Annotated in this window: 47 protein-coding genes, 1 tRNA gene and 3 pseudogenes (1 of these 51 running past the window's edge); 11 read left to right on the plus strand and 40 right to left on the minus strand. The window is 40.9% G+C overall.

Annotation, left to right across the window (positions count from 1 at the left end; genetic code table 11):
- Nucleotides 1–410: 410 nt before the first annotated feature.
- From yaaA to BUB35_RS03895, 11 genes are all read right to left on the minus strand, one after another.
- Nucleotides 411–1157 carry a peroxide stress protein YaaA gene (gene yaaA / locus BUB35_RS03845; RefSeq protein WP_072849348.1) on the minus strand — a complete coding sequence of 249 codons (747 nt, stop codon included), beginning with the start codon at nucleotides 1155–1157 and terminating at the stop codon, nucleotides 411–413.
- A gap of 30 nt (nucleotides 1158–1187) precedes the next feature.
- The gene (bcp, locus tag BUB35_RS03850; protein ID WP_072849350.1) at nucleotides 1188–1658 is read right to left on the minus strand and encodes a thioredoxin-dependent thiol peroxidase; all 471 of its coding nucleotides are present in this window, start codon (nucleotides 1656–1658) and stop codon (nucleotides 1188–1190) included.
- A gap of 145 nt (nucleotides 1659–1803) precedes the next feature.
- Nucleotides 1804–2793 (minus strand): lipoate--protein ligase, encoded by a 990-nt coding sequence (locus tag BUB35_RS03855; RefSeq protein WP_072849352.1) that lies wholly within the window; start codon nucleotides 2791–2793, stop codon nucleotides 1804–1806.
- 74 nt (nucleotides 2794–2867) lie between these two features.
- A complete protein-coding gene (lpdA, locus tag BUB35_RS03860) occupies nucleotides 2868–4592 on the minus strand; it encodes a dihydrolipoyl dehydrogenase (protein WP_072849354.1) in 1725 nt (574 codons plus the stop codon).
- A gap of 127 nt (nucleotides 4593–4719) precedes the next feature.
- Nucleotides 4720–5967, minus strand: a complete 1248-nt coding sequence (locus tag BUB35_RS03865; protein WP_084730551.1) for a dihydrolipoamide acetyltransferase family protein — start codon at nucleotides 5965–5967, stop codon at nucleotides 4720–4722.
- 12 nt (nucleotides 5968–5979) lie between these two features.
- Nucleotides 5980–6960, minus strand: a complete 981-nt coding sequence (locus BUB35_RS03870; protein WP_072849357.1) for an alpha-ketoacid dehydrogenase subunit beta — start codon at nucleotides 6958–6960, stop codon at nucleotides 5980–5982.
- Complete coding sequence (locus tag BUB35_RS03875) at nucleotides 6957–7955, minus strand: thiamine pyrophosphate-dependent dehydrogenase E1 component subunit alpha (protein WP_330391072.1); 999 nt, start codon at nucleotides 7953–7955, stop codon at nucleotides 6957–6959. Before BUB35_RS03875 ends, BUB35_RS03870 begins: the two co-directional genes overlap by 4 nt.
- A gap of 30 nt (nucleotides 7956–7985) precedes the next feature.
- Nucleotides 7986–8459 (minus strand): PPC domain-containing DNA-binding protein, encoded by a 474-nt coding sequence (locus BUB35_RS03880; protein WP_072849359.1) that lies wholly within the window; start codon nucleotides 8457–8459, stop codon nucleotides 7986–7988.
- A gap of 197 nt (nucleotides 8460–8656) precedes the next feature.
- Nucleotides 8657–9604 carry an AEC family transporter gene (locus BUB35_RS03885; protein WP_072849361.1) on the minus strand — a complete coding sequence of 316 codons (948 nt, stop codon included), beginning with the start codon at nucleotides 9602–9604 and terminating at the stop codon, nucleotides 8657–8659.
- A 4-nt stretch (nucleotides 9605–9608) separates the two neighbouring features.
- Complete coding sequence (locus BUB35_RS03890; protein WP_143158932.1) at nucleotides 9609–10382, minus strand: MBL fold metallo-hydrolase; 774 nt, start codon at nucleotides 10380–10382, stop codon at nucleotides 9609–9611.
- A 367-nt stretch (nucleotides 10383–10749) separates the two neighbouring features.
- Nucleotides 10750–11496 (minus strand): SDR family NAD(P)-dependent oxidoreductase, encoded by a 747-nt coding sequence (locus BUB35_RS03895; RefSeq protein ID WP_072849365.1) that lies wholly within the window; start codon nucleotides 11494–11496, stop codon nucleotides 10750–10752.
- 369 nt (nucleotides 11497–11865) lie between these two features.
- Between BUB35_RS03895 and BUB35_RS03900 the strand changes: the two genes are divergently transcribed.
- The gene (locus BUB35_RS03900) at nucleotides 11866–12549 is read left to right on the plus strand and encodes a GntR family transcriptional regulator (RefSeq protein ID WP_072849367.1); all 684 of its coding nucleotides are present in this window, start codon (nucleotides 11866–11868) and stop codon (nucleotides 12547–12549) included.
- A gap of 209 nt (nucleotides 12550–12758) precedes the next feature.
- Here the strand turns inward: BUB35_RS03900 and BUB35_RS03905 are convergent, their stop codons facing one another.
- From BUB35_RS03905 to fumC, 5 genes are all read right to left on the minus strand, one after another.
- Nucleotides 12759–14036 carry a TRAP transporter large permease gene (locus tag BUB35_RS03905; protein WP_084730552.1) on the minus strand — a complete coding sequence of 426 codons (1278 nt, stop codon included), beginning with the start codon at nucleotides 14034–14036 and terminating at the stop codon, nucleotides 12759–12761.
- Complete coding sequence (locus tag BUB35_RS03910; protein WP_072849369.1) at nucleotides 14037–14540, minus strand: TRAP transporter small permease; 504 nt, start codon at nucleotides 14538–14540, stop codon at nucleotides 14037–14039.
- Between the two features lie 33 nt (nucleotides 14541–14573).
- Entirely contained in the window at nucleotides 14574–15632 is a 1059-nt protein-coding gene (locus tag BUB35_RS03915; protein ID WP_072849371.1) for a TRAP transporter substrate-binding protein, read from the minus strand.
- 1089 nt (nucleotides 15633–16721) lie between these two features.
- Nucleotides 16722–17891, minus strand: coding sequence for an NAD(P)-dependent malic enzyme (locus BUB35_RS03920; protein WP_072849373.1), 1170 nt, complete (start codon nucleotides 17889–17891; stop codon nucleotides 16722–16724).
- A gap of 22 nt (nucleotides 17892–17913) precedes the next feature.
- Complete coding sequence (fumC, locus tag BUB35_RS03925) at nucleotides 17914–19281, minus strand: class II fumarate hydratase (protein ID WP_072849374.1); 1368 nt, start codon at nucleotides 19279–19281, stop codon at nucleotides 17914–17916.
- A gap of 624 nt (nucleotides 19282–19905) precedes the next feature.
- On the opposite strand from fumC, the gene BUB35_RS03930 reads away from it, so the two are divergent.
- The 3 genes from BUB35_RS03930 to BUB35_RS03940 all read left to right on the plus strand — a co-directional run bounded on the left by BUB35_RS03930 (nucleotide 19906) and on the right by BUB35_RS03940 (nucleotide 21682).
- Entirely contained in the window at nucleotides 19906–20601 is a 696-nt protein-coding gene (locus BUB35_RS03930; RefSeq protein WP_072849375.1) for a helix-turn-helix domain-containing protein, read from the plus strand.
- A gap of 226 nt (nucleotides 20602–20827) precedes the next feature.
- Nucleotides 20828–21229 (plus strand): pyrroline-5-carboxylate reductase family protein, encoded by a 402-nt coding sequence (locus BUB35_RS03935; protein WP_072849376.1) that lies wholly within the window; start codon nucleotides 20828–20830, stop codon nucleotides 21227–21229.
- A gap of 174 nt (nucleotides 21230–21403) precedes the next feature.
- Nucleotides 21404–21682 carry a PF20097 family protein gene (locus BUB35_RS03940; RefSeq protein WP_072849378.1) on the plus strand — a complete coding sequence of 93 codons (279 nt, stop codon included), beginning with the start codon at nucleotides 21404–21406 and terminating at the stop codon, nucleotides 21680–21682.
- A gap of 278 nt (nucleotides 21683–21960) precedes the next feature.
- On the opposite strand, the pseudogene BUB35_RS03945 reads toward BUB35_RS03940, so the two are convergent.
- The 18 genes and pseudogenes from BUB35_RS03945 to BUB35_RS04020 all read right to left on the minus strand — a co-directional run bounded on the left by BUB35_RS03945 (nucleotide 21961) and on the right by BUB35_RS04020 (nucleotide 41312).
- Nucleotides 21961–23119, minus strand: a pseudogene (locus BUB35_RS03945) (IS256 family transposase).
- A gap of 321 nt (nucleotides 23120–23440) precedes the next feature.
- On the minus strand, nucleotides 23441–23776 hold the full coding sequence (locus BUB35_RS03950; RefSeq protein ID WP_072849380.1) for a hypothetical protein: 336 nt from the start codon (nucleotides 23774–23776) through the stop codon (nucleotides 23441–23443).
- Entirely contained in the window at nucleotides 23773–24900 is a 1128-nt protein-coding gene (locus tag BUB35_RS03955; protein ID WP_072849382.1) for a hypothetical protein, read from the minus strand. The genes BUB35_RS03950 and BUB35_RS03955 overlap by 4 nt, the downstream gene beginning before the upstream one ends.
- Before the next feature lie 25 nt (nucleotides 24901–24925).
- Nucleotides 24926–25362: pseudogene (locus BUB35_RS03960) on the minus strand (DUF4368 domain-containing protein); the annotation flags it as partial.
- Nucleotides 25363–25756: 394 nt separating this feature from the next.
- Nucleotides 25757–27802 carry a hypothetical protein gene (locus BUB35_RS03970; protein WP_072849384.1) on the minus strand — a complete coding sequence of 682 codons (2046 nt, stop codon included), beginning with the start codon at nucleotides 27800–27802 and terminating at the stop codon, nucleotides 25757–25759.
- A gap of 47 nt (nucleotides 27803–27849) precedes the next feature.
- Nucleotides 27850–28149 carry an abortive infection family protein gene (locus BUB35_RS03975; RefSeq protein WP_072849386.1) on the minus strand — a complete coding sequence of 100 codons (300 nt, stop codon included), beginning with the start codon at nucleotides 28147–28149 and terminating at the stop codon, nucleotides 27850–27852.
- Nucleotides 28150–28257: 108 nt separating this feature from the next.
- A pseudogene (locus BUB35_RS03980) lies at nucleotides 28258–28542 on the minus strand (recombinase family protein); the annotation flags it as partial.
- Nucleotides 28535–30592: an N-6 DNA methylase gene (locus BUB35_RS03985; protein WP_200777564.1), complete on the minus strand. Its 2058-nt coding sequence runs from the start codon at nucleotides 30590–30592 to the stop codon at nucleotides 28535–28537. The gene BUB35_RS03985 and the pseudogene BUB35_RS03980, both read right to left, overlap by 8 nt.
- Nucleotides 30478–31011 carry a hypothetical protein gene (locus BUB35_RS19210; protein WP_200777565.1) on the minus strand — a complete coding sequence of 178 codons (534 nt, stop codon included), beginning with the start codon at nucleotides 31009–31011 and terminating at the stop codon, nucleotides 30478–30480. Before BUB35_RS19210 ends, BUB35_RS03985 begins: the two co-directional genes overlap by 115 nt.
- Complete coding sequence (locus BUB35_RS19005; RefSeq protein WP_159432858.1) at nucleotides 31004–31180, minus strand: hypothetical protein; 177 nt, start codon at nucleotides 31178–31180, stop codon at nucleotides 31004–31006. The genes BUB35_RS19210 and BUB35_RS19005 overlap by 8 nt, the downstream gene beginning before the upstream one ends.
- A gap of 312 nt (nucleotides 31181–31492) precedes the next feature.
- Nucleotides 31493–31624 (minus strand): hypothetical protein, encoded by a 132-nt coding sequence (locus BUB35_RS19775; protein WP_276326380.1) that lies wholly within the window; start codon nucleotides 31622–31624, stop codon nucleotides 31493–31495.
- A gap of 318 nt (nucleotides 31625–31942) precedes the next feature.
- Complete coding sequence (locus BUB35_RS03990; protein WP_072849390.1) at nucleotides 31943–33400, minus strand: coiled-coil domain-containing protein; 1458 nt, start codon at nucleotides 33398–33400, stop codon at nucleotides 31943–31945.
- Nucleotides 33397–34380 carry a hypothetical protein gene (locus BUB35_RS03995; protein WP_072849393.1) on the minus strand — a complete coding sequence of 328 codons (984 nt, stop codon included), beginning with the start codon at nucleotides 34378–34380 and terminating at the stop codon, nucleotides 33397–33399. Before BUB35_RS03995 ends, BUB35_RS03990 begins: the two co-directional genes overlap by 4 nt.
- 356 nt (nucleotides 34381–34736) lie before the next feature.
- The gene (locus BUB35_RS04000; protein WP_072849395.1) at nucleotides 34737–36548 is read right to left on the minus strand and encodes a GmrSD restriction endonuclease domain-containing protein; all 1812 of its coding nucleotides are present in this window, start codon (nucleotides 36546–36548) and stop codon (nucleotides 34737–34739) included.
- A 102-nt stretch (nucleotides 36549–36650) separates the two neighbouring features.
- Entirely contained in the window at nucleotides 36651–38300 is a 1650-nt protein-coding gene (locus BUB35_RS04005) for a restriction endonuclease (RefSeq protein WP_072849397.1), read from the minus strand.
- Between the two features lie 55 nt (nucleotides 38301–38355).
- Complete coding sequence (locus BUB35_RS04010; RefSeq protein ID WP_072849399.1) at nucleotides 38356–38682, minus strand: hypothetical protein; 327 nt, start codon at nucleotides 38680–38682, stop codon at nucleotides 38356–38358.
- 25 nt (nucleotides 38683–38707) lie between these two features.
- The gene (locus BUB35_RS04015; RefSeq protein WP_072849401.1) at nucleotides 38708–40969 is read right to left on the minus strand and encodes a DEAD/DEAH box helicase; all 2262 of its coding nucleotides are present in this window, start codon (nucleotides 40967–40969) and stop codon (nucleotides 38708–38710) included.
- 19 nt (nucleotides 40970–40988) lie between these two features.
- Nucleotides 40989–41312 carry a nucleoside triphosphate pyrophosphohydrolase gene (locus BUB35_RS04020; RefSeq protein WP_072849403.1) on the minus strand — a complete coding sequence of 108 codons (324 nt, stop codon included), beginning with the start codon at nucleotides 41310–41312 and terminating at the stop codon, nucleotides 40989–40991.
- A 267-nt stretch (nucleotides 41313–41579) separates the two neighbouring features.
- On the opposite strand from BUB35_RS04020, the gene BUB35_RS04025 reads away from it, so the two are divergent.
- On the plus strand, nucleotides 41580–42524 hold the full coding sequence (locus BUB35_RS04025; RefSeq protein WP_143158934.1) for a hypothetical protein: 945 nt from the start codon (nucleotides 41580–41582) through the stop codon (nucleotides 42522–42524).
- Between the two features lie 194 nt (nucleotides 42525–42718).
- Here the strand turns inward: BUB35_RS04025 and BUB35_RS04030 are convergent, their stop codons facing one another.
- Nucleotides 42719–43585 carry a hypothetical protein gene (locus BUB35_RS04030; protein ID WP_072849407.1) on the minus strand — a complete coding sequence of 289 codons (867 nt, stop codon included), beginning with the start codon at nucleotides 43583–43585 and terminating at the stop codon, nucleotides 42719–42721.
- 16 nt (nucleotides 43586–43601) lie between these two features.
- Nucleotides 43602–44072, minus strand: a complete 471-nt coding sequence (locus BUB35_RS04035; RefSeq protein ID WP_143158935.1) for an RNA polymerase sigma factor — start codon at nucleotides 44070–44072, stop codon at nucleotides 43602–43604.
- Nucleotides 44073–44219: 147 nt separating this feature from the next.
- On the opposite strand from BUB35_RS04035, the gene BUB35_RS04040 reads away from it, so the two are divergent.
- Both BUB35_RS04040 and BUB35_RS04045 read left to right on the plus strand, forming a co-directional pair.
- Nucleotides 44220–44438, plus strand: coding sequence for a helix-turn-helix domain-containing protein (locus BUB35_RS04040; protein WP_072849411.1), 219 nt, complete (start codon nucleotides 44220–44222; stop codon nucleotides 44436–44438).
- Between the two features lie 118 nt (nucleotides 44439–44556).
- Nucleotides 44557–45723, plus strand: coding sequence for a site-specific integrase (locus BUB35_RS04045; protein WP_072849413.1), 1167 nt, complete (start codon nucleotides 44557–44559; stop codon nucleotides 45721–45723).
- A gap of 62 nt (nucleotides 45724–45785) precedes the next feature.
- Here the strand turns inward: BUB35_RS04045 and BUB35_RS04050 are convergent.
- Nucleotides 45786–45871: transfer RNA gene (locus tag BUB35_RS04050), tRNA-Ser, on the minus strand.
- Between the two features lie 754 nt (nucleotides 45872–46625).
- Between BUB35_RS04050 and BUB35_RS04055 the strand changes: the two genes are divergently transcribed.
- The 3 genes from BUB35_RS04055 to BUB35_RS04065 all read left to right on the plus strand — a co-directional run bounded on the left by BUB35_RS04055 (nucleotide 46626) and on the right by BUB35_RS04065 (nucleotide 52426).
- Nucleotides 46626–48602 carry a DNA gyrase/topoisomerase IV subunit B gene (locus BUB35_RS04055; protein ID WP_072849415.1) on the plus strand — a complete coding sequence of 659 codons (1977 nt, stop codon included), beginning with the start codon at nucleotides 46626–46628 and terminating at the stop codon, nucleotides 48600–48602.
- A gap of 16 nt (nucleotides 48603–48618) precedes the next feature.
- A complete protein-coding gene (locus BUB35_RS04060; RefSeq protein ID WP_072849417.1) occupies nucleotides 48619–50838 on the plus strand; it encodes a DNA gyrase/topoisomerase IV subunit A in 2220 nt (739 codons plus the stop codon).
- Nucleotides 50839–51313: 475 nt separating this feature from the next.
- Complete coding sequence (locus BUB35_RS04065) at nucleotides 51314–52426, plus strand: aminotransferase class I/II-fold pyridoxal phosphate-dependent enzyme (RefSeq protein ID WP_072849419.1); 1113 nt, start codon at nucleotides 51314–51316, stop codon at nucleotides 52424–52426.
- 120 nt (nucleotides 52427–52546) lie between these two features.
- Here the strand turns inward: BUB35_RS04065 and BUB35_RS04070 are convergent, their stop codons facing one another.
- On the minus strand, nucleotides 52547–53674 hold the full coding sequence (locus BUB35_RS04070) for a YkvI family membrane protein (RefSeq protein WP_072849421.1): 1128 nt from the start codon (nucleotides 53672–53674) through the stop codon (nucleotides 52547–52549).
- A 321-nt stretch (nucleotides 53675–53995) separates the two neighbouring features.
- On the opposite strand from BUB35_RS04070, the gene BUB35_RS04075 reads away from it, so the two are divergent.
- The gene (locus BUB35_RS04075; RefSeq protein ID WP_072849423.1) at nucleotides 53996–55336 is read left to right on the plus strand and encodes an aspartate aminotransferase family protein; all 1341 of its coding nucleotides are present in this window, start codon (nucleotides 53996–53998) and stop codon (nucleotides 55334–55336) included.
- Between the two features lie 606 nt (nucleotides 55337–55942).
- Here BUB35_RS04075 and BUB35_RS04080 read toward each other — a convergent pair.
- Both BUB35_RS04080 and BUB35_RS04085 read right to left on the minus strand, forming a co-directional pair.
- A complete protein-coding gene (locus BUB35_RS04080; RefSeq protein WP_072849425.1) occupies nucleotides 55943–57223 on the minus strand; it encodes an L-cysteine desulfidase family protein in 1281 nt (426 codons plus the stop codon).
- Nucleotides 57224–57531: 308 nt separating this feature from the next.
- Nucleotides 57532–57671, minus strand: the 3' end of a protein-coding gene (locus BUB35_RS04085; protein ID WP_072849451.1) for a sigma-54 interaction domain-containing protein. It continues 1285 nt past the right edge of the window; 140 of the gene's 1425 nt are visible here — the last part of the coding sequence; its start codon lies beyond the right edge, outside the window — the gene reads right to left on this strand; the stop codon is at nucleotides 57532–57534.

The raw sequence follows: 57671 nt of genomic DNA on the forward strand, positions 1-57671 counted from the left end.
ACCGAATTGACTATGGGTTGTAAGTTTATTTCTGCTGTTTAGTTTTCAAGGATCAGTCTGTGCCGCTTTTTCAGCGGCGAGTGATATCTTATCACTCTTTCATTTTTCTGTCAAGTTCTTTTTTTTGAACATTTTCTTTTCAGAAAGAAGAACTTGTCTGTGAAGTTTTGACAGCGAAAGTTATTTTAACAGAAAGCTTTTCGCTTGTCAAGAACTTTTTTCATTTTTTCTTTGCTGCTTTATCTGTGTTTCAGCAGTGAATAGTATTTCACCACATCGTTCCAGATCTGTCAACAACTATTTTCAATTTTTTGGGAACTTTTTCACTGTGTTCCGACAGCGAAATATATATTACCATCAGTTCCCACTTCTGTCAACACTTTTTATGTTTCTTTTAGAAATACATTTAATCATGCTTTTTCATTGCGAATAAAAACAAAGGTATCTTCCTTTGCATATTCTTCCGAATACTGGAAATCCAGCCGGTCGAAGCCTTTTACTTCTTCTATATCCTCTATTTGTTTCTCTGCCAGATAACGCACCATCTCTCCTCGCGCCATTTTACAGAGCGTTCCTTTTTCTACGACCTTTCCATTCTTAATTTCACCGAAAACAAAGTTAATCCATCGAACGGATTCATCCAAGTGCTTGGAAACGGCTTGACTATATTCTTTAGAAGCCAGATTCAAAATACAATCTGTCTGCAATGATTCTGCCAAAGCCGTTCCCCAAAAGTCATATAAATCTTTTCTTCCATCAACAGAGATCTTTGCCTGCATTTCCAGACGATAAGGTGTTACGCCATCAAATGGGCGCAAAACGCCATAAAAACCGGACAGAATACGGAGATGCTCCTGAATATAGTCGAACTCCGCTTCTGTAAATACCCCCGGTGCCATATACTGAAACTGAATTCCCTCATATGCCAGAACCGCAGGCGTCAAACCATGATATAAATCCATATTCTGAATCCGATCCACATTTAACGCTGCAATTTTATCATTGCATTTCCATATCTTTTGCAATTCATCAGCTGGTGTAGACTGCAATACTTTGTAGATCTGCTCTGTTTTATCCAAAAACAGCGGCAAATCTCTCCATGACAAACTATCTGTTTCTACACGCATTTTCTTTGTTGGGGATATGATGATTTTCATAAATGATCTCCATTTCCTGTTTGTTTTACATTAATCCTCTGTTTCTCCAGCCAGATAAGCCAAAATCTCTGCCGCATTGGTATCTGGTTTTACCTTTGGCATTACTTTTTCGATGATACCCTGTTCATCAATGACGTATGTTGTACGCACAACACCCATGCTTACCTTACCATACAATTTCTTTTCTTTCCAAACATCATATGCCTGAATGGCTTCCAGTTCAGGGTCAGACAGCAAAATAAAAGGCAGCTGATGTTTTTCTGCAAACTTCACATGGGATGCCACAGAATCTTTGCTGATGCCAATGACAACAACGTCTCTTTCCCGAAAGGCATCATAGCTCTGAGCAAAAGCGCATGCCTGTTTGGTGCATCCCGGTGTATTATCTCTGGGGTAAAAATACAATACAACTTTCTTTCCTAAAAACTGAGAGAGAGAAACCTGTTCCCCATTTTTATCTAATAAAGTAAAATCTGGTGCTTTGATACCTTTTTCCAACATCAAAATCCACTCCTTTTCTACTATTTTACTTTTCCTATTATAACTTTTTTCTTTCTTACAGGCAAACAAGTTTTTCTTTCCAATAAAAAAGACTTCCATATTCTCATAAAATGAAAGTCTTTTCGAAAAATCCTATACTGCTCTTTTAGTACAAAAGTAAATCCAAGAACTGCTCCTTCTCCAAATGACAGAAATAATCAGAAATATTTAATGACTGCAACGCTTCCTTTAACGCTTCTTCTGTCAGCTTCACTCCCAGCAAATGCTGACGCAGCTGGTCTTTATCACCATTTCCAAAATAATCACCAAATACATCGAAAGCAGTAATCATACCTTTTTCTACATTCATATGAACTTCCAACTTGCCACAGCCGTCAAATCTGCGTTCTTTTACAATGGCATAGGCAGGTGAATTTCCATAATTCCATTCCCAGGTATCATACCGTTCTTTCTGAATCTGCCGTACTCGTTCCAGGTCTGCTTCCGTTAAGGTATAAAATTCCATGGGTGTTTCCGCAGACATATCCTGCAGAAGCATTTCCCAGAATTCCCCAATGGGCACGTCTTTTTCCATATAATTTCTTACATTGGTTACACGGCTGCGAACAGACTGTACGCCTTTGGATACGATTTTATCCGCAGAAACCTGCAGCGCATGGGAAACAGTTTCCAGATTGCTGTCATATAATATGGTTCCGTGGTGCATAACTCTTCCCTGCTTCGCATATTGAGAGTTACCGGAAAACTTCTTGCCATCAATGGTCATATCATTTCTGCCGTTGATTTCCGCTTTTACCCCAAAGTGACCCAATGCCTTTACAATCGGACGGCAAAAGGAACCAAAGTCAAACTGTTCCAGTCCATTTTCTGAAACAATAAACGTAAAATTCAGGTTGCCAAGATCATGGTACACAGCGCCACCGCCTGATAATCTTCTGACTACAGAAATATCATGCTCTTTCACATAAGAACTGTTGATTTCACGAACAGTATTCTGATGTTTTCCAATGATGATAGCGTTATCATTCTGCCACAGCATAAAATATTCCTGACTGCGGTCCATTTCATCAAATACATATTGTTCCAATGCTAAATTAAAATGTGGATCTGTAGATGGACTTTTGATATAGATCATCTCTTTGCCTCCTCTGTTGTCTGCCGAAACACTGCCGGCAGACAACGAGCCGGCACGGATTTCGTCAGCAGTACTTATTTGTTTGGAATATGGATTGCACGTTTTGTTGCTGCCAGTGCTGCTTCTCTCACTGCTTCTGTTACAGTGGGATGTGCATGGATGGTAGCGTAGATTTCGTCTACAGTAGCTTCCATACCAATGGCAAGGGCACATTCGCCAATCAGGTCAGTAGCTCTGGGACCAAGAATATGTACGCCCAGCACTTCGCCGTATTCTTTGCCAATGATGAACTTGATCATGCCTTCACCGCCGTTCATGATCAGGGCTTTGCCGTTTGCCATCAGAGGGAATTTACCTACCTGATAAGCAATGCCTTCTTCTTTGGCTTTTTCTTCTGTAAGACCGACACCTGCGAATTCAGGGTCTGTGTATACGCAGGAAGGATTTGTTTTGCCATCATATACAGCAGTTTCTCCCAGTGCGTTTTCTGCGGCAACTTCGCCCTGTGCAGATGCCACATGTGCCAGCATTACTTTGCCAAGGCAGTCACCGATAGCATAAATGTTCGGCACATTGGTTTCCATTTTATCATTAACAGTAATGCGACCTCTGTCATGAGCAATGCCCACTTTGTCCAGACCCAGTGCTTCTGTGTCTGTTCTGCGGCCAACTGCAACCAGCACTTTTTCTGCTTCAAAGGATTCTACTTTGCCGCCAACTTCTACCTGCACTTTGGCACCAGCAGGTGCTGCTTCTACAGACTGTACTTTCGCTTCTGTCAGAATGGTTACGCCGGAAGCTTCCATCTTTTTCCGAAGCATCGCTGTCAGTTCTCCATCCATCATAGGCAGCAGTTTGGGCATAGCTTCTACAACAGTTACTTTTGCACCAAAACGGCTATATGCTGTTGCCAGTTCCATACCGATAACGCCGCCGCCGATAACCAGCAGTGTTTCAGGCACATGGTCAAATGCCAGAGCACCGGTAGAGTCTACACAAGCTGCATTTTCCTTTACGCCGGGAATGGGGGGTACTGCAGGCACAGAACCTGTTGCCAGAATTACTTTATCAAAGGGAACATTTTCTTTTGTGCCATCTTTTTTCACAACTTCCAGTGCTGTTTTAGATGCAAAAGATGCTGTACCTTCAATAACGCGAATCTTGTTTGCTTTCATCAAACCTGTAACACCATTTACCAGCTGGTTTGTTACAGCTTCTTTTCTGGACTGTACTGCTTTCCAATCAATACCATTAACGGATACCTGAATACCCAGATTGTCCATGTGTTTTGCTTCTGTCAAAGCTTCTGCTGCATGGAGCAGTACTTTTGTAGGGATACATCCAACGTTCAGACATGTACCGCCCAGTTTGTTCTTTTCAATCAATGTGACTTTACCACCCAGCTGTGCCGCACGGATCGCCGCAACATAACCGCCGGGACCACCGCCTACGACTACAACGGAAGTATCTCCTGCTTTCTTTGCAGGCGCAGGCGCTGCCGCAGGTGCAGGTGTGGGTGTAGGCGCTGCTGCAGGCGCAGAAGCCTGTCCAACCTGTTCGCCGGGTTCACCAATATAACCCAGCAAACCTTTTACGGGAATATCTTCGCCTTCTTCTGCAACAATTTTCAGCAGAACACCGTCGGCTTCACTTTCAATTTCACTTGTCAGCTTATCTGTTGTGATTTCCAACAGCACATCGCCTTTTTTTACGGAATCCCCTTCCTGTTTCAGCCATTTGGCAACAGTGCCTTCTTCCATGGTCAGACCCAGCTGGGGCATTTTGATTTCAAAAGCCATAGTCCTTCCTCCTAAAATTCCTATCCAAGTTTTTCTTTCTCTGAGAGGGTAATCTTTTGTATATTTTCTCTGTCTGCTTTTTCTCTTTTGTATATTGATTTTTCTTTTGTATTGCTATGTCAAACCATTACAGTAAAATTCTCATAGGGTCTTCCAGCAGTTCTTTGATTGCCAGTTCAAATTTTGCAGCAACTGCGCCGTCAATGAGGCGATGGTCAAAGGTAAAGGAAATCCGCATTACCTGTTTTTTGAAGATCTTGCCTTCATCATCCATATCCAGTTCATCCTGTACAGCGCAAACACCCAGAATGCCTGCATCAGGCTGGTTAATGATAGGGTCAAAAGTTTCTACGCCAAACATACCCAAATTGGAGATGGTGAATGTGGAACCTTTGTATTCATCCATAGCCAGTTTGTTTTCTCTTGCACGAACTGCCAGATCTTTTGCTGTTGCGGAAATCTGACTCAGGCTCAGTTTATCTGCATCGCGGATAACAGGTACAATCAGACCATCATCCAGCGCAACAGCCATACCCAGATTTACATGAGCACGTTTGATAATCTGATTGCCATCGATGCTTACCAGAATATGGGGATTTGCGCGCAGTGCGTTGGCAACAGCTTTCAGGATAAAGTCGTTCATGGAGAATTTCTGACCGCTTGTTTCGTTGATCTGTTTGCGGAATGCCACCAGTTTTGTTACATCGATCTTCACGTTCTGGGTAACTGTAGGGATTTCTCTTGCAGATTTTGCCATACGTTCTGCAACAACTTTGCGCATACCTGCCAGTTTTACCACTTCGTCGCCATCCATCAGTTCCAGTTCTCCGCTCTTTGCTGCAGGTGCCGGAGCTGCTGCAGGTGCTTCTGCAACAGGTGCGGGCTGCTGTTTTGCTGCTTCTGCCGCTGCCAGAATATCTTTCTGTACAATACGACCGCTGGGACCGCTGCCTGTCAGATTCTGATAATCTACGCCCAGTTTTGCAGCTGTTTTTCTTGCCAGAGGAGAAATACGAATTCTGCTGCCATCCGCTTTTGCCGCAGGTGCAGGAGCCGGTGCAGCGGCAGGAACTTCTGCAGGTGCAGGTGCTGCAGCCGCAGGTGCAGCGGCCGGTGCAGCGTCGCCAACAGTTTCGCCTGCTTCGCCGATGTAACCCAGCAAACCTTTTACAGGTACGTCTTCCCCTTCTTTTGCTACGATTTTCAGCAGAACACCGTCTGCTTCACTTTCGATTTCACTTGTCAGTTTATCTGTTGTAATTTCCAGAAGCACATCGCCTTTTGCTACGGTGTCGCCTTCCTGTTTCAGCCACTGGGCAACCGTACCTTCTTCCATGGTCAGACCCAGCTGAGGCATTTTAATTTCAAAAGCCATGTCCCTTCCTCCTTATCTGTTCAGTACTTTTTTCACAGCAGCTACGATATTTTCCGGATGCGGGAAGTTTTCATCTTCCAGTGTCGGGCTGAAAGGAGAAACGATATTCAGACCGCAAACACGTTCAACGGGTGCATCCAGTTCATCAAAGAGTTCTTCTGCAATCTGTGCGGAAATTTCTGCCGCATAGCTGCCGCGTTTTACTTCTTCAGAAACAACGATTACGTTATGTGTTTTGCTTACGGAAGCAACGATTGCATCCCAGTCCAGAGGAACCAGTGTGCGCAGATCCAGAACTTCTGCCTGAATGCCTTCTGCTGCCAGTTTTTCAGCTGCTTCCAGTGCAAAATAAACTTCTCTGCTCCATGTGATGATAGTGATGTCGCTGCCTTCCCGTTTTACATCTGCCACGCCCAGAGGAATGGTATATTCTTCTTCGGGAATCTGTTCTTTTTTCGCATACAGCAGTTTATGTTCCATGCAGATAACAGGGTCATCATCGCGGATAGCGGATTTCAGCAGACCTTTTGCATCTTTTGCTGTAGAAGGTGCAATGACTTTCAGACCAGGTGTATGACAGAACATATTTTCCAGACACTGGGAATGCTGACCAGCGTTTCTTCTGCCGGCACCCATAGGCAGACGCAGTACCATAGGCACTGTTGCCTGACCGCCTGTCATATATCTCATTTTTGCTGCCTGGTTCAGAATAGGGTCAGCAGCAACTGTGATAAAGTCATCATACATCAGTTCTACGACAGGACGGATGCCGCGCATTGCTGCACCAACAGCCATACCGCAGAAACCGGATTCGGAAATAGGTGTATCAATGACACGATTTTCGCCGAATTCTTCCTGGAAACCAACGGTAATACCGAATACGTTCCCCATTTTACCCATATCTTCACCCATGATGATCACATTGGGATCTCTCAACATTTCTTCATGCATCGCTTCGCCGATGGCTTTGCTGATACTGATTTTTTTGCTCATCTTACGACACTCCTTTCGTTATCAGAAGAATATACGTCGGTGGTTGCTTCCGCAGGATTAGGGTAAGCAGATGTATCTGCGAATACATAAGCTGCTTCCAGTTCTTCCTGTACAGCTGCTTCTATTGCCTGCAGTTCTTCTTCTGTTGCTACACCGTTTTCCAGCAAACGTTTTCTCATGTTAGGAATCGCATCTTTTTCATGCGCTTCTTCCATATAAGATGCTGGACGATAGTTTGCAGGGTCACCGCAGTAATGTCCCTGATGACGGAATGTCATGCATTCTACGATGGAAGGACCATTGCCTTCTCTTGCGTAATCTACAGCTTTTTTCACTGCTTCGTATACTACAACAGGATCGTTTCCATCAACTGTTTTGCCGGGAATGTCATAAGCTTTTGCACGAACAGCGATGGTGTCTGTGTTGGTTACGCTATGGATATTAACGGATACACCGTAATTATTGTTTTCGCAAAGGAATACAACAGGAAGCTTCCAAGCCGCTGCCATATTCACTGCTTCATGGAAAGTACCCTGGTTGGAAGCACTGTCACCAAAGAAGCACAGAGTTACGTGTTTATCACCATAAATTTTAGAAGCCAGTGCGGAACCAGCTGCAATGGGAATGCCGGCACCAACGATACCATTTGCACCCAGGCTGTGCAGACCCGCTACATCTGCAATGTGCATGGAGCCGCCTTTGCCTTTGCAGTAACCTGTTTCTTTCCCGAACAGTTCTGCCAGCATTTTATCCAGAGAAGCGCCTTTGGCGATGCAATGTCCATGTCCTCTATGGGTGGATGTCATATAATCATCAGGTTCCAGTGCCATGCATGCACCTGTAGGAACTGCTTCCTGACCGATGCACAGGTGAATGTTCCCTGCCAGCATACCTTTTGTAAAGCATTCCGCTGCTTTTGTTTCAAAAGCACGAATACGCAGCATTGTCTGATACATATTCATCAGCATTTCCTTAGGATATTTTTTCGTACTCACGTTTTCTTCACACCTTTCCTATTTTCCTTTTTATAACTGTCTGGGAGCAAACAGCGGTACTTCCAGGGCTTCATCGTAACCTCTGCCCATATCAATGCCTTCTACTTCTCCCAAAATCATATCTACTGTCAACAAAACTTTATTGCCCTCAATCAAATGACCGCCGTGGGCATTGCCATATCTGTCGCTCAAAGAAATATGTACATGCAACAAAATGTTGCCCTCTGTGTCGTGACAGATCATACCAGATGCATTGGTCAATTCGATGGGACCTTTCAGTGTTACAGGCTCACTGTAACCATAGCCGGCTTTCTTGTGCGGAAGTTCCACAGGATTATAAAATGCCGCACCATCCAGACTGCCAATGGCACTGAGAATCAGCCCGTTTTTCAGATTTTTTTCTCTGCAAAGCTGTTCCAGACGCAGCAGCACATCTTCTCCCGGATGCAGCCGAACTGCAATGACACGTTTGAGCCCGCCTTCAGCGATTTCAAATTCTTTCACTTACTTCGCCTCCTATTTTGAATTCATTTTTTATATTTTTGAATTCTTTAATAGTAATTTAGCATTCATAATTATGTTTGTCAATAGACTTTCCAAACTTTTCCACCGATTATGGAAAACCGTAATTTTCGACAAAAGCGCATTTTGTGCATATGTATCAAAATAAAGACACTTTCTCGAAATCTGCATTCTTTTTTCTATATAATTCGCTGACAAATGCCTGTTGCCATAACGAAAAGGAAAATGGAAACCACAGAAACCACCATGGAATATAGTACAAATGCTCCAGCCAATACATCATCTGCCCGAAATTGTATCGCCAGCTGATAAGTCGTAATGGCACCGGGTGCTGTCAGGAAAATCAATACAGGAACCAGTTCCACCGATGAAAAATGGAAAATCATCATGGCACAAAACAGATAAACAGCAGGCATCACCCACTGTTTCACCAGTATCATGTAAAATAACGTCCGTGAATCTGCGCCTTTCATATCACCAGAAAGGCGGCTGCCCAACAACAGAAAGGAAAGCGGTGTAGCTATTTTGGCGATATCCGCAAGACAGCTTTCTACAGGTTCCCAAATGGGAATCTGAAGCCGGAAAAACAGCACACCCAGAAGTACACCCCAGATAATGGGATTTTTGAGTATCTGCATCACCGTATCTTTCCACTGGACTTTTTCACCTTCTGTATATCTGGCATATGTGGCAATGGCGGCTATATTCAATAAAGGCAACGTCACTGCCGTCATAGCTGTAGCAATCAACGCTGCCTCTTCTCCTCCTAATCGCAAGGAGAACGGAATGCCATAGATCATAAAATTTCCCCGATACAAAGACTGTATGATCACAGGTATCTTCCTGTGGTCTTTTTCTAATCGAGGTACCGCCAGCCAGAAAATCAACAAAGACGACACCATAACACCGATTGCAAACCAAATGGGTCGCCAGATGCTTGTCTGTGGCATTTCCGCCGTATATATATTCTGAAATACCAATACAGGAAATAAAAAGCGAAAACATAAGGCATCTCCTTGCTGACGGAAATTTTCTGTCAGGATACCTCGCCTTTTTAAGAAATATCCGCATGCAAGCATAAATACGAAGGGCAGCACTGCTTCCAGCGCAAATATCATTTCTTCCATGAAATCATCCCCTGTCTACTGTCCTGCACTCCCTTTGCATGGGCTCCCACAGAGGCGTTACAGGGCAGGCATCCCATTTGTCACAATCCCGTTTCACCATTTTTCGCATGGACAACACATCATCTGATGCGAAGGGAATATGGTACACAAAAACCTCTTTGGGGTTTATGGTTTCGCGGATTACCTGCTGCCCCTCTTTGCTGTGGAAAAACAAAGGATTCACAAAAACTCCATCCAAATCTGTTTTGGAAAAAGCAGAAAAATCCTCCTTGGTGAAATCCACATCTGCCGTCAGCAGAAAATGCTCTGTGCCGCAAGACAGCAGAAAACAAAAATGTGGGACATCCTGATAAATCTCGCCTTGGTGACACATAGGGATGGCACGCATCCGAAAAGATTTTCCCAAAACAATGGTTCTGTTCAGACTTGGATTTTTTGAGAAAAACATCGTTGGGATTTTTTCAGCTTTTAAAAACGCCATCAAATCTGTTTCCAGCAGCAAATCCTCTGGCAGGAAAATCCCCTTCACTGTGTTTTGCTGTAAATATGCTTTCAAATATTTTGCTGAAAAATGGTCTGCATGGTTATGGGAAAACACCAGATAGTCTATATGGGAAAAGTCCCCCTCTCCTGCCATAATCTCCCGTTCCAGAAACTGCGGAAGCGGGCTGAAACGATGACCTGATTTTCCATACAGGCTATCAAACAAAACTTTGGTATCGCCGTATTGCACCAGCAGTCCGGTATTGGAAGTAAAAGTCATTGAAAATTGTTCCATCAGAAAACTCCTTTCTTTTTTCATTAAAAAACGATGTTTCATACCAAAGGCTCCCTGCTGCGCCAATGGCATTTTGGAAGGCAATGGTATAAAACATCGTTCTTTCGGCAGAATATCCGCAATTCGTTGTTTTGCTGCCGTGAGAGGTCGGCATTGCAAAACAAATACGAAGGTTTTATCTTCTAGGAAGTATATATGTGTATGGTTCGTGTGCTTCTTATATTAATGTAGAAAGTCATGTCTAAAGTCAAAAAAATACAATTAAGAAATTTGGAAACAACCTTGCGGTACTGCCATCAAAAAAGTGAAGTCACATGTTTATGGGTACATGTTTTTTCACTGATTTGTCTGTAAATAAAAGGCTATATCAGCCATCCATGGTAACGCCGCCATCTACGTCACTGATTTCCCCTGTAGCAAAGCTGGATAAATCAGAAGCATAGAACAGAATCATATTAGCGATTTCCTGAGGCTGTGCACCTCTGCCCATGGGGATGGTGGAAATGATTTTCTGCATTTTTTCTTCACCCAGATGACAAGTCATAGGTGTAATGGTTAAGCTGGGGCAAACACCGTTACAAGCTACGCCGTAAGGTGCGCCTTCTCTGGCAACTGCTTTTGTCAAGCCAATGACACCAGCTTTGGATGCTGCGTAAGCACTTGTGCCCAGGAGCCCACCGCCGCGTTTTGCAGCAACAGATGCTACGTTTACGATACGGCCATATCCTGCTGCTTTCATTGCGGGATACATTACGCTGATGGCTGTATAAACACCTGTCAGGTTAATGGCAATCACCCGATCCCATTCTGCCTGTGTTACTTCATCAAAAGGTGCTGTACTAACAATACCTGCATTGTTGATCAAGCAGTGTACCTGTCCGAAATCTTCCAGAATCTTACCGAATACGGTACGAATATTTTCGCTGTCGCCCATATTCGCCTGATATGCTGTTGCGTTTTCTTCGCCCAGTTCCTTGCAGACATTCTGTGCTGCTTCCAGATTCAGATCTACGATAATCGCATGTCCGCCGCCGGCAACAACGCCTGTTGTAACCGCTTTGCCGATACCGCTGGCACCGCCGGTGATGATTACATTTTTATTTGTAAAGTCCATTTATTTCACTCCTTACATAAAAACATCGCTCATATTTTGTTTTATTTTGAATTCATTTTGCTTATTTTTGAATTTTATATTTAGACTTTAGCATTCAATTTCTTTTCTGTCAAGTCATTTTTATGAGTGAAAATAAAAATGGAAATTCTACCAAAAATCTCTTTGAATCTCATCCCATACACGCATTTTTTTGTATAAATTTACGAACATACACTTATTTTCTTTTTATGCAACCCCAAAACCCTGCATTCTCAGTTATTTTTCGGCTTGACTTTATCTTTGGATTTCTTTATATTAGAAAAAGATAAAAGTTTCACAATTAGGAAAATCTCACTTTTATCCTTGTTCTACGGAAATGGGGGTATTTCGATGACACAAGCAGCAGGACAAGATGAATCTTTATTAGACTACGCACTGCGGGAAATCAAAGCCCGTATTCAAAATGGTACCTATCCACCTGGTACGAAACTTTCCACACAGGAAATATCCGACTCTCTTGGCATCAGCCGTACGCCTGTCGTTGCTGCCATTAATCGTTTGGTTGCACAGGGTGTTGCTGAGGCAATCCCACGGCGCGGCACCATTGTAGCCCGCCTGAATGGACGGCAAATCAAAGATATGATCGATGTTCGCCGGATGATTGAGGAATTCTCTATTCCCCTTGCCATCAAAAACCTCGATTTTTATCCCAATATCCTGCAGGAAATGCAGGAAGTGACCGAATATTTTACAGACAATGAGCTTTCGGATTACACAGTTTTTGCAAACCTGGATACCAAATTCCATCAGCTTTTCGTATCCTTAACAGGCAACCAGCAGTTGATGAATCTGTACGAAATGAACTGGAGCGTTGGTGCCCTTTTCTACATGTACAGCGTTTCCAAAATGCCTTTGTCCCGTCATGTGAAAGCATTTAACCATCATAAAGAAATTTTTGCCGCTTTGCTTTCCAAAAACGAAGAAGACCTTCGCGAAAAAATCACGGAACATTTTGGTATGATTTATGATTCCATCGAATGGTATGAATCACAGGTTAACAGCATGGAAAAATAAAACTTCTTTTGACGACAATGCAGCAAATTGAAGTCTGGCATATGACCCACACCGGGAAATATGCCAGACTTTTTTTATTTCAAATATCTTCATAAGAAAACAAAAAAGCTGAAATTCTCATAATTCAGAGAATTCCAGCTTTCCTATTTTCATGAAATTGATAGTTGCTTTTGATGTATCCGCCTTTTATGGGCAATACAAGCCTGTTTTTATTCAGCTAAGAACCCTGGTAACCAAGTTGTCAAAGCGGGAATATATGTGATCAGCATCAGGATGATCAAAGACATCAGCAACATAGGCGCAACGGCCTTCAACGCAGCCGACAGTTTTGAACCTGCCAACTGGTTCCCCATCAGCATACAGATACCAACTGGAGGTGTAATCAGACCGATACACATGTTGAAGGACATTACAATACCAAACTGAATGATATCGATGCCAAATGCTTTTATCAGAGGCAGCAGCAGTGGTGTCATCATAACGATAGCTGCATTTGCTTCCATCAGCATACCGATAATCAGGAACAGTACGTTGATGAGCAGCAGGATAACGATAGGGCTGTCTGTAAAGGATGCAAAGCCACTCAAGATCATTTCAGGCAAACCGGAAACGGTTACAACATAACTGGAGGACTTAGAAAGACCTACCATCATCAGAATGGTTGCTGTAGAGATGGAAGAATCAATCAAAACAGAACCCAAATCTTTGAAAGACATATCTTTATATACAAAGAAACTGATCAGCAGTGCATAGATAACCGCCACAGCTGCGGATTCTGTGGGAGAGAAAATACCGCCAAAGATACCACCCAGAATGATAACAGGCATCAGCAATGCCCAGATACCATCTTTTACTGTGCAAGCGATTTCTTTAGGAGATTTCCGTTTATGAGCAGGCAGATCATACTTTTTGCCATAGAAAAGCGCATAACCTGCCAAAACCAGAGCCAGCAGCACGCCGGGGATAACAGAACCCAGGAACAGTTTTGATACAGATACCCCTGTGATACTGCCATATACAATCAGTGTAATGGATGGCGGGATAATAGGTCCCAGAATGGAAGCCATAGATGCAATTGCTGCCGCAAAATGTGCAGGATATTTTTCTTCCTTCATGGCAGGGATGGTTGTCCCACCTACGGCAGAAACGGTCGCAACACCAGAACCGGAAATTGCACCGAACAACGCAGAAGCTACAACAGTAACCAGCGCCAAACTACCTTTAATCCATCCGATAAACGCGTTGGATATACCAATCAGTTTCCCCGTGATACTTCTTGACATGATGTTACCAGCCAGAATGAAGAAGGGAATCGCAAGCAGAGAGCTGGAGTTCATGCCGGCAAACATTTTCTGCGCCAGAATTTCAAAAGGCAGATCTGCCATAGCCATAGCGATCAAAGCGGAAATCCCCAGGGAAAGATAAATAGGAATCCCAAAAAGTGCGAGGATAATCAATCCAATGATGATAACTGCCCCAATATTCATTTACACATCCGCTCCTTTCTTGCATTGTTTTAATTTTTCCACGTTCTTCCCGATGACTTCAAAAGATGTCAAAATCATCAGCACTGCGCCTAATGGCATACATGCATAGGGAATTGCCATGGAAACCTGAAGCCCGGGCGTAATATTCACGGCACTGATTTTGCACAGGGAAATGGAATATACAAACAATACCGCTAAGAACAAAATACCAAGGATTGTAACAACGATGGTATAAATATATTTTGTTCGTTCTTTCATCAGGTTCAAAAATACGTCTACCTGCAAATGGCTGTTTTTCCGCAGCGCAATGGCAGAACCAATGAATACATCATAGATAAACAGATAGCGCGCCAGCTCTTCACTCCAGGCATTGGACGCATTAAAAACATAACGAAGAACGACCTGATATGCAATGACAATGACCATGATTGCCGCTGTCACTACCAAAAATACCTTTTCGACAGATTCCAGACCGTCCAAAAATTTTGTATATTTTTTCAGCATAAAATCTTCCTTTCTGCTTATTTTCTTCTTTAATTATGCAGTACCTTCTGCTGCATCATCCTGAACAGTTTCCTCCTGTTCAGCTGCTCCTTCCAGATTTGGATCCATTGCTTTGATACGGTTTGCCCAATCAGAAAGTTCAGGATAATATGTATCTACAAAGTCTGCATAGTAATCAATGAATTCCTGTGTGTCTACTTCCAGAACAGTACATCCGCTGTCAATCAGTTTCTGTTCTGTTTCTGCTTCTCTGTCCAGCATCAGGCTATTCATCTGATCAGAAGCATATTCAGATGCTTCAATGGCTGCTGCCTGAATGTCTTCGGGCAAGCTGTTGAAATAATCCCGATCCATGATAAATACATTGGCACTGTATACATGGTTGGTTTTGATCCAATATTTACAAACTTCCTGGAACGCATAGTTATAACTGTCGCTCATAGGGTTTTCCTGGCCTTCTACCGTATGCTGCTGCAGTGCAGTATAAACTTCACTCATTGCCAGAGGCATAGGAGCGGCGCCGATATACTGCCATGTTTTCAAATAAACATCCAGATTGAGTGCACGCAGTTTAAAGCCTTTCATATCTTCCGGTGTTGTCATTTCTTTTGTTGCCGTTACGATTCTGGCACCGCGATACATGTTCCCCAACAATTTGAAGTTTGTTTCGTCGCCGATAACTTCTTTCATTTCGTCGCCCAGATCGCTTTCCCAAACTTTCATAAAATGGTCATAGCCACTATAAATGTATGGCAGCGCATCTACGTTTGCCAAATCTGTAAATGTTGACAATGTACCGACGGATTCACACATAATATCTGCTACACCAATGGGCATACATTCCAGCACTTCGGAAGTCGTTCCTAGGCTGGCACCGCCATAGAGTGTAACTTCTACTCTGCCATTTGTAATTTCTTCGATTTTTTCCTTGAAAAATACTGCACCGTCATATGCCGCATCCCCGGCTGAACTGTTCAGTGCCATTTTCCAATGATATTCCGCTGTATCATCTGTTGCAGATGAACATCCAGAGAAACATCCAACCGCCAAAGTCATGGTCGTAACTGCTATGATCAATCCTTTTACCTTCATGCAAGAACCTCCTTATTTTTTGAGAAAGGTAACTTCTCACGTAATAGAAAATGCAAAATAAGCAAAATTGAATTCATTTTTATCAAAATAGCATCTTTTTAAGTACATGTCAATTACAAAACCCGTTAATTTTATATTTTTATGCATAAAGTCTATAGAAAGCCGTAAATAGATTTTCCAAACAGAAAATGACTCAGGTATTCATTTCATAAAATTCCAAATTTTGCTGGCAATAAATAGACACATTATCCAATGACGCGGCTTTATCTCTAATTTCCTAATTTTTAATCCAAATTTTTTACAAAAAATTACAAAAAAATAAATTTGATTTTATAAAATTCATCTTTTTTCAAACTATACAAATATAACAAACACAAGTACAAAATCAAATGCAATTGATGAAAAAGCATGTGAAAACAATCCGAAAAAAACATTCCCCCCTATTTTTTCTGCACAAAACTGTATACATTCTTTTTAATGAATCGTATATTTCATCTTTCTAATGCTTTCATTTAAGAACTATACAGATACAGATTAGCTGCTTTTTTTGTAAGACAAAAGCTATTTCATACTATTTTTTCTTGCAAAAATAGCAGTAAAATGCGTCATCTAGCTGCATCGATCTTTAACATAACTTGTTTTCCTAAAAATGTCTGCATAATATGATTCATATATTTTTATCTCTGAGCATTAAACCTTTTATCCAAAATCAAGACCTTTACAAAAGCATTGCTTATTCTTATTTTTGCCAATTTCTTAATGGGAACAACACCATCTTCTGAAGAAAACATTTCATACAATTAAAAAGAATATAGCCGAAACCCTTTTCGTTCTGAATTTACCCAATTTTTCTATTTTTCATTTCTTTTCCGATGATATAAAAAACATTTTTGTTGTGAAAATTTTCAGCAAAAAAAGAACCAATTGATAAACAATTGGTTCTTTTTTGATATCCTAAAATTGGTTCAGCCCACCGTATCTATTACACTTCTTACATGTATTTTCATGGAACTTGAAACTCTCTCGAATAAACTTATCATGTTCTTTCAAATGTTTGCATTTCAATTTCTTGTTCTAAAACATTTTTCATTAAATTCCAGCAACGCCATCTTCCCTTGCTACATCCGCAACTGCTTTCGCAACCACATCCGCAACTGTTTTATCCAGTGCAGAAGGAATGATATTTTCTGCACTAAGCTGTGCATCAGGAATCAGTGAAGCAATGGCATAAGCTGCTCGTATCTTCATATTTTCTGTGATTTCTCGAGCGTGGACTGCCAAAGCTCCTTTGAAAATGCCCGGGAAAACCAGAACATTGTTGATCTGATTGGGATAATCAGATCGACCTGTTCCAACAACAGCTGCGCCGGCATCTTTTGCGTCTTCCGGCATGATTTCCGGCACAGGATTTGCCATGGCAAAAACAATGCCCTCATTCATAGAAGCCACCATTTCTTTTGTGACCATATTGGGACGTGAAACTCCAACAAAGGCATCTGCATCCCGAAGGGCATCTGCCAGGGTTCCTTTTTCATGATGCAGATTTGTAATGTGAGAAACCTTTTCCTGTTCCGCATTTAAACCTGCATCTCCTTCGCAAATCATCCCGTTGATGTCACAAAGGATAATATTTCCAAAGCCCATTTGTACCAACAATTTCCCAATGGCAATTCCGGCAGCCCCTGCTCCATTGATTACGATTTTCATCTGTCCCATCTTTTTGCCAGTTACTTTCATGGCATTGAGCATCGCTGCCGCTACTACAATAGCAGTACCGTGCTGGTCATCATGAAATACAGGAATATCACAGATTTCCTTTAATCTTCTTTCAATCTCAAAGCATCTGGGCGCAGAAATATCTTCCAAATTGATTCCGCCAAAGCTTTTGGAAATCAAATGAATGGTCTGCACAATGGTGTCTACATCTTTTGAATCCACGCAAATCGGAAAAGCATCCACACCGCCAAATTCTTTGAACAACACACATTTCCCTTCCATAACAGGCATGCCCGCTACGGGTCCAATGTCACCAAGTCCCAAAACTGCCGTTCCATCTGTAATGACAGCAACCAAATTGGAACGTCTTGTCAAGCGATAGGATTCTGATTCATCTTTTGCAATCACACGGCATGGTTCAGCCACCCCGGGAGTATATAGTAAGGACAAATCTTCTCTGGTACAAACAGGTTTTCTGGATACCACTTCAATTTTCCCCTGCATTTCATAATGAAGTTGTAATGCTTTTTCGTCTAAAGTCATATCAATTCCTCTTTTCCTCTGATCAAACCATTTTTTCTGGACGTAGTATCTCGTCAAACTGTTCTTCTGTTAAAAATCCAAGGGAAACACAAGCCTCTTTTAGAGAGATATTTTCCGCATAGGCTTTTTTTGCTGTCTTTGCAGCATTTTCATAACCGATATATGGATTCAATGCTGTAACCAGCATCAAAGACCGCTGTAAATTGTCTTTCATTTTATCTTCATTCACTTCAATTCCTGCTACACAATGAATGCGGAAGGAATCCAATACATCTGTCAAAAGTCGTACAGACTGCAAGAAGTTATAAATGCAGACAGGCATATATACATTTAATTCAAAATTTCCCTGAGAAGCACAAATCCCAATGGCTGTGTCATTTGCCATAACCTGAACCGCAACCATCGTAACAGCTTCGCACTGTGTAGGATTGACTTTGCCCGGCATAATAGAACTTCCTGGCTCATTTTCCGGAATACGGATTTCCCCCAAACCACAGCGTGGTCCACTCGCTAACCACCGAATATCATTAGCGATTTTCATTAAATTCGCTGCCAAAGCTTTTAATGCGCCATGGGCAAAGACCAATTCATCTTTAGCCGTAAGAGAATGAAATTTATTAGGAGCTGTCACAAAATGCTCACCCGTCAGGCTGCTGACTGCTTCTGCAGCTGCTTCCGCAAAGCCTGCCGGTGCATTTAGCCCCGTGCCTACGGCTGTACCACCCAATGCTAACTCTGATAAACCCGGCAAAGATATTTCTAACATATGATAACCTTTTTCCAGCATTGCACGCCATCCGCTGATTTCCTGACCAAAGGTAATCGGTGTAGCATCCTGCAAATGGGTTCTTCCTGTTTTAATAACCTGTTGATTTTTTTCTTCCAAAACAGATAACTGCTCAATCATTCGCTGAACAGCAGGCAATAATTTCTGCTTAATTTCCAGATATGCCGCAATATGCATGGCTGTTGGAAATGTGTCATTGGAGCTTTGAGACATATTAACATGGTCATTGGGATGAAGGAGTTTTTCTCCAGCCATTTCATTCCCTCGATTTGCAATCACTTCATTAAGATTCATGTTGGATTGGGTACCGCTTCCGGTTTGCCATACGACAAGAGGAAATTGTTCATTCTGTTTTCCTGCCAAAATCTCGTCACAGACCTGACCGATATAATCACAACGCTTCTGATCCAATTTGCCAATTTTAAAATTAGCTAAGGCAGCAGCCTTTTTTAAAATAGCAAAAGCACGAATGATTTCTGTCGGCATTTTTTCCGTACCAATTTTAAAATTTTCATAGCTGCGCTGTGTCTGTGCTCCCCAATATACGTCTGCGGGCACTTGAATTTGCCCCATAGAATCATGTTCCACCCGATAAGATGACATGACGTTCCCTCCTTTTTCTTTTGTAAATCTATAGAATTGCCTTTTGGGCTTTTTATAGAAACAGTATAGCAATTTTTTTATAAAAATAAAAGGGAAAGAATAAAGGCATGTAAAAATGCTATAAACAGAAAGTGACCACAACCAAAGAAGTTTTTATTTCATCTTTCTGCATATATTGAAACTGTAATCAGGCTCGTACAGTTAATTTGTGGGCATCTAGTTTTCTCAAAGACTTTCACAAACCATTCTCTAGATACTGAACAACTCTAGAAAATGGTTCGCATGAATATTGTACAATGTAATTATTCTATTCTCTTCTTACATTCTTTTCGCATGGCAACAAACGATTTCGAGTCTTTTGGGGTGAAGGTTTTTCAGTGTTTTCTGGTGCTTGTTTGTGTTAACAGGTGATGGCGCAAAGCCTTGAAAACACTGGGTTTCACGGCAGAGAACAGCAAAAATTCAGCCTTTTGTCCAGCCAGAGAAAAAAGCAGGTTTTGTGTTGGTTTGTTAGCATTTTGTTAGCAAATATCATTGTTTATATCATCTGTCTTAGGTCAAAAGACCACACAGAAAGAGGAAAAATCCTCTCTGTGTGGTCTTTTTCTATCTGGAGGAATGCTTATGAAATTAACACGACCTTTTGCTATGGTGGAAAAAGATGTCCTCTTTTCCCCGGAATTGACTGCCCTTGAAAAATTGGTTTACTGCGTTTTGTGCGCCTTTTCTGATAACAATACCCGCTCCTGCTACCCTTCTTATAACACCATAGCAGAGAAAGTTGGCTGTTCTAAAAAGACTGCGATACAATGCGTCGCATCGCTGTGTGAAAAAGGCTGGATGCAGAAAATGGAACAACGGACGAAGAAAGGCGGGCATCGCAGCAATTTGTATTTTCTTGTTTTGTCCCCGGAAAAACAATACCTCTACCCTGCCCACGCAAAACCGGAATCCCCTTCTCCGCCGGAAAAATCAGATTCTTCTTCTGATGGCGAATCGTATTTTGGTTATGCAGAACGGTTGGAAGATGTTAAAAATAGAATTGAATATGATTACTTTGCGGAACATATGCCAGATCAGCTTTATATGGTGGATTTCCTTTGCCAGTGTATCCCAGAGCTTTATGATACTTCTTTCCCTGAAGACAGAAAACTGCTGAATCAAGTCAGCAGTCTGGATATTATCGGGTTTTTACACCATACAGCTGGTCAGAATTATTCTGGAGTAAAAAATATGAAAGCTTATTTGAAAACCATGTTTCTGGAATATCTTCGGAACGAACAGCTGCTTGTGGCAACGGCTGTACCGCCCAAGATATGATAGATGGAGTATAGATACATGGGTATAGTTCTTTAAATATAGTTTGGGTGAATGGACGAAACAAGGGAGATGAATGTGGGAAACAAGGTGTTGAAAGTAATACACCATAGTGGGGACTTGAAGAAACCAGAAAGACATATTTTCAATTCGAATATATAGACGGTCATTCCCTACAATGATATACTTTTCATAGATACTTCCCTATGAAAATAACGAGGTGAATCCCATGGATGCAAAGGAAAAAATCAATACCATATTGTGTAACGCATTATCTGACTGTGCAAATCTTGTTGGTGGAAACAGTTTTTTGCTTCGAAAAATCCATTCTAAATTGCCTACCGAAGCAGTTCATATGAATATTGAAAATGGAGATTTTCTGCTAGTTAGCCAACTGCTGAATGCCATCGGAAATATACTGCAATTTGATGATGAAAATCAGGTATGTACTGCTGTTGTCGGTTCTGGATTTGCAAATATGAATCCTGCCCTTGTTGTGGCAATGATGGAAGATCAGACTCTCTACCTTGCTGCCTATGCCAAAGAAGGACTGATTAAACAGCACACAGCGGAAAAGGCGTTGAAAAATATCGTTGATTCTTTGCAAATGATGGAACAGGAGTCTGAGTGATACTGTTGGTGCAGAAAATTTGAGTATGATATGTCCTTCTGCTATCCTTTCTTACGTACTTGTTGACAGAAAAGAAAAGAGAACCCCTTTATTTTAGAAGTTCTCCCTGCTCTTAGACAAGTGTTATCACAAATGCATTTTACAATATGATGTATTTTTTGAGGAGGCAAAGCTATGTGTGCAGAAAAATGTCCCTATTGCGGTGGCGAATTGGAAAAAGGTAAATTGATCAGCAGAGGCGGTAATTTTTTCTTGCCTGATGGTGAAAAAATGCCTGCCCTGTTTACAGAAAAATCAATGAATAAGAGCAGAGCTATTTTATTGCCTCCAGATATTGTTTCTGATGGAGATGTACAGTTTCCAGTGGGTTATGTGTGCCGGGTATGTAAGAAGATTATAATTTCATATTCTGAGTGCACGGATGTAGATATATGGAAAAATTCTATAAATTAGGATTCTTATATGATAAGATTTGGTGGAGTACTTGGAAATAGAGTATTTCACAGAAGTATCCAAAAGTTTGTATAAACCTTCAAACTGATGTAAAATAAATTTACCAGTTTGGAGGTTTATTTTATAGCTAGGAAAAAAAGATATCCTACAAAAGCTACCTTTTGAGAAATAATGGTAGTGTCAAGAGTTTCACGCAAATTGGTTTGCAGCCCATGGAATAAATGGATAGTGTCAAGGTTCTTTCGCAAAAACAAATTTAGCCATTTGGTAGCCGGCAGTCAACCGGCTATGATATCAGACAGCAGATCATCCTCTGCTTTGAAAAGGTGATCCATGTTCATGTAACGTCTGGCTCCCTAGTTCGTTGCTGCTACATGGCGCAGTCTGGCACATACGGGCATCAGAGCACTTTGCCTATCAGGGAAAGCACTGATTGCTTTTGTTCGGCGCTTGATCTCACGGTTCAGGCGCTCAATGGTGTTGTTTGTTCGAATCCGAGTCCAATGCCGAGTAGGAAAATCCCTATAGTTTAAGGTTTCTTCAATACTATCTTCAACCTTTTGTGCAGCTTTTGCCAGTTTCATAGCTTTCAGCTTTTCGGCTACCTGTATCGCCTTTTCACGGGCTGCTTCCTTACTTTCCTGAGAATGGATGGCTTTCAGCATGAGGGCTACAGCCTTCATTTTCTTCCGGGGTGTTACGGAAAAGATGTTCCTGTAAAAATGTACTGTGCAGCGCTAGTATCTGGCATCCGGAAAAACTTCAGGAATGGTCTCAAGCATACCAAGGTTTTTATCACCGATAATCAGACGCACACCAGTAAGCCCTCGCTCTTTCAGCCATACAAAGAAAGAGCGCCAGCTTTTGCAATCTTCTTTCATTCCTTCAGCAGCACCGAGAATTTCACGGCAGCCATCCTGACTGACGCCGATAGTAACCAGAACGGAAACATTCTGAATCTCACCGCTCCAGCTGCGTTTCAGGTAGACACCATCTACATAAACATAGGGATATTCTCCGGAAAGCGGACGGATGCGCCATGTTTCGATATGTTCATACGCTTTTTATTTAGGTTACTGATTGTTCCGGGAGATACTTTCGTTCCCATAAAGCTTCGGTAATATCTTCCACTCGACGGACAGAGACACCTGCGAGATACATTTCAATTAACATTTCTTCAACAGAAGATTCTCTGCGGCGGTAGCGTTCAATAAGGGCTGTTTCAAAAGAAATCCACTTGAGTTTAGGAACTTTCAGCTCTACTTCTCCAGCTGTTGTATGAAAGTTTCGCTTATAATGTCCGGAACGATATCCTTGACGCTCAGAAGAACGCTCATACTTTTCAGCGTTGACTAATTCATCTGCTTCCCTATCAAGCAGAGTGTTTAGGGTTTCTTCGACATTGCTACGGACAAGATCTTTTAAATCATGCTTTATTCTTTATTAAGTCCTCATTTAGCTATATAATTTTATCAGACACGGTTTGGTTTTAAAGCCTTCTTTGATAGGTTTTGTTGTGGTGACTTAATTCTACCAAACGGCTGTAGACCATGTCTTTATTATTATGAAATTTTATTTCTGCGAAATTTATTATACGTCATTAATTTTTCGGTAAAAAATCAACGTTCATTTTTGCGAAAGAATCTTGACACTATCAGGTCATCAGCTCTTTGCCACAATGTCAAGTGATGAATTCAAAAATGGGCAAAAAAATACCCCTCCTCGAAGAGGAGGGAAATGCTAATTTAAATGTTGCAGTTATTTTACCATTATTTTTTCATTAGGTCTACAAATTGGATTTATGCATAATACAACCGTTAGCGGATCAATGTCATATTCACAGGCAAGTATATTGGCATCTACCATTATACCAATTTCCCAAGCATTGGTATTTTCTTCTTTAGGAATCTTTTGCCGACGAATATCATCATATTCTGAAAACTGTTTTTTTATAGCCGTTCTCTGTGATGCAGTTAAATTGTTGTATTGTTTCAAAACCTCATTTACTGGACATAAACTTTTAGCAAATACATTTCCAATCGTAACCCATTTTTGAAAATCCGCCTTTGATTTCAATACATATTTGATTTTCATCTAACAGTCCTCCAAAATTCTTGTACTGAAGAAAAGTGTAAAGCACCTCTTTGGTTCGTGATTGGTAATAAACTACGCACTTTTTCGCACTGTTCATCAGAAAAATAGTAAAATGTACACGCGTCAATTTCAGACTTATCTATTGTTTCGAATATATGAAAATCATTCCAAGGTGAAAGCCCTAAGATCACCAATTCACCGGTAATCTTAGACAATTTTTCAAAATGATAATCATCAGTAAAGGTCAGCTCCGGATGTTGTACCTTCATTTGTACTGCATATCCCATATTGGCAGTAATTGTATTTGTATCTTTGGTCCAACTATCAACATCTGCCTTTATATGCTCATCTTTTAGATATGCAGCTGCCAATTTTTCCATCGCAGAATTAGCCAAGGAATATTGCTTAACCTGAAATTCCTTGTATTCACCACAATGTGTCGATAAGGCATTTGAATACAAATAAAGGTATTGTGGATCAACCTCATATTCCTTAATAGGAGCATCCGGAAGTTGATTGCGAAAAGAAGTGGGATCATACACAGCTGCGAGTTTATCGAACTGACCATGTATATGGTATACTGGTTTTTCTACAACCGAATCGACATTGGAATCATAATTAGTTGTGAATATAGAATCAAACTGTCTTAGATAGTTAACAAACTTTTCTGGGTACAATCGATATAGCTCATTAACCTTTCCATCGTTATAGATAGCAAATAAATAGGAAATTCTCAATGCTTCTCTCACATAAAATTGAACTGGATTTACAGTTCCAGTTTTATGGCAACAAAGATCATGGAGCAAATAATAATCTTCAAAACCTATATCTGTCATTCGCAGAGTTCTAATTTTAGATGCATATTGCTCACGAAAAGACACAAGAGATGCTCTTTCGGCTGAACAATTGGCATACTGATCATACTGCCCTCTAATTACATCCCTTGCTTCTAAAAAAAGTTGCCCCAAATAATTCTTTAAAAGATATGGAAAATCTACAATTATATGAGAGGGAAAATCCTTTCTGTCACAGTTTTTCAATATTCTTAAAACAATTTGTTGTGTAGTATAATCAGTTGAATTAAACTGAATGTTGATACCATTCCCGACCAATAAATGTTTCATTTAACTCACTCTTTCATGCTATAAACTATTTCGCTATCTCTCCGACAAAATTATAGACAATCCTGACTTCCTGTGTCTTTTGCCCATTGATTTTCTTGACCTCGCCCACTAAAATCCAACTAATTAGGCGGTTTAGCACCGTTTCATCCAGTTCTTGGATGGTGGCATACTGCCGAATCCCCCGGATAAAGACGCAGACTTCACTTTCTTGAGCATCGGACTGCTGAATCATTCGCATCAGTTCCTGCAAACGGCGCTGATTTTTTTCCTGCTCCTGCTCCATAGCGGCGGTTAGCTTCATAAACCGCTGCTCAGAGATCACGCCTTTGGCCTTGTCAGTATAAAGGCTCAGGAACATATCGTCAATTTCCCGGTTTCGGCCTTCCAGGCGTTCACGCTCTTTCTGCATCTCGGGGAAGCATCCGCCATATATCGGCGCTCCATCCGGCTGCTCAACCGCCGATCCGCAGCCTACTTTCACGGAGGTTAAGGAAAAATTTGACCGTGCCACGCAGCTGGGCAGTAATGAGCAACGGGTAATCCACGAGTTTTGCGACCAGATGCAGATTCCATTTGACAAGATTGCGTCCCAGAATTTCTCAGCATTTATGCGGATACTGAGCCTGCCTAAATTGCTGAAAAATCCAATCAATCTGAGGGGAAAGGCGCGGCCACAGTCTTACCATGGAGCAAAAAAGAGAAAGAAAAAAAGAAATATTAACTTCTTGCCAACTCCTAAAATCGACCACTATCCCTGTGGTCGTTTTTTTATAAGGAAAATCACGCGTTTAACACGTGGTTTTCTCTATACCAAAATATTTTAAATCTCTTCATATCACACCTGCCAATTATGCTATTACCTTATCAGTTCTGGATGTACTAAATCCTTAGATTTTGGTTCAAACAGTTTATCAAACAAAGCTCTATTGCGCTGTTTAGCGTCCTTAAGCAACTTATCATAAGAAATAACTTCGATATATGTTCCAACAGTTTGATTGTATCCGAAGTAGCCTTCACCATCTTGAGTTGGAACTAATCCTGCTCTTGCTGCACTTTTCTTAAGAGTAGGGGTAACATCCGCTATGACATAGCAGTAGAACGCAACTTGCTGAACATTTGCGAATCCACGTCCATTTGATTTCTTAACCTTGCCTTCCTTAATGTCCGTTACATAGTCATAAACCTGCGCAATGGGATCTGTTTCTTCTTTTGCAAGATCATTTCTTTGGGGTCGCTTTAGTTCTACAATTGTGATTGAGTTAATGTTCTCCGGATCAGCAGTATAAGATAATGCCGCATCAAAAATTGCTAAATCCATTCGCTTATCTACGGCACTATCCAAAACCGGAATAGTATTAATTTTTTTATCCGACGCCAGAAAATGATGATACGCCATTCGGTCATCAATCAACCACAAATTCATATCATCCAATTTTATCTCATCTGATGTAGTCTGCATTGGACAAATTATACTATGAATCCGTGATTCTTTGCTATATTTTCCTTTTTCATCTACTTCCAAAGCTTGTTCAAGAAGATCTATGACTGCTTTTCTGCGTACCACATACTCTGCCAAGCTCGCACGACTCAATTCCGTAATATTCTCGCAATATTCATCAAATAATTTTTGGAAGCTTGGATCAGAAGTTGCATCCTGTTTGACTTTTTCCTCGATGTCATGCTTTTTCTTAGCAGTATCAAGTTCCCATTGTTGTTGCTGCTTATAAAGTTCCAAGTCCAGCTTGTCTTCTGGCAAACCTGCAGGAATTCTGTCATAAACTTCTGGGTGTCGATTTAGAAGCAGCCGATATTGTGGCCGTTTTGTTTTGACTAACATATCAATCTGAGTTTTCTTCTCATCGGCTACTTTTGTTAGCTCATCACTCAAATAGGCACGAATATACCCGACTGCTGTCTCAACAATTTCCGGTTCTCTTGTATCACTAAACATCGGACCGTCTGAAAAATCAAAATCCGATCTTTCTGTATTAACAGCTTCATCCAAATAATCACCAGCCAGATAGCCAACATAGTAATATGCATCATCACTACTAACCAGTTTTTTCTTCATATCCGGGATATAGTTTGAAAGTGCATATGATTTAACTTCACGATTGTTCGCACACAAGTGAAGTTCGTGCTTATCCGCACCTTCTGTCAGAAGCATATGATATAGCGTGTAGTGTTTTCCCCTCAGTTCCATAGGATCCTGATGAAGAGAATCTTTATATGTTTTCTCATAATAACTGTTAAGGTTAAAACTCTCCCCTCGATTATCTTTTAATATAATTTGAGGACATTTTCCAGTAATAAAATAAGGAAGGCAATGTTCGATTATCTTTTTTGCCAAACTTTCCAAAGAGTATGCCACAGAATCACGATATGGGTTTTTAAATCCATCCAAGCTAACAATCGTCTGCTGTTGCACATCGTCTAACTTAAGTATACTGTCATTTTGCTCTGGATTCACACCAGTGAGAGAAAAATCAAATGATCTAAGATGCCAGAGGTCATCTTCAAAATAGGTGCTTTTGATGGTAACCTTATCAAATGCTTTAAGCCACAAGAACCGTCCAATACCCTTACAGCCTTTCCGCACTTTCAGTTGAGAGTAAGCTTCCAAGAAAGATGTGTAATTTTCAGTGTTAAAGCCATTACCATTATCTGTCACAACAAAGGTCTCGAAATGATTGAGTTCTTCAGTCATCTTCCCTTGCCCATCCGTCTTGAGTTGAACGCGCTCTGGGCGCAAGGCATTAATAACAATCTTCTTTTCATCTACATTGCTGTCTTCAAGTGACTGAATCGAATTAATGACCGTTTCAAAAAGCGGCCACAACGCCTTTGTAGTTGATAACTTTATCTGCCCAACTTGTCCAGCAACATTTACTATTATAGGCATATAATTCCCGCCCTTTCCCTTTAAAAGCAATCCACATACATGATAGGTTATATTACTTTTGTCCCTGTTTTCCTTTGTTTCTCATATGTACTCCAGATAAAGTCAACAAATGTAATACTGCTTCCAACTGCTAATTTAGCTTGCCATTCTTCCAAGTCTTGAAATGATACTGTTTTCCCATATCCACCACCAAATGAATTTCTTATTTCTGCCAATTTTGTTGAAATCGCCCTTAAATTTCCTAAAACGGCTTTTATAGCATCTGCACCCTGATCTGTCTCATGTACATTAGCTGGTAATAAGCTCAATGCACTCTTTCCTTTATTTGGTAAACTGAGATACATCATCATTTTTACTCCATTCAATGCCTATCTTATCCAAAATCGTTTTACAACAATTCTCTATTAGTTCTTTTGCAAGCCCAATAGCATTTGTTGGATTCATCGACTGCATGGCACAGCTACTGCATTTCTACCAAACCGGGACAGCCTGAAAACCAGCACATAATCGACATGATCCTCATTGCCGTTCTGTATCCGGCGCAGCATTTCTTGAAACTGCGGTCTGCCGGTGGTATTCTTGCCGGATTTTCCCTCGTCCGAAAAGGTGGCAACCACCTGCATACTGCGGTGAGCAGCTTTCTTTTTCAGGCAGTCTTGCTGTGCATCCAGACTGTATCCGTCCACCTGCATCTGCATGGAAACACGGGTATAGAGATAGCAGCGGATTCGTTTATTCAGCCGGCTGACCACCTTGTCTGTCAATATAAGCAAAATACTGCTTGTATTTATTCAACATCATAGTTTTAGAGTAATGCTCCATATAGATATAATCAGGGTCACCGTCACCTGTGATTGGAAGCATAATCTGCATTTTTCCAATACGAGCATCATTGATTTCTCTATTAAAGTTAAAATTAACTCCTTGCTTTTTTATCACTGTGGCAAGAAATAAATATATCCATTCGTTAAATTTCTCTTGTTTCAAATGAGTAATATGATCGCTTGCGACAAAACTAAATGGCTCATAAAATGCAGAACCTACGCTTCCGCTGTTCGCAAGACTAATACAATCCCCAAAAACACGGGTTCCTGGAGTAGCTTCTATGAAACCGTCTACTCCATTATTCATTGCCGTAGAGGATACATATGGTGTATCTCCTTGAATGTGATCTGCTTTTTTTAGTCGTTTCCCACGCTCAATTTCGGAAAACACCTTAGAAACATAGAATGGGCTCCACTCACTCTCGTTGAGCGAACGGGAAATACAAATATCTCCTGAGTTAGTAATATCCCGTCGAATGTGCTCCCGTTCAAATAAGTATTCTCGATTTTGCATAATCATTGAAAATTCAAAGGTCAGATAATCTCCAATGGTCTTTTCAAATTCGATATCAGTTGGGATTTCATCATTAAAATAATAGAAAGAATGTATCCACTCATCGTCTGGTTTTACCGTAGATTCCACACAAAATCTCGAAGGTGCCTCGGCACGTCCAAACCATACATCGAGTAAATGCTGCTTCTTATCCTTTGCTGAATCACCTTCGACTAATCCGATATGAGCACGCACCTCGTAGCCGTCATCACGGAAATCAATGAACTTACAGACCTTGTTTTCATCATGTGGCTCATGTGCTGTGAATATAGCAATAACCGGATTTACGCCAACTCCATAAAAAGTATCTGTGTTACATGTAATAACGCCTTCCAGCGTATGTTTTTTCATGATGCTGGCTTTGAAATTCTGTTCATCCTTAGTTTTACCAGTCATTGATGATTGAGGAACAATCACTGCAGCACGTGCGCCAACGGTAAGAGAATCTAACAAGTGTTCAATAAAAGAGAGTTCGTATTGTTCTGGATCGGCTTTCGTGCCTTGAGAATAAGGGGGATTCATCAAGCCAACTGTGGCGCCCTTCAACTGCACCTGAGCGGGATTTTTCTTCAAGAAATCGCAGCATTCCAAATTGCTGTTTCCATCCCGGCGGAGAATCATGTTGGCGGCAGCTACGGCAAACATATTGCTCTGAAGCTCGAAGCCGTGAAGTTGCTTCTTCTTGATGTTCTTCTTCTGTGCGTCTGTGTCAGCCAGCATCAGCATCCGGTGCATTGCTGCAATCAGAAATCCGGCTGTTCCGCAAGTTGTGTCGATAACAATGTCATCCGGCTGTACGTCTACCAATTCACACATCAAATCGCAGATATGACGAGATGTTAGGATAATACCCAGCGTCTGTCCATCACCGCCAGAGTAACTCATAAATTCGCCATAGAATCGACCAATGAAATCCTCGCTGGTCTTCTGGTACTTGATGCTGCGGAACACATGCTCGTACAGGAACTCTGTATAATACTTCAAGGGAGTCTTTCCGAGTGTTTCATTCATCTCGTTCAGGCGGAAGCTGGTCTGCAAAATAGCGAACTCTGCCAGCAGCTTGTCTTTCTTCGCATCAGGCCCGACATTAGAGCGCGTCAGACGCCCCTTTATCGCATTCATCAGCTTGTCACCATCACGCATACCCGGCGTTTGGTCTCCGGTTAATGAATTGATCGAGAAGCCACCGAACTCAATCTCATCCAACGCCAGCAGAATACCAGCAACCACCAGAGGTTTATCTTGATCTTTCAATGTTCCATATGTACGCAGATATTCGTGCAAATCAGCCGCATCTTTCAGAATCTGCTCGGTTGTCTTCTCGATGTCGGTTGCCTCTTCCAGCACATAACGGGTATAATACTCGCCAATATTCTGCTCAGAGAATGAGATAAAAGATTCAATGTCCGGCAACTGCTTGTAGCCCTCACGATCATCCACCCACAGCGTGTAATGATATGATGCTTCGCATCACCGGAAACTCCAACCGCAAACACCTTCTTAAACGCCGTATTCTGCGCAATATGCTTGGCATAAAAATATGCGCCATTCACGGCGTAATCAGTCACAGCTTTCACACTCATATCAATGATGCCAGAATCGGTCAGCTTAATCTGTTTGTCCATGTTGGCCTTATCCTCAATGACGAGGACAAAATCACCAATAACAGCCGTATACTCAGGATATCCGACGTTACCAGTTCCACGCTTTGAAGCACTTTTCAGTGCCTCGTTAATTTCTTTCACATTGCTGCCCTGTGCATCAAATCGAATCTTGCACTCGTCAAGCTGCGCAGCAACCCAAAGATCCATTTTTATCTCTTTTTTAGCCACGTTTCGGCACCTCCTTCCGCAACTTCTTGATACAATCATGAATCACAGCTGCCACCGATGTATTATGTTGGGCAGCATAAACTTTCAAAAATACTTTATCTTCTGATGAAAGAGCAATATTCACAGATGTGCGTTTTTCTTCTAACGCTATTTCTTTTTCTCTGTTCATGGGTATCCTCCTACCTATTTGCGCATATATGCATTTACATTATTGTACATCTATATGAGGTTTTTCTCAAGCCATAATAATAGGTCGGCACCTCTCAAAAGGTACCGACTATCACTGCTTTTCTTGCTACTCCACACCTCGACGCAACCGATCATATTCATCCGTCAGATCGGACGCGCGACTAATGAATGCGGCATCATGTTCCCATTCCTGTCGGATGGATATCTGATAAATATCTTCCAGCGAACGACCATCTCTAAACGTATGAGCTTCCATAAAGCATTTTCTGCTGGCGTCCATGTCTGTGGACGATTACAATTTATCTCTTAACTGCTCCAATTCAGCCAAAACCGTTGTCTGGGTTTCCAGCAAATCTTTCTTTTGAAATATATCCTGTACTTTCGTTCGCACCTCTGTTGTAGTGCATTCCACAAATAAATCCATAGCAGCATACCTCTGATAATGATTTTCTCTAGGATCTCTATGTAACTCTGCAGCAATCTTCACAAAGCAATAGAAGAAAGTGAAATCAGTGTCGAAAGGACCAACTTCCCGGTTATGCCGATTCCTTCCAGATCCTACTAATCGATAATGTAATTCTTCGATGTTGTGCTGATAATCCGCTGATTCTGTTTACGTTCACCTTCAATAATTGAAATCTGTATTGGAAGTTCCTTCGCATCACAGCCAAAACTTGGTTCTGTCTGCTCCAGCTTGCCGTTACCCAGAAACTATCTCTCATGTCTTTCTAGGTCCACTTCATCAATTCACAGACATGATATCTGTGGAATCGAACAGTCTATCCTTAAACTCTATTGTTTTCTTATCTCTCAAGTCATAATCATAAATTGAAGCAACTATCAACTGATGATCCGAAAAATCCCTCTGAACAATCTTCAGCATTTTTTCAACTGTACTATGCTTTACTTCTCTTCCCGTAGGAGAATCCAGTACAATTGGAAGAACAATGCCCATTTTATCTTTAATTAGCTTAATATAAGCCAATTTAAAAGAAAACACGATCTTATGAAGAATAGTTCCGGATAATGATTTCAGATCATTTGTAAAAATGTAATCTTGATTTGGTGACACATAAGTCTCGCTGACACCAAGCTCTTTCGCATATGTGCTGATACAATTATGAAGCTCCAAAACCACTCCGTTATCCTGCTTTGTCATAGAACGAATCCGTTTCTGAAGTCTCTGGCGTTCTCTTTTCAACTTATAAATAATTTCCTGTGTCGCAATAGCATCTACTCTGATTTTTTTTATATCCGAATCAAATGCCTCTATTGCTGTCTGAACCTTAAAGAGCTGTTCTTCTTTTCTCTTCTGTTTTTCTAATGATGCAATCTGCCTATTAATATCTTCCAATTCTGCTGCCAGCATTTCTCTACGTGTAGTCAGAAGCTCGTTGTTATCTATAAATCCCACCAACGTATCTCTGGTAACAGGTATCTCTTCCCCTGAACTGGATTGAACTGTCAGCTTCATATCAGCAATGTATTCTACCAATACTTTATTCTTTCGGAGAATGCTCTTTATCTGCTTCAGTTCATCTGAGACAGGTTCCCTCTCTGCTCTTAAAACTTCAAGACGACGATTTATAACCTCATCCGACACATCATATTCTATATCTTCCCCTGCCTCATGAATTGCTTCCTGATATTCTGCGACAGAGTGCATATATTCATATTTTTTCTGTTGGCGCTTTACCGCCTCTAACTGTTGCAGCTCTTCAACACACTCTTTTCCTCCCAATCCGCGAACGAGTGCTTCTATGTTAAAGGATATATTTCCTATAACCTTTCCCCTGTTTAACAAAGTCCACCCTTTTTCCTGATCCATATATGATGCGCCTAAAAGATTATCCAGAATATCTTTATTGTCACACCCCGTCAGTTTAGTATGAATCTCATAGAAATCTGTCGGCAAAGAATAATCTATCTGATCCTGTCCATCATCAATCGACAAGTAGGAATTATGTCGATATAGCTTATACTGATTTCCTTTACTTTCAACAGTAATCCAGAACTCCATATCATCAAATTTAATTCCTTTTGTACTTGGAATCGGATATCCAAGTGCATAAAATATCGCCCTTAGGAATGTTGTTTTTCCTGCGGTATTCTTCTGGCTATAGATGATATTTGCAATCCTAGAAAACTCAACAGTCTTCTTGAAAAAGCCCTCTTTCAAAGTAAACTCTACAAATCTCATAGATTAGCCCCTTTCTTTATATCCCGGATATACTGTCTCTGAGTCAGTATCCGATAAAGGATGATTTTTACGAGAGATTCCTTTGTGTCATCATCAGCATCTACTGTATTTGCTATATCCAGATAATCGTTCCAGTGATCAGCCACAAACTGTTTCTGTGCCTTTTTTGATCTTCTTTGGTCAGACAAAATCCGAGAAATTATGTCATAACTCATCGTGTTCTGATTAATGATCATCTTGTATTTCCGCTCAATCTCTCCAATTTCATCATCATTAAAGTCCTTTTTATAATCATTTGCTGCAGTCTTATCAACAACCAAAACAATAAGTGGCCATATCATTTTCTCTTTTGAAATAGAGATGGCTGTGTCGCTCTGTGTGGCATTCTGAAAAAGATCCCTCTGCCATATTTCCATTATCTTCGTGTTTATCCCCGGTACATCCACGTTTACTTCACCAAGGAACTCATTAACACAAGCCTGGATTTCTTTATAACGGTTCTTTAAATCATTCCCATAGAACGGAATTACACGAATATCCAACTTATGTACATCAAGATTTGTGTACCCGTTGTTCCGAATAATCTCATTTATTCTCTTTTGAGCAACATCCGGCAGTTCATCAAAAAACAAATGTGTTCTTCCAGTGAAATAGCTTAATGTCCGCTGATTATTGAAGGGATTCGATGAGTTGGTTACATAAGTGAACAAGCTTCCATCACCTTTTTTCGCGGCATCACTCAAAGTCTCCAGCGCCTTGGTCAGTTTATCGATAACATGCGAAGTATCATCCGGCTTTTCAACTGCCTTCACCTGCGCATAAACCTTCGTATGATCCTGAAGGATAATTTCTATATCTTCATCGGCACCCTCTACGCGGACACGCTTAGCATCCTTTATATTTTCCAACATAAGGAGTATTGCAGAATTGGTCTGAAAATCCCAACCAAAAGCAGATGCGGATGCGTTTCTATTACTCATCTCCAAATCCTCCTTCCCACTCCAGTTTTTCCTAAAATTTATTTTCAAACATTTCTATGGCTTTTTGCTTACTGATTTTTCTTCTATTCTTGTCAATTCTGTTGAAACAGTAATGCCCAATTTATTTTCACGCATATCTCAGCCTCGCATCCGTCTGCACTCTGATTATAAAAAGTCAACGAGGAATATATGAATGTAAAACGCCTAGAATATATCATGAAGGACTCCTCCCTTACTAGGTAATTCATTCATACAGGTGTCCACAAACCATTTTGTGAAAAATTTTTAACCCTACCTATTAGCTTATACATCATATATTTATACAAAAAATTTATATAATCTTGCTTAAATCTTACTCACAACCCCATATAATATTGATGAATCATATCTGCCATCAACATCCGGCGTTTCTGCAGGAATTCATCATAATTCTCAAAAGTCATCTGGTCTACATTATTGGGAATACAATTTTCCGCAAGATTCGTTTTCAATAACGTATCACTCATAATATTACCAAAGACAACATTTTTTGTTTGGCATTGTTCTTTTACTTTTGCAAAATATACCGCCGGTGCCTCATCACTAATGGCTTTATTGACTTGTGTATCTAAATAAATATAGTTAGCCACCTGATTATACTTTGTTTTACTCTTGATACCGTTCTTTTGCAGATAATTTTTAGGAAAGATATGATGTACATCTCCAGAAATTGTAATCAAATCTGCAATTTTCGTACCATTCATCAGCATAGAATTACAATTTTGATTGATTTGTGCTGCCAAAAACGTATTAAACGCAGGGCTATTCACAGAAGATGTTTCCAAGTTCTGTGGAAGCGTTACTGTCCAAAATGTTTCTGACAACGCAGATGCTTCTATTTCTGAAAGGAACTTCAAGAATCCTTTTTCTCCAATGCTTCTCATATCCCGATCCATTTGTGATTCCGGAGATCCAATATAACGAGATGTCAATGTAGACAAAACAAACCATTTCTGAACATATCTTTTGATTTGTGCATTGGGAATTTCAGGATCATCCAACAGCATCAGATATAATGTATAGGCAAAATCCAAAGTCATTTGTGAATTTAATTGTTTACTGGAAACAAAACCAGCACCTTTGATTGCCATAACAAACTGAGAAAAATGGTATTGGTTGATAAAATTCATAATTCCTTGATCCAACTTTTGATAAGAATCATCTATGATATCATCTCGATATTCTTTTGTGATAAAATCTCTGCCAGACAGCAGGCTGACCAAGTCTGCCAACTTACCACGGCGGAACTGATGCATAAATGACACTCTAAGCATATCACCGAAATTAGGATCATAAATATCATCATAATCGTTGGCAAGCCATTTGATTTTTGCCGCATATTTGGAATCCTGAAATTCCTGATCTTTGATCATTTGAGAATAGAAATCGGGTTTTACAGCCAAATGACAGAAATAATCTACTGTTTTACGCATCAAACTTCCATTATGATCTGTATCTGCAGCCATTTTTGACATAACAAAGTCAGACTGACTTAACGCCGTTCCCTTGGAATTGATACGAATAAAAATCTCTGTAACTTCATCAATTTCCAGAGAAGCATCCAACTCAATCACACCAATCTGTCGATTTGCAATTCCCTTTAGCCTAGACAATGTTTCTGACAGTTCATCCAAATCTACTCCTGGATTATCATTTGCATATTCATTTTCAAAGGCTCTTTGTTTAAAACCTGCTGTAAATAATACAGAAATATCCGGTATCCATTTTTTATCTTTCAAATGAGAAGCATCTTGCACTGCAAACCGTTTTGTTTCATCTTCTGCTAAAGGATTGAAAGCAATCTTGATACGTTCTTTATTAAAATCATCATCCAGAACTTCTTTTCCTGAAATAGCTGCCATTAATGCAGTCACTCTTTGCTGACCATCAATCAACACTTTTTTGCCATTGGCTTTTCCGCCATCTTTTGTTTTTACATCGGGATTTTTCCATGTAATGATGTATCCAGTTGGATATCCATTATATAATGAGTCAATCAAATCTCTCACCTGACTACGTTTCCAGACAAAAGGACGCTGAATTTCTGGTATCACAAAATCTTCTGCTTCAATAAGCCCTAAAATCGCATGTACTGAATATTGCATTAAATTAAATTTTTCGCCTGTCATTTTATACTCCTTTTTATGTTTAAATGAGCATTATCTCTTATTTTAAATAAAAACTTACCTTATTCCAATTTATCCAAAGGGATTAAATAAAACCTCTATATCTTATTTCTTATTTTTCAAAATTCTTTTTGCTTCATTTATATCAATTTTTGCTGAATAGCCATGTTTTTCTAACAAATGTAAAAGATGTGCTCCTGTCAAAAGTGTAAGCGGCTTTCCTTTTGCAAAATCATATGCATCGTGTCCATAACCGGAAGTTGTAACTAAAATACCTTTTGTTGCCCCCTCATTTACCACTGTCCCATATAAATCTCGTACAGCAGATACACTAACAACATTCGTATATCGTTTTGCTTGAATAACAATCTTTCCTCCACGAATGGGATCAGGATCAAACGCTATTGCATCAACACCACCATCACGACTTGCTTGCGTTATTTTAACCTTACCACCGTTTATACTGAACTCTTTTTCAAATATCTCACGTATTAAATTCTCAAAATCCTGCCAATCCATAGCAGCTAAATTAATACTATCATCTAATCTATCAGCCACCGAATATCCTTCAACAAATCTCTTATCTTTTTGCGACATTTCTAAAATTGGGGCAACCGGTGTAATATGAGCCAATGATACAGCAGATATTCCTTTCACACTTCTAAACCATGTTTCCGGATCAAGAGCAAATAGGTTTAATTCTTCAAATGATTTTCGTCCTACGTTTACAGTTAAAATACATGGCTTAATTTTCTTTCCAGTTGATAAATCAACTGTATGTATTCTTCCATTCAAAACAATATAATTGATCAATGAAGATTGACTGCTAATCTGAAACACATGATTAAATATAATCAATACAATTTGATAAATAATATCATTATATTTGCTTTTCACATAAGAATCAGAATAATATGTTTCCTTAAATTCATCTCTTGACTTAATATAATTTACACTTTTTAATCTAGGTAAATCATTAATAGTAGGTAAGAAAACATCTAATATGATCCTCTTGCTATCCGGATCATATTCTGCTTCAATTGCACCTTTAAAATTAAATGGTAAATCTATGTTTTCTAAAAGTTTTGTAATATAAGCCTCAACTGCTTTGGGTTTGCATTGAGAAAAACCATTTATGATATCATCAATATCTTTATTTTTCCGCGCTTGTTGTGCTTTAAAATTATCACGTCTTATTTCCCACTGTTCTCTTTTTATCCGGTTCATTTTTTGTATTTCTTCATTTGCCTCTCGAAGATCTGCAATTGACTTCTCCCATAAAGCATGATCTTGTTCAAAATTTCTTTTATTTAGAGCTTCAATTTCCTCTCTTTTTTTCTTTGAAAAAATTGAAAATAGCGATGGTCGTATTTGATATTTATTATCACCAATCTGAGGTTCTAATGGAATTTCTAATAATGGTTCATCCTCGGGTTTTACTTCTTGGTAAGCCGAAAAATCTTTTAATTTATTTAAATCAAATGGTTTTATATTAATATGATTTACCAACAACTCATCAAAGTATTGTTGTTCCTCTTCTGCCTGTATTGACAATTCTAATGCGTAAGCAACAGAATCCATTTCATGTTGCTTTTTCATTTCTTTTTCAACTTTTCTTTGCCATTGTTCATCCCATTCTGCTTTTAAAGTATTAACTTTTTGTTGCAACTCTCGTCGGTTAGATGCTTTTACTACCCTATATTTATTTAGACCATCATGCCATACTTCTGTTTGATATGTATACTTCCTTGCCATATCAATAAGTCCTCTCCATTCTTTGTTCAACTTATCAAAACAACTGACATTTAATTTATATTTTACCCAGATGCTCCAATCTTGCTATAATCGCTCCACCGGTACGCTTAAAGTACTCCTTCATTTCTTTACGCTTGCATCCCCGCTCAAACATTTCGCATAAAATACGATCATCTTCCTCTGACCAAGGCTTCCCTGCATTCTCTGGGCGAGATCTAGTAACACTTGTTTTGACATTTCCAAGCTGCTGCACTGCAAGATGCAAAGCACGTATCATATCAGGTTCATTACAGACATGGTCTTCTGGCAATATTTCACCAGTAAAAGGATCAATTCCATCAGCTAAAATCGATAATAATTCTCTTGCTTTTGAAGTATCCATTTTCGCCCCTCTTTCTTTACTCCCATTATAATCGTTTATAATATGTATCCAGCTTCTCTAAACAAATCTTCTTAATCTCCTGTTTTTCCCCTTCTGTCAGTTTCCTCCACACACTCTCATCCACCTGAATCACGCCGAGTGTTTTTGTATGGTACATCATCTGCATATCCTCAAAGCGCTTGAAGGGATTGGACAAAATATTTCTTTCTATCTGACGATCAGTTGTTCCCTCTTTGGCATAAATGCTGTTTGCCTTTTCCACCACCAGCCCCTTCTCTTTCCGTTCTGCATAAAAGCTTTTGAAAAAAGCTACCAGGTCTTCTAACTTTACACGTCCTTTGGGATCTGCATGTTGTAAAACTCCCAAGAGCAGCACCGGTTTATAGGAATAGCTCATGTCCATCTGGCGCACCATGTCCATAAAAAGTTGTTTTCGGTTAGATTCGTCAATCAATGTCCACCCAAACTGTTCTGCGTACTGTTTCAAAGTCTCCTCTTTGAAATATTTGAACACACGATGCTCACTCATTGGTACCACAAGATCAGGAATCATCTTTCCTTCCCTCACATATCTCTCAATGGTTTCTGTCTGCACATTCACCCGACGGACAAATTCCATTTGTGAAATCATACCGGCTGCTTCTTCTTGCCAGTTGAAAATATCCACCACTTCATAATCCAGAGCATCCACTGGCCAGTCAATCATGGCGTACGGTCGTTCCCCTTTTTCATACAACCCCTGTTCTGCACGCTTCTGTTTCTCACTTCCCAGAACCAATGCACCTGGGCGATACTCCTTTAACCGAAACATCCGATGCATAGAATATGGCGTATTGAACTGTCCTGCATTATCCACAAAGTCAAAAACCATCAAGCTTTCTTTCCCTTCAGCCAAACGCATACCACGTCCCAACTGTTGGATATACAGCACCTTTGACATCGTAGGTCTTGCCATAAACAACACTTCTGTTTCCGGGCAGTCCCATCCTTCATTCAACAAATCACAAGCACAAAGTACTTTCACTTCACCCTTTTGAAATCGCTCCATTACCTCCTGCCTAAGACTTGCTTTCATGGCACCTGAAACAGCTTCTGCCGCAACCCCAGCTTGATACAATCTTTCTGCAATTTCTTCTGCGTGTTTTACAGAAGCACAGAAAATAACCGTCCGTTTATCTTTAACATATTGAAGCCATGTATCTACGATCAGTTGGTTTCGCTCAGGTACAAAAATTTTGCTCTCCAGATCCCGAATATGATACTGCACACTATGAAAACGAACCTTTGACAAATCAATATTCGTATGTATCCGAATGCACCGCACCGGAACCAATTCTCCAATTTCTACCGCAGTCTGGATATCCAGTCGATGTACCGTATATTTGAAAATATCTAAAATATCTGCTTCATCTGTCCGCTCCGGTGTTGCAGTCAATCCCAATGTAAAATCAGGTTTGAAATAAGAAAGTACTTTCTGATAAGTATCCGCTGCCGCATGATGCGCCTCGTCAATGATCAAATAACTGAATTCATCTTCTTTGAATTCATCTAAGTGCAAAGCAATACTCTGGATACTTCCGCAGATTACAAAAGTGTCTCTGTCTTTTTGATTATCGGCAAATACCCCTGTTGTTACATCAGACCAAAGTTCTCGAAATGTTTTTGCCGCCTGTTCCACCAGTTCAATGGTATGCGCCAAAAACAGGGTTTTCTTTCCCATACGTTTTGCATCTGAAACTGCTGTTACGGTTTTACCTGTCCCCGTTGCATGGTGCAAAAGTCCAATGCTTTCATGGGCTTTCCGCATTTCTTTCAGGGCATCTAAAGCTTTTTGCTGATGATCCTTTAACTCAAGATTCGAACCATCCAATGCCTTTCCTTTTTGTGTTGGCAGATAATCTTCGATTTCTCGAAAATGCGGATGCTGACCTAGAAAAATACGCAGTTCATCTTTTACCAGCTCTGGCTGCTGCTGTAATTGATGCACCGCCCAACGATACACATCCCAACCAAGATATACCATGCTGTTTTGTTTCAAGAGATCATCATAAAATTTATTTCTAGATACCAGACTTGGATTGTGAGATGCTTCGTCATCGATTTCGATAGCAATTTTCTTTCCGCCGTTTTCCAAAAGAAAATCTGCATATCGACTATTTTGATAAATATCATAAAAATGATATTGGGAATAAAGATACCCTGCCTTTTCCACGCCAAATGTATCACTGAACAGTTCTATAAACAAATTTTCTGCACTGCTGCCAGATACAGATTGATAGTTCGTCATCTTCATCCCCCATTCCAAATCAGTCTTTTGACTGCACTTCCTTCAGCAAAATCCTTTTTTCAAAACCGCCTCTCTGTTTGGCTTTTTCTTTTCTGACCTGCTCCAGTTCTTCTACACTCCAGCCCCTTGCTTTCACCACAGCATACATCACTTCCAGAAGATCAGCCAGTTCTTCCAGAGACTTGCTTTCTTCATACTCGTTCAGTTCTTCCTGAAGTTTTTCATCCAGCAGTGCAAGATATTCCTCTGAAGAAAGCACTTCGCATACGCACTGCTTACCGTCACTCTCTATAATCTCTGGGATACGATCCCTCACTAATTTGTGGTATTTTTTACTGTCCATAGCCATCCTCCATCCGCCGTTTCTTTGTTATCTTCATTATGCCACAGTCTGCAAAAAAACACAATTTCCGCCAGCAAAATATTCACATCCCATTACGTTTTTTATCGTTCAAAAACGCACCTGATGCCAGCACCGACGTCTGCGGAAAATCCCATGTTTTCTAAGCAAACTCCCGCTTTTTTCTTCCTGTGACGCACGAACCGACGTCTGCGGTGCAATACCAGCACCTGCAAAAAATCCCCACACTGTGGGGATTTGAGGGCTTTTTTGACCGGCTTGATGCCGGTCTTTAACCTGCTATCATTTTTCGCATTTCAAATACTCCGAAATATATCACATTTTGCGATATTTCAAGATTTCGTTTTTCCGCCAATTTTCACACTTATGGGGCAATTCCTCTACCCTGAAATGAAAACGCCACACAGGGGCGCACAAGGGCACACAGGGCATCCTTTACTGTTAATAGCGCCGCCCATATTCTTTCTTTACCCATCGCTCGAAAATCGAGAAAATGTCCAACCCCTCTTGACATCCCTCTCCACAAGAGTTTATATACCACAAGCGGCTCTGCCGACTTCAAAAAACGGAGGTTATGTTATGGACATACTGCAATCTTTTCTTTCACTTTCTGATCCACCCAAGCCTACATTTTCGGAAACCTTTCATTTCGCTCAAGAGCTGCGTAGCGCTCTTGGCACAAAATCTTACCTGCTGGATCACTATTTATCTTTGTTTTTTCAGATGGTATCCCAGCTCGATTTCATTGTTTTGCAGGACGAAGCCCAAGCTGTCATGGGAGAAATGCAGCATCTATTTTCCAATACCAACAGCGAAACATCACCAAAGATTACTGCCATCATGGAGCAGTTCCCTTGCCAGGAAGCATTTACAAGGCAAAATCTTTGCCTGTTATCCACAGCAGATTTCATTTTGGAGCAGTCCCTTTTGGATTTTCTTGCAGAAAAAAATCACCTTTTCTCTGCTATAGACATCATAGAACTTCAGCAGACAGAGAACAAAATCAGAGAATACATCGGCAAAGAAAAGCTGGACACCTTTCAAATTATCCTGCTTCGACGATTTCTTCCCTGTTCCCCGCTCCAACTTTTCTCCCAAATCATCACCACAGAACTAGTCAAACGATTTCTGACCAGAGATTTGGAAACGGATCAGCAGGTCTTTCGGTTATTCCTGAATCGTTTTCTCCCATGAAAAAAAGCAGCTTTCGGTGCTGCTTCATAAGAAAACAAGTATGCCAGAATCCTTTTGATAAAAGAATTCTGGCAATCATATTTTTATCGAAATTGTTTTCTTCGGAAGACAGCTATTGCGTTTCCCCTTAAGAAATCAAAGAACAAAAAAGTTTTATTAAGGGAAACCTGCTGTCCAGCCGTTTTTTTCATGTTTTAATCATTTTCTTCCATTCTTTTTCGTTTTCTGCTCTGATAAACATGGTACTGATTCCTGCACCGATGGGAGCAGTAAGCACTCCGAACATCTTCCCGATAGAAATATTTTCCACAGTGTTTGCAGATAGCAACCGGATTTTCTTCCTGTCCTAACGCCACAATACAGGCAGTTTCTGCAACCATTTTCAGGCTATCGAACACCCAGCAGGCACCCGGCACAGGATCATACCGCAGCACATAAGGGACGCCTGGATGATAAAAACTTTCTATCCTTTTTCGCAGAATCATTTTTTCCCAAGGCTCATACCTGTGGTCTTCCAACATTTCTTTGGTACGAAAATGCTCAAACATTTCCTGTAGAAAAGGGATGATCCAGTCTACTGGCTCACAATAATTTTTAGAAAACACCAAATCATAGATGGGAGAACGCCCCTGTTCTTGCCATACTCCCAAAAGTTTTTCTCCATTGGGTTCCACTTGGAACTGTTCCATATATTTTTCTGTATCTTTGGTGTCACTGGAAAATAAAAAGTATTCATTTTCCGGCAGTAGAACTTTAGACTCCAAATAAAAATATGGATTCACAGGCAGAGATGGCATCCAACCTAGCAAGCCATACTTGGAAACAAAATCCAAAGCCACCGCTGTTATTTTTTCTCGACTTTCTGCATTCGCAATCGCTTTTCCTGTATTCAGCACATCGGCAATCAATGTTTCTTCCTTTTCCACAGGATCGTACCACAGCAGCACTGCGTTTTCTTCTGGGGCAATATGCTCCTTCCCATATCGTTGGACGATGCGATAACCAGAATATTTTGCCCATGTGGAGATTCGATTCTCATAGATTTCTTTTATTTTTTTCATGGCTTCTGCCGCCTTTCTAGCATGATATTTTCATATGTTCCCTTGCTCGTTCCCTCAGTTTTCGGATATTCCGCTCGCTGCTGCCCAACAATGTGGCAATATCTTTTACGGAAAACCCATGGACATAAAACAAAAAAACAACTTTTCTCTGCATTGCCGTTAACGTCCGCAGTGATTTTGCCAGCCCAATATTTCCAGTCAGCTGGTACAGGTCTGCGGAATTTCTGGAAAAAATCCATTCCAGCCAATTTTCATCCGTCTCCGATAACTTCAATTTGATTTCGGAAGAAAGATATTCTTCCTTTTCATTCTGGCACTCACAAAGGGTTATGTCCAGCATATCCCTTTTTTCTTTGTGCCTTCTGTTGTTGCAGTTCTCCGCACGATCCAATTCATCCAGCACAGGTTTCCATTGTTCTATCACCACTTTTTCCTGTTCTGTCAGTCTTTCTTGCTCCATTAAATCACGATACGTATCAATAATCAACACCTCCCGCAAAAATATTTTCGATTTGCGATACCGTTTTTTGTGTTTTCATCGTCTTTATGATATAAGTAATAGTTTTATGCATTTCTCCTATTACATTTCTATAACTAAATGGTACTACACGACAATGAAAGTGAGGGATAGATTATGACGCAAGTTTCAGCAAGAAACGACTATTTTCGTATGTTTCGTTCCTATCCGGATGTGGTTCATGTGGACGAACTGCGGGAGATGTTGGGCGGCATTGGCAGGACAACTGCTTATGCCCTTTTGAAAAGCGGTCGCATCGAATCGGTGAAAATTGGACGAGTCTATTTGATTCCCAAGATTAATGTCATTCGTTTTTTATATGAATCAGAAAAATAAACGGTTACAACGGATTTTATGGAAAAGAAAAGCAGAAAAAGAGTGGTAAAAGTCATCCGACCATGGTAACATACCCAAACACCTGAGACAGATGATTTCTAAAGAAAGGAGCGATTTTATGGTAACAGGAAGTATTTACGAAAGAAAAGGCATTTATTACGCCATCGTCAGCTATTATGTGGACGGCAGAAGAAAACAAAAATCTGTCAGCACAGGCTTGCCAGTGAAAGGAAACAAACGTCGTGCTTTGGAATTTCTGGAGAACCTGAAACGGACATACGAAACGAAAGAATCCATGGAAAATATGGACGGCAGTCGGCTTTTGATGACGGATTACATGGATGAATGGCTGAAAATCGTAAAACCTTTGGTGGAGCGAGCCACCTATAAAAGTTATGACAATATGGTCTCCGCTCGTATCCGACCTCATTTTGAAAAACTGAATCTGCTTTTGACAGAAGTAGAACCGAAGCACATCAAAATGCTCTATGACGAGATTTTAGAACAAGGCTACACCACCAATACGGTCATCCATTATCACGCTGTTCTTCATCAGGCGCTTGCCTATGCTGTAAAAAACGATTACATCCTCAGCAATCCTGCGGATCGGGTAAAACGTCCCAAGAAGAACAAACATATCTCCAGTTTTTATACCAAGGAGGAAATTTTGACTTTGCTGGATATTGCCAAAGATGATCCAATTTACATCCCCATCGTTTTAAGCGCCTACTATGGGTTCCGCAGAAGCGAAACTTTAGGGATGCGTTGGAGTGCCATTGATTTTGAAAACAAAACCATCACCGTCAATCACAAGGTCACAGAGCTGACAGAAAACGGAAAAACCATTGTTTACGCAGAGGACAAGCTGAAAACAAAATCCAGCTATCGTACCCTGCCCCTGATTCCCGTTGTGGAAGAAAAGCTGCTGGAACACAAAGCGAAACTGGAACGAAATCAGAAATTGTTTGGAAACGGTTACTGCAAAGAATATATGGATTATGTTTGCGTAGACGAAATGGGCAAACTGTTTCGTCCTAATTTTGTCAGCGACCACTTTGGCTGGTTATTGAAAAAATACGGTTTGAAAAAACTCACATTCAAAGAACTGCGTCACAGCTGTGCCAGTATGCTGGTGGCAGAAGGCATCCCCATGAAATCCATTCAGGAATGGCTGGGACATTCCAACTTCTCCACTACGGCAGACATCTATTCTCATATCGACTATCACGCAAAACAGCAGTCCGCCGCTGCTATCGGTAATGCATTGCAGAGTAAAAAAGATTGAAAAGAACTTATGGAAGCGTATCGAAACAAAAAAGAAACCTTGAAAAATCAAGGTTTCCAGAGCGGAGACGGTGGGATTCGAACCCACGTGCCCTTTCGGACAACTCGATTTCGAGTCGAGCTCGTTATGACCGCTTCGATACGTCTCCATTTAGAGAATATTCAGTTTTTGGCACAGATAACATGATTTCGAGTGCAGCTCGTTGCGACCTCTTCGATACGCTTCCGTATTAACGTATTAAAGTATTTTCAAATTTTCAGTAAATTTTCTTTTGTTAGCAATTTGTTAGCATTTCAGCTTTTTTCGTTTGGCTGCTTGGGCTGAAAGCCTGATGTTTCCTGACTTTCTGGCATCGGGGACGAAATTCACCGCCTCGATTTCGAGTCAGCCTCGTTATGACCACTTCGGTACGTCTCCGTATTAATGTATTAAAGTATTTTCAAATTTTTAGAAAATTTTCTTTTGTTAGCAATTTGTTAGCATTTCAGCTTTTTTCGTTCGGCTGCTTCGGCTGAAAGCCTGATGTTCTCTAACTTTCTGGCATCGGGGACGAAATTCACCGCCTCGATTTCGAGTCAAGCTCGTTACGACCACTTCGATACGCTTCCATTTATAAATATTCAATTATTTAGCATTTTCAATATGAATTTCGAGTCAGCCTCGTTATGACCACTTCGGTACGTCTCCAAAATAACCATCTTTACAGAATTGCCTATATAGTATACCAGCCGGCAATTAAAATTGCAATCTTTTTTCCACAAATCTACATTCTTTTCCCTTCAAATCGAACATTCTTTCCCCTTCTCCCCTTGACACTCCCCTGGAATTTCTGTAAAGTAGAGAAGATGAGCATATAAAAAATAGGATTCTTTCCTATTATAAATATAGAAACAGGTGAAACGATGCAATCGAATCAAAATTCTAACTATAATAATGAGAGTATTACCTCTTTGAAAGGTGCTGACCGTGTCCGTCTGCGTCCCGGGGTTATTTTCGGGTCTGACGGGCTGGAAGGCTGTGAACATGCTGTCTTCGAAATCCTTTCCAACTCCATTGACGAAGCAAGAGAAGGCTTTGGCAGCAAAATCGAGGTAGTGCGTTACAAAGACCAGTCTATTCTTGTAAAAGACTATGGTCGCGGTATTCCCGTTGACTACAATCCCAAAGAAGAACGATATAACTGGGAGCTGGTTTTCTGTGAACTTTATGCTGGCGGCAAATACCAGAACAATTCTGGTGAAAACTATGAATTCAGTTTAGGTCTGAATGGTCTGGGTACTTGTGCCACACAGTATGCCTCTGCCTACATGGATGCTACCATCTACCGTGACGGCATGCGTTATGACTTACACTTCGAAAAAGGCGAAAACATCGGTGGTCTGGTAAAAGAACCCACACACAAACGTGTCACAGGCACACAAATTCGCTGGCTGCCCGATCGGGATGTATTCACAGATATTGCCATTCCCCTTTCCTATTTTCAGGATATTCTGCGCAGACAGGCAATTGTCAATGCTGGTCTGACTTTTGAACTTTTTGATGAAGAAAGCGGCGAAACTTTTACCTATTACTATGAAAACGGTATCCGGGACTATCTGGCAGAACTTGCTGGCAACACTTCTTTGACAGACGTTCACTACCTTCAGACAGAAACCAGAGGCCGTGACCGTGAGGACAAGCCAGAATACAAACTGAAATTTGAAGCGGCTTTCTGTTTCAACAATCAGATAAATCTGTTGGAATACTATCACAATTCCAGTTTTCTGGAATATGGCGGCGCGCCTGACAAAGCAGTGAAAAGTGCTTTTGTTTCCGCCATCGACAAATATCTGAAAACAAACAATCTTTATAAAAAAGATGAGAAAAAGATCACATTCTCTGACATTGAGGACAGTTTGATTTTGGTCATCAACTCTTTCTCTACTATCACAAGTTATGAAAATCAGACCAAAAAATCCATCACCAACAAATTCATCCAGGATGCTATGACAGATTTCTTCCGGGAACAGTTAGAAATCTATTTCATCGAAAACAAAATGGATGCGGATAAAATTGCCAATCAGGTACTGGCAAACAAACGCAGTCGTGAAACCGCAGAAAAAACCCGTGTTTCCATTCGCAAAAAGCTGACAGGCTCTCTGGATATGAACAACCGTGTAGAAAAATTTGTCAACTGTCGTACCAAAGACGTCAGCCGTCGGGAAATCTACATTGTAGAAGGTGACTCCGCTTTGGGTTCCTGTAAACAGGGACGTGATGCGGAATTTCAGGCAATCATTCCCATTCGCGGTAAGATTTTGAACTGTTTAAAAGCAGACTACAACAAAATTTTCAACAGCGACATTATTACAGACCTTTTGAAAGTGCTGGGCTGCGGCGTGGAAATCAAATCCAAGCATAACACTGGTCTGAATTCTTTTGACATCAATCAGCTTCGCTGGAGCAAGATCATTCTCTGCACCGATGCGGACGTGGACGGATTCCAGATTCGTACTCTGCTTTTGACCATGCTGTATCGTCTGGTACCAACACTCATTGAAGAAAAGAAAGTTTACATTGCCGAGTCCCCTCTTTATGAGATTGTCAACGGCAAAGACACTTACTTTGCGTACTCCGACGCAGAAAAAGCAAACATCGTCAGCAAGCTGAAAGGCAAAGTAAAAATCAACCGCTCCAAAGGGCTAGGTGAAAACCAGCCGGAAATGATGTGGGAAACCACCATGAATCCTGAAACCAGACGTTTGATTCTGGTAACACCTGACGATGTGCAACGTACGCAGGAAATGTTTGAGCTTCTGCTGGGGGAAAATCTGGCAGGACGAAAAGAATTTATTGCCGAAGAAGGCTACAAATATCTGGACTTAACAGATATCAGCTAAGAAAGGTAAGATTGTTATGGCAAGAAAGAAAAAAACAGTCATTGAACGAAAAGATAATTTCATACAGGAGCAGCCTATCACCCAGACACTGGAACAAAACTACATGCCCTATGCCATGAGTGTCATTGTTTCCCGTGCCATTCCTGAAATTGATGGGTTCAAACCCTCCCACCGGAAACTCCTTTACACCATGTACCACATGGGGCTTTTACGGGGCGAACGTACAAAATCCACCAATGTAGTTGGTCAGACCATGAAACTGAATCCCCATGGGGATGCTGCTATTTACGAAACATTGGTACGTCTCACAGAAGGCAACGGTGCACTTCTGACACCTTTTGTAGATTCCAAAGGGAATTTCGGGAAACAGTATTCCCGTGACATGGCTTACGCCGCCTCCCGTTACACAGAAGTGAAACTGGCGCCCATTTGTCAAGAAGTTTTCGCGGACATTGACAAAAACACTGTCGAATTCGTGGATAACTATGACGGTTCCATGCAAGAACCTGTTTTGTTGCCCACCACATTTCCCAATATTCTGGCAAATCCTAACATTGGGATTGCAGTTGGTATGGCAAGCTCCATTTGCAGCTTTAACTTAGCGGAACTTTGCGAAGCCACTGCTGCTTACATCAAAGATAATTCTATTGATCTTTGCGATGTGCTTCCCGCTCCCGATTTTTCCACAGGCGGACAGTTAATATACAACCGTTCCTCTTTGGAGCAGATTTACCGCACTGGTCGTGGCAGTTTGAAACTTCGGGCAAAATACCGCTATGACAAAGATGCGAACTGCATCGAAATTTACGAAATCCCTTACACTACCAATCTGGAGGTCATCATTGACAAAATCATTGCATTGGTAAAAGGCGGAAAAATTCGTGATATTTCCGATATTCGTGACGAAACTGACTTAAATGGTCTGAAAATCACCATTGACATCAAAAAAGGCACCAACCCGGATTTACTCATGCATAAACTCTATGCCATGACGCCGCTTTCCGACAGTTTTAGCTGCAACTTCAACGTATTGATTCAAGGAAAGCCCATGACATTAGGCGTTGGCGGCATTTTGCAGCACTGGACAGAATTCCGTATGGAATCCATCCGCAAACAGCTGGCTTTTGATATTCAGAAAAAACAGGAAAAATATCACCTCTTGCAAGGTCTTGCGGAAATTCTGCTGGATATTGACAAAGCCATTTCCATCATCCGCCATACAGAACTGGAATCTATGGTTGTGCCCAATCTGATGGAAGGCTTCTCCATTGACGAAGTACAGGCGGACTATATTGCGGAAATGAAACTGCGTAACATCAACAAGGAATATATCCTCAAACGTACGCAGGAAATGAAAACTCTGGAAAATGAAATTGCAGATTTGAAAGCAACATTGGAAAGCAACACCAAAATCAAAAATCTGATCTGTCGTCAGCTGAAAGCCGTTGCAAAAAAATACGGCAAACCTCGTCTGACAGAAATCATTCAGGAAGAAGAAATTGTGACACCTACCAAAGATGATTTCATCGAAGATTATGGTGTACGCCTGTTCCTGACAGAACAGAACTATTTCAAAAAAATCCCTCTGATTTCCCTGCGTTCTGCCGGTGAACAGAAAGTCAAGGACGACGACTATATCATGCAGGAGCTGGAAAGCACCAACCGCGGAGAAATGCTGTTCTTCTCCAATCAGTTCAACGTTTACAAAATGAAGCTCAGCGACATTCCCGACAGCAAAGCAAGCTCCATGGGGGAATATCTCCAGAACCTTCTGGGTATGGATGCAGAAGAAAAAATCCTTTACATGACTGTCACACAGGATTACAACGGTTTTATGGTATTTTTCTTTGAAAACGGGAAAGGCGCAAAGGTACAGCTTTCTGCTTATGCTACCAAAGCAAACAGACGGAAATTGGTCAATGCCTACTCCGCACGTTCTCCGTTAGTATACATGGAAAAACTGGATGCAGACGCAGATTTCCTGCTCATGCGCAACCACGACAAAGCCACGCTGCTGAACACAGAACTGATTCCGGCAAACGCTTCCAAAAGCGCATCTGGTGTGCAGCTTTATACCCTCAAGAAAAACAGCAGCATCACCAAAGTCTGCCCTGCGGCTGAGTTCCAGACAGACAATCCAGAATACTATCGAACACGAAAAATTCCAACAACCGGGCATTTCATTCAGGAAAAAGACAAAACTTCCAATGACGTTCCTGGACAAATGGAATTATAAATTATTACAAAAAAAAGGATTTCTTTCCCTGAAAGAAGTCCTTTTTTCTTGTATTGGGTGCTTTAGCTTAACAAAACCCCTAGTTCTACTAGGGGTAAATAAAATACTTTAGTATATTTTTTTGAATGATAATTACTATGGATTTACTAATTATCAAATGAAGGATAGATATGCAATATTAAATTAACATACTGTATTCTCAATTATAGTACCTGTTTACAGGTTGCAGTGCAAATAAATGCGATGATATTTTTCGATGCCCCTTTTAGGGGTCGGCACGTAATACCCCTTCTAGGGGTTGATCAAACCACTAGTTTACTAGTGGTTTTGATTGTGAAATGTTCCACTTTTCTTTTCCCTCCTTCGCCTTTCATTGACTTATCTTTCACAATGGTGTTATAATGCTTTTAGGGTTTTTTATTAAAATTTCATTTGAAAGCAAAATCAGGGATTATCACAGAAAGAAGGATGCAACATGTACAGAACCCTTTATGGACCTCAGGGTGCACACATCAATCTGGACGGCAGAGAAATCATCAATATGGCCTCCAACAACTATCTGGGTCTGGCTAACGACCCCGATCTGGTAGCCGCAGCAAAGGAAGCCATTGACAAATATGGTGTTGGTCCCAGTGCCAGCAGAAACATTGTCGGTAACTTCGCAATCCATGACGAACTGGAAGAAGCACTGGCAAAATTCAAAGGCGTAGAAGCTGTTCTGGTATTCAACAGCGGCGTAGCGGCAAACACAGGCGTTATTCCTGTACTGGTAGGCAAAGGCGATACCATTTACAGTGACGAACTGAACCACGGCAGCATCATCGACGGTTGCCGTTTGTCCCGTGCAAATGTAAAAGTATATCCTCACATGGATCTGGCAAAACTGGAAGAAATGCTGAAAGAACCCACAGAAGGCAAAAAACTGCTGGTTGCTGACGCAGTATTCAGCATGGACGGCGATCTGGCTCCCCTGCCTGAAATGGCAGCTCTGGCTGAAAAATACGGCGCTATGTTCATGGTTGACGATGCTCATGGCGACGGCGTAATGGGTCCTTACGGCAAAGGTACTGTTGAACACTTTGGCCTGCGTGACAAAGTAACAGTAGAAACAGGCTCCCTGTCCAAAGCTTTCGGTGCAGCCGGCGGTTTTGTAGCAGGTACGAAAGAATTTATCGAAGAACTGCGTCCCAAGGCTCGTAGCTTCATCTTCACCGCTTCTCCTCTGGCTCCCTGCCTGACAGCAGCAGCACTGGCTGCCATCAACAAAATTGCCGATGACGACACACTGGTAAAACGTCTGTGGGAAAACAGAGAATATTTCGCAAAACGTATGGAAGAAGCAGGTCTGAACACAGGCTCCACTGTAACACCTGTTATCCCCGTTATCGTTGGCGATGCAGAAAAAGCAGAAGAACTGAGCGCTCGTCTGTATGAAAAAGGCGTTTACGCACAGGCAATCAAATTCCCTGTTGTACCCAGAGGTACCGCTCGTCTGCGTGTGATGATTTCCGCAGCACACACCAGAGAAGATCTGGAAAAAGCTGCTGATGCCATCATTGAAATCACAAAAGAAATGGGCATCATCTAATTTTGATACCACTCCCCCGCTGCTCTTGCAGTGGGGGTTTTCTTTTTTCAAAGCATATAAAAAGCCTCATGTGACCAAGAGTCCCATGAGGCTTTCTTTTAAACCTAATTTATCGTTAGATTACTGCTGCTGTTCCAACTTTTTGTATTTTGCATTCAGGGCTGCGCCCACTTCTGCTTTATCCCGTTTATCAAACAGCATATGATACAGCACTACAACCATCAGGATGATACCCATATAACCACTGAAAGGATAGATAGTATTTACCAGAACTTTGAAGTCTGTCATACCCAGGAAGAAAGCGATCACTGTCAGGATCAGTGCAACTACCATGAATTTCTTTGTTTTTTCCTGTGCGAACTGACTGGTTACACCCCACAGCATAGGTACTGCTGTTGTATAGATACCACAGATCAGGATAACAGAGAATACAACACCAACTGCACGATGGATATTGTCTGCCAGCACCAGAGAGGGTACCGCTTTGTCATAAACGCTTTCGATGTTTACCAGCAGACCCAGGTTCATGCACAGGATTGCCAGACCGAAAAGCACGCCGCCCAGCAGACCGCCATACAGAGCTTCTTTACTGCTGTTTGCACTAGCACCGATACCAGCAGAGAAAATCAATACAGCAATGGCATTAAAACCAGGATACAGGATACTGGAGAAAAGCCAGCCGCCGCTGTTCTTCGTGATTTCCAATGTAGGAATGACTTCAGCCGCATGACCCAATCCGCCTGCATTGCCCATGAAGCTGATCAGACCAACGCCTACAGAAAAGACGATGATAACTGTACCAAGGCTGCCCAGAATGTCTGTCAGTTTATGCAGACCCAGGATAACTGTGAAGAACGCTGCCAGTGTCATACCAACACGTCCTACATAGGGATTGATTCCATAATATTCTGCCAATGTAGCACCTGCGCCGGAAATCATGATAACGAAGATCGCATACAGGAATGCCTGGAACAGAATTTCAAAAATCTTACCAACTGTATGACCAAAATAATAACGTACAATCGCACCAGGAACTTTCAGCTGCAGCTCCTTCCCGTGCTTCATAAACATACCGCCTGCCCAAGCAAAGACTACCATCGTTACAATACTGCCCAGGATACTCATAACCCCCTGTGCTGTAAAGAACTGCATAATCTCTTGCCCTGTTGCAAAGCCTGAACCGATGGCGCATGCCACATATGCGCCGGCAAATTTTACAACATTTGCCATACTCACCTTGTTTTCCATACCTTGTTCCCCTTTCTCTTTTGCATTTTCCAGATTCTTCTTTTGAAACCAGAATTGTATCGATTTAAGTACCACAAATCGAATATGGAAGATTGTACCATATTGTCCTATTTTTTGTAAAGAAATAGATTACACAATTTTTTCCATGTTTATGCAAAAGCTTCCCATCTTTTTTCACAATAATAATCTGTTTTTTTCCCTCGTTTTTTTATGATTTCTGCCATTGTCAAAAAACATGAATGGTGTTACAGTATTGAACAAGATTTATTTCTATACGTTGTATCTAATAAAAAACATACAAAAGATAGGGGTGTAGCAACTATGAACACAGAAAAATGTACTTCATGGGTAGAAAGAGATAAAAAGGTAATCGCTCCTACCCAGCATCTTTCTTACTTTCCACTTGTTGTAGAAAGCGGTAAAGATTCTATTATCCGCGACTTGGATGGCAATGAATATATTGACTTCCTCAGCAGCGCTTCTTCCTTAAACCTTGGTACATGCAATGACCATGTAAAAGCTGCTGTACAAGAACAGCTGAAAAAATATTCACAGTATACCATTGCTTATACATATAATATTCCTGCCATTGAATATGCAGAACGCCTTGTCAGCACATATCCTGGCGGTGTAAAAGCAAAAATCCTCTTTGGTAACTGTGGTTCTGACGGCAATGACGCAGCTGTAAAATTCGCCAGAGCATTTACCGGACGCACCAAAATCATCACATTCATCAATGGTTATCATGGCAATACCTACGGTTCTTCTTCCATGACAACTGTTACAACCCGTATGAGAAAGAAAATGGGACCTTTCCTGCCGGAAATCTATCCTTTCCCCTTCTTCGGGTCTGACACACCAGATGATGTATGTGAAAAAGAATGTCTGAAAGAAATGCAGCGTGCTTTTGACACTTATCTGCCTGCAGACGATGTGGCAGCAGTGATCATCGAACCTGTTCAGGGTGATGGCGGTTTGATCCCCGCACATCCTATCTTCATGAAAAAACTGTATGAACTTTGCCAGAAACACGGCATTCTGTTTATTTCTGAAGAAGTACAGCAGGCTTTCTACCGTACCGGTAAAATGTATGGTATCGAACATTATGACATCGTACCTGACGGCATCATCTTAGGTAAATCTGTTGGTGCAGGTTTAACCCTGGGTGCTTTCATGGCTAGAGATGAAATCATGGACTGCCTGCCTGCTCCTGCCCATCTGTTTACACTGGGCGGCAACGCATTGGCATGTTCCGCTGGTATTGCAGCCTTTGACTATATGCAGACAGAAGAATTCCAGAATATCCTGAAAACAAACTGCGAAATCCTGCAGGAATCCTTCGCAATGCTGAAAGAAAAACATGGCGATATCATCAGCACAACCAACGGTTTGGGCATGTCCTGTGGTATCGGTATTGTAAAAACAAATGCTGACGGTACCAAAGAACCTGATTTAGACGGTACTTTCAAAATCCTCTACCGCGCTTATGAAAAAGGTCTGCTGGTAATCTCCGTTGCCGGCAATATCCTGAGAATTCAGCCGCCTCTGAACATCGACCACGATCTGTTCCGCAAGGCTTTTGCAATCCTGGATGAAGCTATGGCTGATTATGAAGCAGGCAATATCCCTGACGACGTACTGCAGTTCCAGAATGGCTGGTAATATTGATATTACAAGAGAGAAGCAATTTATGCTTCTCTCTTTTTTGCTCTTATAAGACTTCTGAAAGCTTTCACATCCGTTTTTCCATTCTTTGCTTTCTTCTTTGTTCCCTGCCAAATTCTTCGTTAAAAGCTCCAAAATAACGCACAAGATAAGGCTGTTATAAGAACTCTTATGCCCATCTACAAAAATGCTTGTAAGCCCTCAAATTGGCAAAAAACAGTGAGATTTATTGAGTAGTCACCGCTTGAAAAGTATGGTGATTTTCACCTATTCTTTCTACAAATTCATTTCACACCACTGCTTTTTGCATGTTTTTCTCCCCCTTTTTTATCGTTTGCATAACAATATAGCACTGAAAAACATTTTCTTTTGCTGCAAATCCTTATTGGCTGCATACAAATTGCAATACAATGCCATCAAAAACCACTTTCCGTCTGTCACTTTTCAAAGGAGAAAGTCTTTTTCGCACAAAAAAATTGGATACCAGTATCCAGTATCCAATCTTTTTACAGAAAATGACCATTTTCTTTTGTGCGATTTTTTGTGAGATTTATTCGCTAAATTCCACTTTTTGCTATGATGTATGACATCAAGTACAATTTTTTATTTTTTATTCTGCATAATTTCGATTACTTTCATGTCTACATCAGCCAAACCTTCGTGAGAAAGTTTCATCAGGTTTTTGGTTGTATCTTCAACTGCAGTGCTGATGATACCATCTGTTGCCTGTACAATGGAGTTATCCATGGCATACAGTGCTGCATAAACAGCTTCGCCTGCGCAGATTGACAGTTTTAACGCACAACCGCCCTTTGCACCGTCACAGAACATACCTGCTACGCCACCCATCATATTCTGTACAGCACCGGAAATCTGTTCCAGATTGCCACCCATCATATATGTGATAGCTGCTGCGGAACCGGAGCCAGCCAGTGTTGCGCCACAGATAGGAGAAAGTCTGCCCACATGTTTTTTCATATACATAATGATCAGCATACCCAGCAATTCTGCACGTAACAATTTTTCGGAAGAAGCATGCAGATGTTTTGCTGCAACCGCTGCAGGAAGCATGGTTTCCAGACCCTGATTCCCACTGCCCAGATATGTCATAACGGAACCGTCACCACCGCTCATACGGAAGTCACAAGCCGCTGCTGTTGTCAATTTTACATCTGTAACCATATCATTGGACAGTGTGCCATTGAGAACCATTTTCTGCATGCAGGGACCAATACCGATGGCATATTTCTTTTCCAGACCTCTTTTTGCAATTTCCAGGTTCATGTCGATACCTTCCTGGATGAATGCCAGATCTTTCACATCTACTTCTTCTGCCATTTTCAGGAAATCTGCAAATGTGTACTGTGTGATGTCAAAATCTTCATGTGTTTCTTCTTCAGCAACATCTTCTTTGCGGTTATCCAGCAGCACTTTGCCATCTTTTTCAGAATATACCAGATTGTCGTGAGCGTCTTCCGTGATAGTGTGTGCACGTTCTGTTTCGTTTGTTGCGACACATTCAATATAGAACTGGCTGCTCTTCAGAACTTTTACAGTTACAAAACCTTCTTCTACCAGTTTCTGACCTTTTTCCACATGTTCAGGTTTTACTTTTGCAAAAATTTCCATGGTGTTGTCGGGATCAGCCAGCAGACAGCCCAGTACGCAGGACAGTTCAATACCATTTGTGCCAGCGTTTGGAATCTGCACGCTGTAAGCGTTTTTAAAGATGTTGGAACTGATAACCATATCCAGATGTGTTGCAGGTTTTTCCAGTAGCGCACACGCTCTGGAAACTGCCAGACCAATTGCTACAGGTTCTGTACAGCCCATGCTGGGTTTCATTTCACTTTTGATTGCTTCCAATGCCTTTTTCATATCCATTTGTATATCCTCCTTGAAGAAAGTCTCGTTCGTTTTTACTTGCCCCATTATAGAGCAAAAAGCGTGCCAAACAAAAAATCCCTATTTTCCGCATTTTTTGACATGCCATTTCTCACTTTTGAGAAATACAGATTAATTCTCTTTCTTTATTTTTCAGATACAAATAAATAATGTCCTTTTTTTCATACATTTTTTCTGTTTTTTGCAATTAAAAAAGCCCCTTTGGTATACGGCATACCAAAAATCGGGCTTTTTTCTTCACTTATATGTATTTCTCATTTTTGAAAACAGTTTCTCAATAATGAGAACTAGATAAGGTCATATTTTTTCAGCTTGCGATACAATGTGGCACGGCTCACCTGCAACGTATCTGCGAGGTGATTTTTTTCTTCCAGAGAAGCGCCTGGCTTGACCATACGCATCAAAATTCGTTTTTCATAATCGGACA

It is taken from the genome of Anaerotignum lactatifermentans DSM 14214 (assembly GCF_900142265.1).
GTDB lineage: Bacteria > Bacillota > Clostridia > Lachnospirales > Anaerotignaceae > Anaerotignum > Anaerotignum lactatifermentans.

What these genes read in the sequence shown, in the direction of transcription:
- yaaA (WP_072849348.1), bottom strand. Translation starts at nt 1,157, where the DNA reads ATGAAAATCATCATATCCCCAACAAAGAAAATGCGTGTAGAAACAGAT.
- bcp (WP_072849350.1), bottom strand. Translation starts at nt 1,658, where the DNA reads ATGTTGGAAAAAGGTATCAAAGCACCAGATTTTACTTTATTAGATAAA.
- BUB35_RS03855 (WP_072849352.1), bottom strand. Translation starts at nt 2,793, where the DNA reads ATGATCTATATCAAAAGTCCATCTACAGATCCACATTTTAATTTAGCA.
- lpdA (WP_072849354.1), bottom strand. Translation starts at nt 4,592, where the DNA reads ATGGCTTTTGAAATCAAAATGCCCCAGCTGGGTCTGACCATGGAAGAA.
- BUB35_RS03865 (WP_084730551.1), bottom strand. Translation starts at nt 5,967, where the DNA reads ATGGCTTTTGAAATTAAAATGCCTCAGCTGGGTCTGACCATGGAAGAA.
- BUB35_RS03870 (WP_072849357.1), bottom strand. Translation starts at nt 6,960, where the DNA reads ATGAGCAAAAAAATCAGTATCAGCAAAGCCATCGGCGAAGCGATGCAT.
- BUB35_RS03885 (WP_072849361.1), bottom strand. Translation starts at nt 9,604, where the DNA reads ATGGAAGAAATGATATTTGCGCTGGAAGCAGTGCTGCCCTTCGTATTT.
- BUB35_RS03890 (WP_143158932.1), bottom strand. Translation starts at nt 10,382, where the DNA reads ATGGAACAATTTTCAATGACTTTTACTTCCAATACCGGACTGCTGGTG.
- BUB35_RS03895 (WP_072849365.1), bottom strand. Translation starts at nt 11,496, where the DNA reads ATGGACTTTACAAATAAAAATGTAATCATCACCGGCGGTGCCAGCGGT.
- BUB35_RS03900 (WP_072849367.1), top strand. Translation starts at nt 11,866, where the DNA reads ATGACACAAGCAGCAGGACAAGATGAATCTTTATTAGACTACGCACTG.
- BUB35_RS03905 (WP_084730552.1), bottom strand. Translation starts at nt 14,036, where the DNA reads ATGAATATTGGGGCAGTTATCATCATTGGATTGATTATCCTCGCACTT.
- BUB35_RS03910 (WP_072849369.1), bottom strand. Translation starts at nt 14,540, where the DNA reads ATGCTGAAAAAATATACAAAATTTTTGGACGGTCTGGAATCTGTCGAA.
- BUB35_RS03915 (WP_072849371.1), bottom strand. Translation starts at nt 15,632, where the DNA reads ATGAAGGTAAAAGGATTGATCATAGCAGTTACGACCATGACTTTGGCG.
- BUB35_RS03920 (WP_072849373.1), bottom strand. Translation starts at nt 17,891, where the DNA reads ATGACTTTAGACGAAAAAGCATTACAACTTCATTATGAAATGCAGGGG.
- fumC (WP_072849374.1), bottom strand. Translation starts at nt 19,281, where the DNA reads ATGTCATCTTATCGGGTGGAACATGATTCTATGGGGCAAATTCAAGTG.
- BUB35_RS03930 (WP_072849375.1), top strand. Translation starts at nt 19,906, where the DNA reads ATGAAATTAACACGACCTTTTGCTATGGTGGAAAAAGATGTCCTCTTT.
- BUB35_RS03935 (WP_072849376.1), top strand. Translation starts at nt 20,828, where the DNA reads ATGGATGCAAAGGAAAAAATCAATACCATATTGTGTAACGCATTATCT.
- BUB35_RS03940 (WP_072849378.1), top strand. Translation starts at nt 21,404, where the DNA reads ATGTGTGCAGAAAAATGTCCCTATTGCGGTGGCGAATTGGAAAAAGGT.
- BUB35_RS03950 (WP_072849380.1), bottom strand. Translation starts at nt 23,776, where the DNA reads ATGAAAATCAAATATGTATTGAAATCAAAGGCGGATTTTCAAAAATGG.
- BUB35_RS03955 (WP_072849382.1), bottom strand. Translation starts at nt 24,900, where the DNA reads ATGAAACATTTATTGGTCGGGAATGGTATCAACATTCAGTTTAATTCA.
- BUB35_RS03970 (WP_072849384.1), bottom strand. Translation starts at nt 27,802, where the DNA reads ATGCCTATAATAGTAAATGTTGCTGGACAAGTTGGGCAGATAAAGTTA.
- BUB35_RS03975 (WP_072849386.1), bottom strand. Translation starts at nt 28,149, where the DNA reads ATGATGTATCTCAGTTTACCAAATAAAGGAAAGAGTGCATTGAGCTTA.
- BUB35_RS19005 (WP_159432858.1), bottom strand. Translation starts at nt 31,180, where the DNA reads ATGAACAGAGAAAAAGAAATAGCGTTAGAAGAAAAACGCACATCTGTG.
- BUB35_RS19775 (WP_276326380.1), bottom strand. Translation starts at nt 31,624, where the DNA reads ATGGATTTATTTGTGGAATGCACTACAACAGAGGTGCGAACGAAAGTA.
- BUB35_RS03990 (WP_072849390.1), bottom strand. Translation starts at nt 33,400, where the DNA reads ATGAGATTTGTAGAGTTTACTTTGAAAGAGGGCTTTTTCAAGAAGACT.
- BUB35_RS03995 (WP_072849393.1), bottom strand. Translation starts at nt 34,380, where the DNA reads ATGAGTAATAGAAACGCATCCGCATCTGCTTTTGGTTGGGATTTTCAG.
- BUB35_RS04000 (WP_072849395.1), bottom strand. Translation starts at nt 36,548, where the DNA reads ATGACAGGCGAAAAATTTAATTTAATGCAATATTCAGTACATGCGATT.
- BUB35_RS04005 (WP_072849397.1), bottom strand. Translation starts at nt 38,300, where the DNA reads ATGGCAAGGAAGTATACATATCAAACAGAAGTATGGCATGATGGTCTA.
- BUB35_RS04010 (WP_072849399.1), bottom strand. Translation starts at nt 38,682, where the DNA reads ATGGATACTTCAAAAGCAAGAGAATTATTATCGATTTTAGCTGATGGA.
- BUB35_RS04015 (WP_072849401.1), bottom strand. Translation starts at nt 40,969, where the DNA reads ATGACGAACTATCAATCTGTATCTGGCAGCAGTGCAGAAAATTTGTTT.
- BUB35_RS04020 (WP_072849403.1), bottom strand. Translation starts at nt 41,312, where the DNA reads ATGGACAGTAAAAAATACCACAAATTAGTGAGGGATCGTATCCCAGAG.
- BUB35_RS04030 (WP_072849407.1), bottom strand. Translation starts at nt 43,585, where the DNA reads ATGAAAAAAATAAAAGAAATCTATGAGAATCGAATCTCCACATGGGCA.
- BUB35_RS04040 (WP_072849411.1), top strand. Translation starts at nt 44,220, where the DNA reads ATGACGCAAGTTTCAGCAAGAAACGACTATTTTCGTATGTTTCGTTCC.
- BUB35_RS04045 (WP_072849413.1), top strand. Translation starts at nt 44,557, where the DNA reads ATGGTAACAGGAAGTATTTACGAAAGAAAAGGCATTTATTACGCCATC.
- BUB35_RS04055 (WP_072849415.1), top strand. Translation starts at nt 46,626, where the DNA reads ATGCAATCGAATCAAAATTCTAACTATAATAATGAGAGTATTACCTCT.
- BUB35_RS04060 (WP_072849417.1), top strand. Translation starts at nt 48,619, where the DNA reads ATGGCAAGAAAGAAAAAAACAGTCATTGAACGAAAAGATAATTTCATA.
- BUB35_RS04065 (WP_072849419.1), top strand. Translation starts at nt 51,314, where the DNA reads ATGTACAGAACCCTTTATGGACCTCAGGGTGCACACATCAATCTGGAC.
- BUB35_RS04070 (WP_072849421.1), bottom strand. Translation starts at nt 53,674, where the DNA reads ATGGAAAACAAGGTGAGTATGGCAAATGTTGTAAAATTTGCCGGCGCA.
- BUB35_RS04075 (WP_072849423.1), top strand. Translation starts at nt 53,996, where the DNA reads ATGAACACAGAAAAATGTACTTCATGGGTAGAAAGAGATAAAAAGGTA.
- BUB35_RS04080 (WP_072849425.1), bottom strand. Translation starts at nt 57,223, where the DNA reads ATGGATATGAAAAAGGCATTGGAAGCAATCAAAAGTGAAATGAAACCC.